This is a genomic window from Vibrio sp. B7 (genome assembly GCF_963888765.1).
Taxonomy (GTDB): domain Bacteria; phylum Pseudomonadota; class Gammaproteobacteria; order Enterobacterales; family Vibrionaceae; genus Vibrio; species Vibrio anguillarum.
Genome location: NZ_CAWPKR010000035.1, coordinates 230,147 through 287,817, shown reverse-complemented (window position 1 = coordinate 287,817; position 57,671 = coordinate 230,147). Strand labels below are relative to the sequence as shown.

The 57,671-nt window shown below is 42.1% G+C and carries 54 protein-coding genes (1 of these 54 cut by a window edge); 4 read left to right on the top strand and 50 right to left on the bottom strand.

What is annotated here, in order from left to right; all coding sequences use genetic code 11:
- Positions 1 to 535: 535 nt before the first annotated feature.
- The 15 genes from AACV32_RS12320 to AACV32_RS12250 all read right to left on the bottom strand — a co-directional run bounded on the left by AACV32_RS12320 (position 536) and on the right by AACV32_RS12250 (position 20,914).
- Positions 536 to 1,384: a DUF4365 domain-containing protein gene (locus tag AACV32_RS12320; protein ID WP_170895078.1), complete on the bottom strand. Its 849-nt coding sequence runs from the start codon at positions 1,382 to 1,384 to the stop codon at positions 536 to 538.
- Positions 1,385 to 2,563: 1,179 nt separating this feature from the next.
- Complete coding sequence (locus AACV32_RS12315) at positions 2,564 to 3,643, bottom strand: type I restriction endonuclease (protein WP_047690261.1); 1,080 nt, start codon at positions 3,641 to 3,643, stop codon at positions 2,564 to 2,566.
- Between the two features lie 2,273 nt (positions 3,644 to 5,916).
- Positions 5,917 to 6,693 (bottom strand): phosphotransferase family protein, encoded by a 777-nt coding sequence (locus AACV32_RS12310; RefSeq protein WP_047691379.1) that lies wholly within the window; start codon positions 6,691 to 6,693, stop codon positions 5,917 to 5,919.
- Positions 6,694 to 8,436: 1,743 nt separating this feature from the next.
- Positions 8,437 to 8,952 (bottom strand): ClbS/DfsB family four-helix bundle protein, encoded by a 516-nt coding sequence (locus AACV32_RS12305; protein ID WP_129533088.1) that lies wholly within the window; start codon positions 8,950 to 8,952, stop codon positions 8,437 to 8,439.
- Between the two features lie 140 nt (positions 8,953 to 9,092).
- Positions 9,093 to 9,968: a hypothetical protein gene (locus AACV32_RS12300; protein WP_170895079.1), complete on the bottom strand. Its 876-nt coding sequence runs from the start codon at positions 9,966 to 9,968 to the stop codon at positions 9,093 to 9,095.
- Positions 9,968 to 11,005, bottom strand: coding sequence for a hypothetical protein (locus AACV32_RS12295; RefSeq protein ID WP_170895080.1), 1,038 nt, complete (start codon positions 11,003 to 11,005; stop codon positions 9,968 to 9,970). Before AACV32_RS12295 ends, AACV32_RS12300 begins: the two co-directional genes overlap by 1 nt.
- 202 nt (positions 11,006 to 11,207) lie before the next feature.
- On the bottom strand, positions 11,208 to 11,708 hold the full coding sequence (locus AACV32_RS12290) for a lecithin retinol acyltransferase family protein (protein ID WP_170895081.1): 501 nt from the start codon (positions 11,706 to 11,708) through the stop codon (positions 11,208 to 11,210).
- 3,148 nt (positions 11,709 to 14,856) lie between these two features.
- Positions 14,857 to 15,285 (bottom strand): hypothetical protein, encoded by a 429-nt coding sequence (locus AACV32_RS12285; RefSeq protein WP_170895083.1) that lies wholly within the window; start codon positions 15,283 to 15,285, stop codon positions 14,857 to 14,859.
- Between the two features lie 192 nt (positions 15,286 to 15,477).
- Positions 15,478 to 16,554: a hypothetical protein gene (locus AACV32_RS12280; RefSeq protein ID WP_170895084.1), complete on the bottom strand. Its 1,077-nt coding sequence runs from the start codon at positions 16,552 to 16,554 to the stop codon at positions 15,478 to 15,480.
- Between the two features lie 156 nt (positions 16,555 to 16,710).
- Positions 16,711 to 17,127: a VOC family protein gene (locus tag AACV32_RS12275; protein ID WP_017045395.1), complete on the bottom strand. Its 417-nt coding sequence runs from the start codon at positions 17,125 to 17,127 to the stop codon at positions 16,711 to 16,713.
- 164 nt (positions 17,128 to 17,291) lie between these two features.
- A complete protein-coding gene (locus AACV32_RS12270) occupies positions 17,292 to 17,726 on the bottom strand; it encodes a GNAT family N-acetyltransferase (RefSeq protein WP_228209507.1) in 435 nt (144 codons plus the stop codon).
- A gap of 179 nt (positions 17,727 to 17,905) precedes the next feature.
- Entirely contained in the window at positions 17,906 to 18,913 is a 1,008-nt protein-coding gene (locus AACV32_RS12265; RefSeq protein WP_170895085.1) for a hypothetical protein, read from the bottom strand.
- Between the two features lie 166 nt (positions 18,914 to 19,079).
- Entirely contained in the window at positions 19,080 to 19,715 is a 636-nt protein-coding gene (locus AACV32_RS12260; protein WP_094127560.1) for a CatB-related O-acetyltransferase, read from the bottom strand.
- 269 nt (positions 19,716 to 19,984) lie between these two features.
- Positions 19,985 to 20,203 carry a DUF6500 family protein gene (locus AACV32_RS12255; protein WP_017049924.1) on the bottom strand — a complete coding sequence of 73 codons (219 nt, stop codon included), beginning with the start codon at positions 20,201 to 20,203 and terminating at the stop codon, positions 19,985 to 19,987.
- A 234-nt stretch (positions 20,204 to 20,437) separates the two neighbouring features.
- The gene (locus AACV32_RS12250) at positions 20,438 to 20,914 is read right to left on the bottom strand and encodes a GNAT family N-acetyltransferase (protein ID WP_170895086.1); all 477 of its coding nucleotides are present in this window, start codon (positions 20,912 to 20,914) and stop codon (positions 20,438 to 20,440) included.
- Positions 20,915 to 21,630: 716 nt separating this feature from the next.
- On the opposite strand from AACV32_RS12250, the gene AACV32_RS12245 reads away from it, so the two are divergent.
- Together AACV32_RS12245 and AACV32_RS12240 are read left to right on the top strand one after the other, a co-directional pair.
- The gene (locus tag AACV32_RS12245; RefSeq protein WP_170895087.1) at positions 21,631 to 21,954 is read left to right on the top strand and encodes a hypothetical protein; all 324 of its coding nucleotides are present in this window, start codon (positions 21,631 to 21,633) and stop codon (positions 21,952 to 21,954) included.
- Entirely contained in the window at positions 21,941 to 22,384 is a 444-nt protein-coding gene (locus AACV32_RS12240; RefSeq protein ID WP_170895088.1) for a hypothetical protein, read from the top strand. Before AACV32_RS12245 ends, AACV32_RS12240 begins: the two co-directional genes overlap by 14 nt.
- Before the next feature lie 907 nt (positions 22,385 to 23,291).
- Here AACV32_RS12240 and AACV32_RS12235 read toward each other — a convergent pair.
- Positions 23,292 to 23,669 carry a hypothetical protein gene (locus tag AACV32_RS12235; RefSeq protein ID WP_019283451.1) on the bottom strand — a complete coding sequence of 126 codons (378 nt, stop codon included), beginning with the start codon at positions 23,667 to 23,669 and terminating at the stop codon, positions 23,292 to 23,294.
- A 696-nt stretch (positions 23,670 to 24,365) separates the two neighbouring features.
- Positions 24,366 to 25,244, bottom strand: a complete 879-nt coding sequence (locus AACV32_RS12230) for an FRG domain-containing protein (protein WP_170895089.1) — start codon at positions 25,242 to 25,244, stop codon at positions 24,366 to 24,368.
- A 1,821-nt stretch (positions 25,245 to 27,065) separates the two neighbouring features.
- Here AACV32_RS12230 and AACV32_RS12225 point away from each other — a divergent pair.
- A complete protein-coding gene (locus AACV32_RS12225) occupies positions 27,066 to 27,746 on the top strand; it encodes a hypothetical protein (RefSeq protein ID WP_088733305.1) in 681 nt (226 codons plus the stop codon).
- 215 nt (positions 27,747 to 27,961) lie between these two features.
- Here the strand turns inward: AACV32_RS12225 and AACV32_RS12220 are convergent, their stop codons facing one another.
- The 6 genes from AACV32_RS12220 to AACV32_RS12195 all read right to left on the bottom strand — a co-directional run bounded on the left by AACV32_RS12220 (position 27,962) and on the right by AACV32_RS12195 (position 32,185).
- Positions 27,962 to 28,264, bottom strand: a complete 303-nt coding sequence (locus AACV32_RS12220) for a hypothetical protein (RefSeq protein ID WP_170895090.1) — start codon at positions 28,262 to 28,264, stop codon at positions 27,962 to 27,964.
- Between the two features lie 14 nt (positions 28,265 to 28,278).
- Positions 28,279 to 28,542: a winged helix-turn-helix domain-containing protein gene (locus AACV32_RS12215; RefSeq protein WP_170895091.1), complete on the bottom strand. Its 264-nt coding sequence runs from the start codon at positions 28,540 to 28,542 to the stop codon at positions 28,279 to 28,281.
- A 148-nt stretch (positions 28,543 to 28,690) separates the two neighbouring features.
- A complete protein-coding gene (locus AACV32_RS12210) occupies positions 28,691 to 29,503 on the bottom strand; it encodes a hypothetical protein (RefSeq protein ID WP_077680560.1) in 813 nt (270 codons plus the stop codon).
- A gap of 135 nt (positions 29,504 to 29,638) precedes the next feature.
- The gene (locus AACV32_RS12205) at positions 29,639 to 30,169 is read right to left on the bottom strand and encodes a GNAT family N-acetyltransferase (RefSeq protein ID WP_170889330.1); all 531 of its coding nucleotides are present in this window, start codon (positions 30,167 to 30,169) and stop codon (positions 29,639 to 29,641) included.
- Between the two features lie 1,106 nt (positions 30,170 to 31,275).
- Positions 31,276 to 31,425, bottom strand: a complete 150-nt coding sequence (locus AACV32_RS12200) for a hypothetical protein (protein ID WP_167489502.1) — start codon at positions 31,423 to 31,425, stop codon at positions 31,276 to 31,278.
- Between the two features lie 127 nt (positions 31,426 to 31,552).
- Positions 31,553 to 32,185 carry a DUF6338 family protein gene (locus AACV32_RS12195; RefSeq protein ID WP_170895092.1) on the bottom strand — a complete coding sequence of 211 codons (633 nt, stop codon included), beginning with the start codon at positions 32,183 to 32,185 and terminating at the stop codon, positions 31,553 to 31,555.
- Positions 32,186 to 33,412: 1,227 nt separating this feature from the next.
- On the opposite strand from AACV32_RS12195, the gene AACV32_RS12190 reads away from it, so the two are divergent.
- Positions 33,413 to 34,375 carry an integron integrase gene (locus tag AACV32_RS12190; protein WP_017043784.1) on the top strand — a complete coding sequence of 321 codons (963 nt, stop codon included), beginning with the start codon at positions 33,413 to 33,415 and terminating at the stop codon, positions 34,373 to 34,375.
- 62 nt (positions 34,376 to 34,437) lie between these two features.
- On the opposite strand, the gene rplT is transcribed toward AACV32_RS12190, so the two are convergent.
- From rplT to AACV32_RS12055, 27 genes are all read right to left on the bottom strand, one after another.
- Positions 34,438 to 34,791 (bottom strand): 50S ribosomal protein L20, encoded by a 354-nt coding sequence (gene rplT / locus AACV32_RS12185; RefSeq protein ID WP_010319590.1) that lies wholly within the window; start codon positions 34,789 to 34,791, stop codon positions 34,438 to 34,440.
- A gap of 41 nt (positions 34,792 to 34,832) precedes the next feature.
- The gene (rpmI, locus tag AACV32_RS12180; protein ID WP_010319591.1) at positions 34,833 to 35,027 is read right to left on the bottom strand and encodes a 50S ribosomal protein L35; all 195 of its coding nucleotides are present in this window, start codon (positions 35,025 to 35,027) and stop codon (positions 34,833 to 34,835) included.
- 103 nt (positions 35,028 to 35,130) lie between these two features.
- Entirely contained in the window at positions 35,131 to 35,682 is a 552-nt protein-coding gene (infC, locus tag AACV32_RS12175; RefSeq protein WP_080569453.1) for a translation initiation factor IF-3, read from the bottom strand.
- Positions 35,683 to 35,685: 3 nt separating this feature from the next.
- Entirely contained in the window at positions 35,686 to 37,614 is a 1,929-nt protein-coding gene (gene thrS / locus AACV32_RS12170) for a threonine--tRNA ligase (RefSeq protein WP_010319593.1), read from the bottom strand.
- Positions 37,615 to 38,445: 831 nt separating this feature from the next.
- Positions 38,446 to 39,603 carry a tyrosine-type recombinase/integrase gene (locus tag AACV32_RS12165; RefSeq protein ID WP_236732758.1) on the bottom strand — a complete coding sequence of 386 codons (1,158 nt, stop codon included), beginning with the start codon at positions 39,601 to 39,603 and terminating at the stop codon, positions 38,446 to 38,448.
- 80 nt (positions 39,604 to 39,683) lie between these two features.
- Positions 39,684 to 40,661, bottom strand: coding sequence for a hypothetical protein (locus tag AACV32_RS12160; protein ID WP_170895094.1), 978 nt, complete (start codon positions 40,659 to 40,661; stop codon positions 39,684 to 39,686).
- Complete coding sequence (locus AACV32_RS12155) at positions 40,661 to 40,864, bottom strand: hypothetical protein (protein WP_170895095.1); 204 nt, start codon at positions 40,862 to 40,864, stop codon at positions 40,661 to 40,663. The genes AACV32_RS12160 and AACV32_RS12155 overlap by 1 nt, the downstream gene beginning before the upstream one ends.
- Positions 40,864 to 41,229 carry a phage tail protein gene (locus tag AACV32_RS12150; protein ID WP_017049014.1) on the bottom strand — a complete coding sequence of 122 codons (366 nt, stop codon included), beginning with the start codon at positions 41,227 to 41,229 and terminating at the stop codon, positions 40,864 to 40,866. The genes AACV32_RS12155 and AACV32_RS12150 overlap by 1 nt, the downstream gene beginning before the upstream one ends.
- 2 nt (positions 41,230 to 41,231) lie before the next feature.
- Positions 41,232 to 43,958 (bottom strand): phage tail tape measure protein, encoded by a 2,727-nt coding sequence (locus tag AACV32_RS12145; RefSeq protein WP_170895096.1) that lies wholly within the window; start codon positions 43,956 to 43,958, stop codon positions 41,232 to 41,234.
- A 111-nt stretch (positions 43,959 to 44,069) separates the two neighbouring features.
- On the bottom strand, positions 44,070 to 44,774 hold the full coding sequence (locus AACV32_RS12140) for a phage tail assembly protein (protein WP_170895097.1): 705 nt from the start codon (positions 44,772 to 44,774) through the stop codon (positions 44,070 to 44,072).
- A gap of 65 nt (positions 44,775 to 44,839) precedes the next feature.
- The gene (locus AACV32_RS12135; RefSeq protein ID WP_064626817.1) at positions 44,840 to 45,316 is read right to left on the bottom strand and encodes a phage major tail tube protein; all 477 of its coding nucleotides are present in this window, start codon (positions 45,314 to 45,316) and stop codon (positions 44,840 to 44,842) included.
- Positions 45,309 to 46,478 carry a tail protein gene (locus AACV32_RS12130; protein WP_017050104.1) on the bottom strand — a complete coding sequence of 390 codons (1,170 nt, stop codon included), beginning with the start codon at positions 46,476 to 46,478 and terminating at the stop codon, positions 45,309 to 45,311. The genes AACV32_RS12135 and AACV32_RS12130 overlap by 8 nt, the downstream gene beginning before the upstream one ends.
- The gene (locus AACV32_RS12125) at positions 46,478 to 46,717 is read right to left on the bottom strand and encodes a hypothetical protein (RefSeq protein WP_017050103.1); all 240 of its coding nucleotides are present in this window, start codon (positions 46,715 to 46,717) and stop codon (positions 46,478 to 46,480) included. Before AACV32_RS12125 ends, AACV32_RS12130 begins: the two co-directional genes overlap by 1 nt.
- Positions 46,718 to 46,817: 100 nt before the next feature.
- The gene (locus AACV32_RS12120) at positions 46,818 to 47,345 is read right to left on the bottom strand and encodes a hypothetical protein (RefSeq protein WP_017050102.1); all 528 of its coding nucleotides are present in this window, start codon (positions 47,343 to 47,345) and stop codon (positions 46,818 to 46,820) included.
- Entirely contained in the window at positions 47,345 to 48,955 is a 1,611-nt protein-coding gene (locus tag AACV32_RS12115) for a phage tail-collar fiber domain-containing protein (RefSeq protein ID WP_170895098.1), read from the bottom strand. The genes AACV32_RS12120 and AACV32_RS12115 overlap by 1 nt, the downstream gene beginning before the upstream one ends.
- The gene (locus AACV32_RS12110) at positions 48,948 to 49,562 is read right to left on the bottom strand and encodes a phage tail protein (protein ID WP_017050091.1); all 615 of its coding nucleotides are present in this window, start codon (positions 49,560 to 49,562) and stop codon (positions 48,948 to 48,950) included. The genes AACV32_RS12115 and AACV32_RS12110 overlap by 8 nt, the downstream gene beginning before the upstream one ends.
- Positions 49,546 to 50,535, bottom strand: a complete 990-nt coding sequence (locus AACV32_RS12105) for a baseplate J/gp47 family protein (RefSeq protein WP_170895099.1) — start codon at positions 50,533 to 50,535, stop codon at positions 49,546 to 49,548. Before AACV32_RS12105 ends, AACV32_RS12110 begins: the two co-directional genes overlap by 17 nt.
- A complete protein-coding gene (locus AACV32_RS12100; RefSeq protein WP_017042809.1) occupies positions 50,532 to 50,867 on the bottom strand; it encodes a hypothetical protein in 336 nt (111 codons plus the stop codon). Before AACV32_RS12100 ends, AACV32_RS12105 begins: the two co-directional genes overlap by 4 nt.
- Positions 50,864 to 51,562: a phage baseplate assembly protein V gene (locus AACV32_RS12095; RefSeq protein ID WP_069582141.1), complete on the bottom strand. Its 699-nt coding sequence runs from the start codon at positions 51,560 to 51,562 to the stop codon at positions 50,864 to 50,866. Before AACV32_RS12095 ends, AACV32_RS12100 begins: the two co-directional genes overlap by 4 nt.
- Positions 51,525 to 52,031 (bottom strand): hypothetical protein, encoded by a 507-nt coding sequence (locus tag AACV32_RS12090; RefSeq protein ID WP_017050088.1) that lies wholly within the window; start codon positions 52,029 to 52,031, stop codon positions 51,525 to 51,527. Before AACV32_RS12090 ends, AACV32_RS12095 begins: the two co-directional genes overlap by 38 nt.
- The gene (locus tag AACV32_RS12085; protein ID WP_017050087.1) at positions 51,997 to 52,521 is read right to left on the bottom strand and encodes a hypothetical protein; all 525 of its coding nucleotides are present in this window, start codon (positions 52,519 to 52,521) and stop codon (positions 51,997 to 51,999) included. Before AACV32_RS12085 ends, AACV32_RS12090 begins: the two co-directional genes overlap by 35 nt.
- Positions 52,499 to 52,834 (bottom strand): hypothetical protein, encoded by a 336-nt coding sequence (locus tag AACV32_RS12080; RefSeq protein WP_017050086.1) that lies wholly within the window; start codon positions 52,832 to 52,834, stop codon positions 52,499 to 52,501. The genes AACV32_RS12085 and AACV32_RS12080 overlap by 23 nt, the downstream gene beginning before the upstream one ends.
- A 2-nt stretch (positions 52,835 to 52,836) precedes the next feature.
- Complete coding sequence (locus tag AACV32_RS12075) at positions 52,837 to 53,175, bottom strand: capsid cement protein (RefSeq protein ID WP_017050085.1); 339 nt, start codon at positions 53,173 to 53,175, stop codon at positions 52,837 to 52,839.
- Positions 53,176 to 53,247: 72 nt separating this feature from the next.
- Positions 53,248 to 55,422, bottom strand: a complete 2,175-nt coding sequence (locus AACV32_RS12070) for a head maturation protease, ClpP-related (RefSeq protein ID WP_170895100.1) — start codon at positions 55,420 to 55,422, stop codon at positions 53,248 to 53,250.
- Positions 55,415 to 56,914, bottom strand: coding sequence for a phage portal protein (locus tag AACV32_RS12065; RefSeq protein ID WP_170895101.1), 1,500 nt, complete (start codon positions 56,912 to 56,914; stop codon positions 55,415 to 55,417). Before AACV32_RS12065 ends, AACV32_RS12070 begins: the two co-directional genes overlap by 8 nt.
- Complete coding sequence (locus AACV32_RS12060; RefSeq protein ID WP_064626791.1) at positions 56,907 to 57,125, bottom strand: hypothetical protein; 219 nt, start codon at positions 57,123 to 57,125, stop codon at positions 56,907 to 56,909. Before AACV32_RS12060 ends, AACV32_RS12065 begins: the two co-directional genes overlap by 8 nt.
- Positions 57,122 to 57,671, bottom strand: partial view of a terminase gpA endonuclease subunit gene (locus AACV32_RS12055; RefSeq protein ID WP_170895102.1) — the 3' portion only. 1,538 nt of this gene lie beyond the right edge of the window; the window shows 550 of its 2,088 coding nt (coding positions 1,539-2,088); its start codon lies off the right edge, out of view — the gene reads right to left on this strand; the stop codon is at positions 57,122 to 57,124. The genes AACV32_RS12060 and AACV32_RS12055 overlap by 4 nt, the downstream gene beginning before the upstream one ends.

Genomic DNA, 57,671 nt, shown 5'->3' with positions numbered 1-57,671 from the left:
AACGCCTCCACCCAACCTAAAACATTGTGCCATAAACACTAAAATTGAAGTAGAAGCAAAAATGCCGAGCGTTGTGAATCCCTCTTAAATTGCTTGTTATGAGTACATTGACTCAAATGCAAAACTCACAGATTTTCATATATAGCTGAGACCTATTTTTCATATTTGGCTTCCATGAGGTTTTAATTGCTTTATCTATGTCATATAGAAACCCTTTGCCAGGAGGAAACCGATCTTCAGCGACACATTCCTCTATCAAAACTGTCCATCTTTCTTTGTCATCACCCTTCATGTAATAGTCTACAAAAAGCTGCATTGCATCAAGGCAGTCTCGTTTTGTCCAATATTCCAGTTCTGACTCTGAATTCATCCGTAATCCTCCCATACTCGGTACTCATAACGCCCAATTAAGGTGTGAAGCACTCTACCACAAGACTCAATTTAAGCGCCATAACCACTAAACTAGACTCAAACCAATAATGCCAAGCGTGCTGAATCACTCTTAAATTGTTTGTTAGCATTTATGTCAGACCATCTAGTAAGGTGAGTCTTGATTAGCCTCCAAAGCCAAGTCTCTATCGAGATGGTGTAAAAATAAATCTTTTACAATAACCAACTCCGCTAATTGACAATCAACATCCTTACACCGTTCGCCATCTTCTTCGGTCGTAACTATACCGTACTCGACTCCAATAGGGTGTTCCTTAAAGTCTCTAAAACTTACAGTCAAAGCATGCAAATCCCAAAAGGTAGAGTCGGATGTATAAAAATTATAGAACGACTTATATTTCTTTAGCTTATTGGTAAACTCCAGACAAGCATCAATATATTCTAAATTCCCTTGTGTATAATAGTACCAGTAGTATTGTAGCCGATCGTATTCGGCAAGAAACCTGAGCCCGTCTTGCTGCTTTGACAAACGATTCATTATTTCTTCCATTTTCCTGTCACCTTGAGGAGTACCTAAAATATTTTCCTTTGGAAAATAAATTGTATTTGTATCCTGCGACTCCCAGCCGGGATTATCTCTAGCCAATCGTATTTCAATGTATTTTTGAGCCCATACAAAGTATGTTTCTTTGTCTGAAGTTGATGTATGAAAAATAAAAAATGCTTCCGGAAATAACTCAGCGTACTTTAACGTTTTTGTCGGAAAGCCACTCAAAGATAAACTAGTTATTTCTGAAAAAGATTTAGAAGTTCCTTTTACCTGAATTAGTCCAAAACAACCTGTTGGGTTTTCACCGTTATAAAGTTCAATCGATAAGTCGATCCCATAGTCACGTTCCTCAAGCCCTCTAACAAGCCAATTCTCTGGTAGCTTTGACATTATTTCACGAATAGCTAATGTATCTGTTATATGAGTTTGTGTTCTTCTTGTCATATATTCCAACTTAACCTAATTTGATTTTTACGAATGCTAACGCCCGGCTAAGGGGTTGACAACGCACCGCCGAACTTAAAAAACACACTGTAAACACTGAACTTCAATTTTGCACTAAAGTCGCCACGCGTTGGCAATCCCTCTTGAGCCGTTTGTTAGCTGCTGCACTTTAGCCGGAGATTTACGGCCCAACGGCCTAATTTAAAAAACATTATTGCTTTCAAGCGACAAAGTAAAACGGACAACTTAGAAACTAAAACCTAATCCACAAAACGCACTTGGCAAAGAAGAAATAGCAGGAAAACTGACGAGCTTCTAAGACTTAAATTTACAAAGAATTCTTTCGAAGAAGCCAACAACCAAGTGCACGAAATCCATTTAAGCGCGAAAGAGCCTCAAAACCAAAGAAGCCACACCAAAGAAATAAACAAACACACCACTTCCCGTAAGAAGACTTCGGTTAGTTCAACCGCTTCACGAACAGTGCCACTGGCGAGATACGTGGAAAAGTGCTGACTTTCAGGTGTAAAGCTAGAGCCTCAGACTAAGAAAAATAAACGCTTAATTCTATGACTTTTCTTAACCTCAGCTAACGCCCGGCTAAGGGGTTGACAACGCACCACCGAACTCAAAAAACACACTGTAAACGCTGAACTTCAATTTTGCACTAAAGCCGCCACGCGTTGGCAATCCCTCTTGAGCCGTTTGTTAGGCCAACCGATTGACAACGATACTTTCAAAACCCAAGAACAAGGCTTGTTTGATAACTGAAAACCAACTAAGCGATTCATTTATAAACCAAAACGCTAAATCAGCAAAGAAACAAAAAACTCAAATTGAGCGGTTTGGAAGAAAAGTGACGAGTGTAGCATTCTCGGCGGACGTTTGGATGTTGAAGGTTATTTTGCCGCTAAATTCACAACGACAAGCAACCCAACGCGATCAAGAAACAACAAATATGTGATGATTATTTATTGCTTAACTTAAGCCAGAAAACATGGAATTTACCGCTCAATTCCAACTCGATTTAGCTGATAAAAACTCACTTTGCCTAACGCCGCATTAAGGGGCAGACAACGCCACCACAGAACTAAAATAGACAACCGTAAACACAAATTTTCGAGTAAACCACGAATGCCACGCGTTGACTGTCCCTCTTAAATGCTTTGTTATGTGTTTTTACTCATATAATGCGAGGGTGTTTTGTAATTGTTCACTGAAATTGAATATATCATCCACAGTTTCGATCGGATGCCGAGTTTCATTCTTCGCTTCGTCAAAGATGCCAATATATTTCTGCTTAGTATTAAACCACAAACGGCATAGAGGCTTGCGATTGTTATCATCGAGCAGAATCCCAAAATAGCTTTGAGTATCACGCGCACAAACTCTCTGTACTTCTACTTTTTGTCTAAGTATTGCTTTAACTATATTAAAACCTTCTATTTCTTCTTCTGTAGTAAGAATTTTAGATTTTTCTGAACTTTCATTTGCGTCTTCAGCAGGAATAACTTGAGTTTCAACATTAATCGATTCTTTGACGTCAGCACCAATAGCTGATTTTAGACGGGCATTTATACTGTCATTGAGAAACTGCTTTAAAGCTTTAGTGGTAATGTCTAGAAATTGAGATTTCACTTTTGCAGTTTGAACACCGTCATAGACGCGAGAAGTAAAGAACTTCACAAAATCTTCTTCTGGGTTTTGGAACTGCTCACCTAGAACTTTCTTTATTTGGTTCAAATATTTTAATTCACCTGCTGCATCAACTACAGATTCAACATCGAAGGAGGATTTAGTTAATTTTTTAATTTCAGGGACAACATGCTCATCTAAATTTTCTAGATCTAATGTCAAAAATGGCTTTTCATCCATTTTATTAGGAGCATCCAAATCAGTGAAAAATTGATATTCTGAGCCATTAGTTAAAATGGCAATACGTGCATTTGTTACTGAGAAATATCGAAATAATTGGTTGGCATGCTTTGTTGATAATGATTCACTATACTTCTTACATTCAATTAGAATTTGAACTACACCATCTTTGATCAACGCATAATCAACCTTTTCCCCCTTTTTAGTTCCAGTATCAGCCGTAAACTCAGGTATAACCTCATTTGGATCGAATACGTCATATCCAAGGACCGAATGCAGAAAGGGCATAACTAAAGCATTTTTTGTTGCTTCTTCGGTAGCCAGATTAGCCGAAACTTGAGAAACTTTCTTCGAAAGAGCCTGAAGCCGTTCAATAAAATCCATAAAATACTCCATTACATGCATTGAAAAAGATTGATTATACCCGATAAAAGCTAATGGAAACGTCGTTCAGTTAAAAGTTTAAAGTCGAGAAACACATAACGCCCGGCTAAGGGGTTGACAACGCACCGCCGAACTCAAAAAACACACCGTAAACACTGTACTTCAATTTTGCACTAAAGCCGCCACGCGTTGGCAATCCCTCTTGAGCCGTTTGTTAGCTGCTGCACTTTAGCCGGAGATTGACTACCCAACGGCCTAATTTAAAACACATTATTGTTTTCAAACGACAAAGTAAAACGGACAATTTAGAAACTAAAACCTAATCCACGAAACGCACTTGGCAAAGAAGAAATAACAGCAAAACTTGACGAGTTTCTAGAGCTTAAATTTACAAAGAACTCTTTCGAAGAAGCCAACAACCAAGTGCACGAAATCCATTTAAGCGCGAAAGAGCCTCAAAACCAAAGAAGCCGCACCAAAGAAATAAACAAACACACCACTTCCCGTAAGAAGACTTCGGTTAGTTCAAACACTTCACGAACAGTGCCACTGGCGAGATACGCGGAAAAATGATGACTTTCAGGTGTAAAGCTAGAGCCTCAGACTAAGAAAAATAAACACGTAATTTCATGATTTTTATTAACCTCAGCTAACGCCCGGTTAAGGGGCTGACAACGCAAAACACTGAACTCAAAATAACAACCGTAATCACAAAGGCCGATTTGAACAAAAACCGCCACGCGTTGGCAGTCCCTCTTTAACCGTTTGTTATGCAAATTCAATAAGATAAACTGACTTTACTCGATCAAAAGCCACGATTGCAATGGTTGAGTGATTCAAGAACCAACCCAAGCAAGAACTGTGATAAATTAGCCGCCAAAACAAAGTCCACCTTTCAACAACAAACCAAGCTTTTGAATTAGACAAACTCACCGAGCAAGACTTTCAGCAAGTACGAAATGATCGAATAACTTGCTCTTTCCACACTTTGCGCACGCTAAATTGACAACAAACCAGCACTAAAACTGATTGAGGCAAACCAAGAACCTTGCTTGTTTTACGGTTTGAGTTAGCCAAGAATTTGAAGGTAAAAATGCCCATTTGCCGACAACATAAAACGAATGGCCGGAGAAATCCCAAACGATTGAGCACCTAAACTTACCTGAGTTGCATAACGCCCGGCTAAGGGGTTGACAACGTACTGCCGAACTTAAAAAACACACTGTAAACACTAAACTTCAATTTTGAACTAAAGCCGCCAAGCGTTGGCAATCCCTCTTGAGCCGTTTGTTATGCAAATTCAATAAGATAAACTGACTTTACTCGATCAAAAGCCACGATTGCAATGGTTGAGTGATTCAAGAATCAACCCAAGTAGGAGCCGTGATAAATTAGCCGCCAAAACAAAGTTCACCTTTCAACAACAAACCAAGCTTTTGAACCAGGAAAACTCAACAAGCAAGACTTTCAGAAAATGCGAAATGCTCTATTAACTTGCCATTTCCACACTTTGCGCCCGCTAAACTGACAACACGCCAGCGCTAAAACCGATTGAGGCAAACAAAGAACTTTGCCTGTTTTACGGTTTGAGGTAACCACAAATTTGAATGCGAAAATGCTTATTTGCCGACAGCTCAAAACGGATGGCCGGAGAAATCCCAAAAGATTGAGCCCCTAAATTTACCTGAGTTGCATAACGCCCGGCTAAGGGGTTGACAACGCACCACCGAACTCAAAAAACACACTGTAAACACTGAACTTCAATTTTGTACTAAAGCCGCCACGCGTTGGCAATCCCTCTTGAGCCGTTTGTTAGGCCAACCAATTGACACCAACACTTTCATAGCCAAAGAACGAGCTTTTTTGTAAACTTGAAACAAACTAACCGATTCATTTATAAACCAAAATGCTGAATCAGCAAAGAAACAAAAAACTAAAATTGAACGGTTTGGAAGAAAAGTGACGAGCGTAGCATGCTCGGCGGACGTTTGGATGCTGAAGGTTATTTTGCCAATGAATTTACAGCGATAAACAACCCAACGCGATCAAGAAACAACAAATATGTGATGGCGATTTATTGCTTAAGTTAAGCCACAAAACATGGGATTTACCGTTCAATTTCAACTCGTTTTAGCTGATAAAAACTCACTTTGCCTAACGCCCGGCTAAGGGGTTGACAACGCACCGCCGAACTAAAAAAACACACTGTAAACGCTGAACTTCAATTTTGCGCTAAAGTCGCCACGCGTTGGCAATCCCTCTTGAGCCGTTTGTTATAACGCATTTTCTACTGCACCTAACCAAGAAGGTACGTTCTTTTTATACCAGTCTATATACGTTGATGCTTCAGATTTATTACGACTAATCAGTATGTTAACCACTTCAATAACTATCCAGCACTTTGCAAAAACCAAATGCTTCGTTAACTCATTGGCGGTAAATGCGGAATTATATTGAGTGTATTGCTCGACAATCGAGGTGTACTCATGAATTGACCCTAAACCTTGTACTAAAGGGGCTAAATCAATTGCTGGGCTACCATAACCAAAACGCTCCCAGTCAAATAATACCAACTCACCATTCTTTCTCGTGCCCCAATTTCCATCATTCGTATCACCCGAAATTAAGCCAGAATGCTCAAATAGAACATGAGACAAGGTTTGTATTGATACTATCGCATTTTGGGAAGAGCAAGGAAGGCTTAAGGCCTCAAGAGCTGACTCAGTTGAAGTAACTGACCAATAATGTTCTTTGGGACTAAAAAATGGATTGTATTTTGAACAGTGAATGCTGCTCAATTGTTCAAAAACGCTCGAATTTGCTCTCAGTTCTGTTAACGTTACCCGATTAGGAATGAGCTCAATAAAAAGATCATTTTTTTGCACCTTATAGAGCTTAGGAATATTGACACCTTCGAGCATGGGAGCTGCGTATTGGTAAAAATTAACCTCTACATCCGAAGCGTCTTGCTTACGAATACAAAGAGAGCCATCAAACGCTTCCATAGTAACTCGAGCTCCACCCATTTTCGATAGATCTTGTGTACTCATAACTCTCCTGCGTTATAACGCCCGGCTAAGGGGTTGACAACGCACCGCCGAACTAAAAAAACACACCGTAAACACTGAACTTCAATGTTGTACTAAAGCCGCCAAGCGTTGGCAATCTCTCTTGAGCCGTTTGTTAGCTGCTGCACTTTAGCCGGAGATTGACTACCCAACGGCCTAATTTAAAACACATTATTGCTTTCAAGCGACAAAGTAAAACGGACAGCTGAGAAACTAAAACCTAATCCACGAAACGCACTTGGCAAAGAAGAAATAACAGGAAAACTGACGAGCTTCTAAGACTTCAATTTACAAAGAATTCTTTCGAAGAAGCCAACAACCAAGTGCGCGAAATCCATTTAAGCGCGACAAAACTTCAAAACCAAAGAAGCCACACCAAAGAAATAAACAAACACACCACTTCCCGTAAACAGACTTCGGTTAGTTCAAACACTTCACGAACAGTGCCACTGGCGAGATACGCGGAGAAGTGCTGACTTTCAGGTGTAAAGCTAGAGCCTCAGACTAAGAAAAATAAACGCTTAATTTTATGGTTTTTCTTAACCTCAGCTAACGCCCGGCTAAGGGGTTGACAACGCATAGCCGAACTTAAAAAACACACCGTAAACACAGAGCTTCAATTTTGCACTAAAGTCGCCACGCGTTGGCAATCCCTCTTGAGCCGTTTGTTATGCAAATTCAATGAGATAAACAGAATTTACACGGCAAAGAGCCACAATTGAAATTGTTGAGTGATTCAAGAATCAACCCAAGCAAGAACTTTGATAAATGAGCCGCCAAAACAAAGTCCACCTTTCAGCAACAAACCAAGCTTTTGAATGAGACAAACACTACAAGCAATACTTTCAGCAAGTGCAAAATGCTCGATTAACTTGCCCTTTCCACACTTTGCGCACGCTGAATTGGCAACAAACCAGCACCAAAACTGATTGAGGCAAACAAAGAACCTTGCCTGTTTTACGGCTTGAGTGAACCACGAATTTGAGGGTGAAAATGCTCATTTGCCGACAACACAAAACGAATAGCCGGAGAAATCCCAAAAGATTGAAACCCTAAATTTACCTGAGTTGCATAACGCCCGGCTAAGGGGTTGACAACGCACCGCCGAACTCAAAAAACACACCGTAAACACTGAACTTCAATTTTGCACTAAAGTCGCCACGCGTTGGCAATCCCTCTTGAGCCGTTTGTTATGCAAATTCAATGAGATAAACTGACTTTACTCGATCAAAAGCCACGATTGCAATGGTTGAGTGATTCAAGAACCAACCCAAGCAAGAACTGCGATAAATAAGCCGCCAAAACAAAGTTCACCTTTCAACAACAAACCAAGCTTTTGAATCAGGAAAACTCAACAAGCAAGACTTTCAGCAAGTGCAAAATGCTCGATAAACTTGCCCTTTCTACACTTTGCGCCCACTGAATTAACAACGCGCCAACGCCAAAACTGATTGAGGCAAACAAAGAACTTTGCCTGTTTTACGGCTTGAGTTCACAATGAATTTGAAGGTAAAAATGCTCATTTGCCGACAAAACAAAACGAATGGCCGGAGAAATCCAAAAGATTGAACCCCTAAATTTACCTGAGTTGCATAACGCCCGGTTAAGGGGCTGACAACGCAAAAACACTGGGCTCAAAATAACAACCGTAATCACAAAGGCCGATTTGAATAAAATCCGCCACGCGTTGGCAGTCCCTCTTTAACCGTTTGTTATGTGAATTGTTCACTGTAACTCGTTGTTTTTATTAAATCGTCTAACTTTAGTGCGCATATTTTTCATTGGTGATGATGTATTGAACTGAATCATTCGACCCAACGTCCACTTTTCATACCATACCGTTTCATACAATTCTTCATTGTCTAAGCTTGAAACTAGATAGATAAGCTCGTTAATGGTTAAGTCCAACTCCTTGAGTAAGTCTTCGTATTTCCAGTCACTGTACTGATCGTGAAAACTGACTGCCAATAAACCAAGTTGATTCCATTTATAACCAGTATCAGGGAAATCTACTGGTAAACCTTGAGACTTCAAACTATGCCATTTCAAGACCAACTTTCCCCAACCTACAAGATAAGCTACAGTGTCACAAATGCTAATTTGTGTTCCTTTTACATTACCTTCAATTTCACACTTACGTGATAATGATTCTGGAACAATCCGATAATCGTCCACAAGTTTGGGAAATATAGAGTTGATGGCAGCGAGTAACTCATCTTTTGATTGTGGAACTGATGACATAGTTTCCTCCATTCACATAACGCCCTGTTAAGGTGTGAGCAACGCAATACCGAAGCTCCCGCATACCACCTTAGTCACTAAAATCAACGCATAGTAAAAATGCCACGCGTTGCGAATCACTCTTAAACAGTTTGTTAACCCTACATCCGGTTTAATAGAAGGTATAAATATATTGTTGAGAACAATTGAAGTGCGATTGTATTAATTGTTCTGAAAAACGAATCAGAATCTATCATAATTTCAGAACTGATCGAGTTAGACATACCACTTAAATGATGGAAGTATCGATTTCTACATTCAACAACCAAATCCCAAACATCACGGTACTTTATAGAAGTACCGTATGTAGATGGAACAAACTTGTTTGATACTTTAAGAAGATTTAAAACTTTAACATTTTCAACCGTATTTCTTTCAAACTCAATGTTAATGGTCGAATCCAATAAGGAAGAATCTAAAAGCTTTTCAATGAATTGTTTGCAAAATGCTAGCTCACTATTACCACCATCACTGAAGTATTTTTTCAAAGTGTCATATGTTTTGGAATAAGAAACTTCATTTTGAAGGTACATCAAAGGAAATGAATAAGCTATATGCTCAAACGCTCGATAGATGTAAAGAAAAGCCTGTGTATCTCTACTTTGTGATTTGCTTTGCAAGGCATTTGTTATTTCCAGGAGGACATTAACATAGAATCCACTGTTACTTCTATTTCTATGAAAACATTCATTTAACTTCTTTTTACTAAATCCTTCATCGGAGAACATATCATGCCATAGATACATTAAAGTTTTATCCGAAACATCTTTAATTGGGTTGTAAAAGTAGTTATCGATTACAGAAAACTCATAATTTGCATTTCTATTCTCTATACTAACGCCACCTGTAAGAACTCGAAGTAAACACTGTTCTACTGACGATACTTGGCTAAAAGTGAGATTGTATCTATCTTTATTAAATGACTTCAGCTGCTCACTTTCTTTATATACAAAGTGCTTAACATCTTTACTAGACATCATATTACCTTTGAAAACTTATCTGCCAAATCATATTCGTCGCAGTCAAATTCAGGTGATATTTTTGCGAAGAAATAAGCAACACACTCTCTTCTGACAGTACCTAATTTTACTTTTGATACATCAATGTATGAAAATGACCGTTCAAACAAGTCGATATACTCGTCTATTTTTTCGTATGACAAAGACTGTAAATAGTCATAATTATCACGAGCTCCCACACAAAAACCTATTATGTTATTAGACAAAACCAACCATTCTTTAGATTTTTTATTACCGCAAAAATTATTGACCAAATCTAATATATCACCAAAAGAATGGAGCTCATTAGGAATGTCAGATTCAATTATTTTCCGTGCAATTATTTCATCCATTTTTTGTTCGATAATCTTATTGTTATCAATATTAACACTTCTACTAAGGAAGGAAATATAAGACTTGACCAGATCAGACTTTTTAAATGCGCCCTTAATCGCACTTCTTGACTTAGATTCTTTCTCAGTTGAATAATCTATCGAATAACGATCGAAATCATAAATACTACTAGAGATAATTTCAATTTGGTGACGTGCAGTCATCGGTTTCTGACCATTATTAAGAGTAATCATACGATATAATAAAAGGTCAAATGAATTGCATATCAACACATTTAAATATATAGGACGTTCAAATGGGAAATTATCTCCCATTTTTTTATATACAGCATTCAAAGTAGATACACGTTGTATACCATCTAAAACAAAAAATTTGTCTATATTTTTCGATAATAATTCCTCTGAAGAATCCACTTCAGAATACAATGAAACATCGTCAACAACCAAGGCAATTGTTAATGATGGCATTACGCATCCTTGCTCTATATCCGTAGCTAACCTTTCATAAAATTTGGCATTCTGCTTGTTTCGCTGAAAATCTAAGCGATCTATTGCTGGAACAAGCTTTTCAATCGCAAATTTGTAATCGCTTTTAACATTCAATAAGTTGCTTTTTACAACCTCATCATATGAAATATCTAAAACATGTAATTTAGTGCTCATTTTATGCTCCATACAACAATCATTTATACCTATACTATCACACACAACATCAGAGGCTTATTCAAAAGTTTGATTTGTAGGGTTAACGCTGCGTTAAGTAGTGAGCAACGCCACCACGAAACCTAACCATACCACCTTAAACACAAAACCCAACGATGGAATGAAAAATGCCATGCGTTGGGAATCTGTCTTAAACGCTTTGTTATGCCTGTTCTTTTTTCTCAACCGCCTTTGCGCTTGCAACGCCAACACCGGCACAGGCAACGGCAACACCTAGAATTTTGAACCATGTAGGTTTTTCGGACAAAAGCGCTGTAGCCAAAGCTCCCGTTGCTCCCAGAGCTATCCCCGTTTTTACTTGTTTTGAGGTAATACCAAGCCCGAGAACAAAATTAATAAACTGCTCACAATTTCTATCAGTAACTGAGTATTTCCAAACATCAACTTGAGCACGAGCATTTTGAATAGCAAGTTCAACAGGAACAGGTAAGTTTATATCTGCAAGGTATGTTTTTGCACCTTGAGTAACTACACCAACTTTTTCTTCTTTTACAGTACCCGTTCTTTCTGAAGCCGAAATTAGCATATAAAAGCCATCAGAACACTTTCGGTCTGAAACCAATGCCCAATGCTGGTATGGGAATGGGCCCATGCTAAAATTAGAAACTAGAACATCACCAGGTTTGATCGTTGAAAAATCCATTTTTACTTTTCCGTTAATATACACCTAGCTTAATATGAGGGTGTACATTTCTAATTCAAGAGCGATTAAGGCATAACGCCCGGCTAAGGGGTTGACAACGCACCACCGAACTCAAAAAACCACTGTAAACACTGAACTTCAATTTTGCACTAAAGTCGCCACGCGTTGGCAATCCCTCTTGAGCCGTTTGTTATGCAAATTCAATGACATAAACTGACTTTACACGACCAAAAGCCACAATTGCAATGGTTGAGTGATTCAAGAACCAGCCCAAGCAAGAGCCGTGATAAATAAGCCGCCAAAACAAAGCCCACCTTTCAACAACAACCCAAGCTTTTGAACCAGACAAACTCAACCGGCAAGACTTTCAACAAATGCGAAATGATCGAATAACTTGCCCTTTCCACACTTTGCGCACGCTAAATTGACAACAAGCCAAAGCTAAAACTGATTGAGGCAAACCAGGAATCTTGTCTGTTTTACGGTTTAAGTTAACCACGAATTTGAGGATAAAAAAGCTCATTTGCCGACAACACAAAACGAATGGCCGGAGAAATCCCAAAAGATTGAGCCCTAAATTTACCTGAGTTGCATAACGCCCGGCTAAGGGGTTGACAACCCACCACCGAACTCAAAAAACACACCGTAAACCCTGAATTTCAATTTTGCACTAAAGCCGCCACGCGTTGGCAATCCCTCTTGAGCCGTTTGTTAGGCCAACCGATTGACAACGACACTTTCAAAACCAAAAGAACGAGCTTTTTTGTAAACTTGAAACAAACTAACCGATTCATTTATAAACCAAAATGCTGAATCAGCAAAGAAACAAAAAACTAAAATTGAACGGTTTGGAAGAAAAGTGACGAGCGTAGCATGCTCGGCGGACGTTTGGATGCTGAAGGTTATTTTGCCAATGAATTTACAGCGATAAACAACCCAACGCGATCAAGAAACAACAAATATGTGATGGCGATTTATTGCTTAGGTTAAGCCACAAAACATGGGATTTACCGTTCAATTTCAACTCGTTTTAGCTGATAAAAACTCACTTTGCCTAACGCCCGGCTAAGGGGTTGACGACGCACCGCCGAACTCAAAAAACACACTGTAATCACTGAACTTCAATTTTGCACTAAAGCCGCCACGCGTTGGCAATCCCTCTTGAGCCGTTTGTTATGCAAATTCAATAAGATAAACTGAATTTACACGACCAAAAACCACAATTGCAATGGTTGAGTGATTCAAGAATCAACCCAAGTAGGAGCCGAGATAAATAAGCCGCCAAAACAAAGTCCACCTTTCAGCAACAAACCAAGCTTTTGAATCAGGAAAACTTAACGAGCGAAACCTTCAGCAAGTGCAAAATGCTCGATAAACTTGCCCTTTCTACACTTTGCGCCCACTGAATTTACAACGCGCCAGCGCTAAAACTGATTGAGGCAAACAAAGAACCTTGCCTGTTTTACGGTTTAAGTTAACCACGAATTTGAGGGTAAAAATGTCATTTGCCGACAACACAAAACGAATGGCCGGAGAAATCCCAAAAGATTGAACTCCTAAATTTACCTGAGTTGCATAACGCCCGGCTAAGGGGTTGACAACGCACCGCCGAACTCAAAAAACACACTGTAATCACTGAACTTCAATTTTGCACTAAAGCCGCCACGCGTTGGCAATCCCTCTTGAGCCGTTTGTTATGCAAATTCAATAAGATAAACTGAATTTACACGACCAAAAACCACAATTGCAATGGTTGAGTGATTCAAGAATCAACCCAAGTAGGAGCCGAGATAAATAAGCCGCCAAAACAAAGTCCACCTTTCAGCAACAAACCAAGCTTTTGAATCAGGAAAACTTAACGAGCGAAACCTTCAGCAAGTGCAAAATGCTCGATAAACTTGCCCTTTCTACACTTTGCGCCCACTGAATTTACAACGCGCCAGCGCTAAAACTGATTGAGGCAAACAAAGAACCTTGCCTGTTTTACGGTTTAAGTTAACCACGAATTTGAGGGTAAAAATGTCATTTGCCGACAACACAAAACGAATGGCCGGAGAAATCCCAAAAGATTGAACTCCTAAATTTACCTGAGTTGCATAACGCCCGGCTAAGGGGTTGACAACGCACCGCCGAACTCAAAAAATACACTGTAAACACTGAATTTCAATTTTGCACTAAAGTCGCCACGCGTTGGCAATCCCTCTTGAGCCGTTTGTTATGCAAATTCAATAAGATAAACTGACTTTACTCGATCAAAAGCCACGATTGCAATGGTTGAGTGATTCAAGAACCAACCCAAGTAAGAGCCGTGATAAATGAGCCACCAAAACAACGCCCACCTATCAGCAATAAACCAAGCTTTTGAGTCAGATAAGTTCAACGAGCGAAAAATTCAGCAAGTGTGAAATGATCGATTAACTTGCCCTTTTCACACTTTGCGCCCGCAAATTTCACAGCAAACCAGCGCTAAAACTGATTGAGGAAAACAAAGAACCTTGCCTGTTTTACGGCTTGAGTAAACCACGAATTTTAGGGTAAAAAAGCTCATTTGCCGACAACACAAAACGAATGGCCAGAGAAATCCCAAAAGATTGACCCCTTAAATTTGCCTGAGTTGCATAACGCTGCATTAAGGTGCGAACAACGCTAAATCTCCAAACCCAAACCACTCCACCTTAAACACTAAAGCCAAATTTAAACTGAAGTCGCCAAGCGTTGTGAGTCACTCTTGAATGCCTTGTTATGTCACGACCAAAGTCAGTCAAATTTAAGTGAAATATACTTTTAATACAATAAGGTAGCTGTAAATAGACAAAAAATCGAAGCCGAAGTATTTGTTATCGCACTACCTTGAGTAGCGCTAGCGCGATCTCTTGAATTGTCGCGCAATTAAGGATCGCGAAAGCGCCTCAAGGTTAGCATGGAAATAACTAATGTTCGTCCTTTTTGCCGTCTTTCTTCCACCCCGTTAGATTACACTCAAACTTGAGTATCATTACCGTACATCCAACCTGTGATGACCGTCGTGTCATAACGCCCGCTTAAGGGGCAGCCAACGCTACTACTAAGTTTCCGCATAACACCGTAACCACAAAAATCAACGCATAGTAAAAATGCCACGCGTTGGCTGTCCCTCTTGAAGCGTTTGTTAGCATTTTTTAACTACACGCTCAAAACCATAAACGGTAACTAGTGACATCAAGACCCATACTAACCACTTAAAAGCATTCTGTACTAAAGCAACTTCTATCGGATTACCAACAACAAAGTCCATTAACGGTTGACGAATTAATGCTCCATGTAAAGCCGTAAGCAACAAACTTAAGATCATAAATGCTTTAAATTGACCATATTTGATGATTTTGTCTCTAATAAGCCAATACAACACTATTGCTGATATTCCATATTCTAATGATGTCAGCATAGCTATATATCTAACATCCCAAGAAGGAATAACACTTTGTCCTTCCATATATTGTGCAACCCAAACTTGCAGCCATTCAGCACTGAATACATGAACGATAAAACCAAAGCTTGATGCGATAGCCGCTATAACAAAATACTGTACATACTTCATAAAAAAACCTCGAAAAACTGGACAGAACTAGGACTAATTAACAGCCTTTAAGTTCCGAGGTTTATCATGAAAATGCTAACGCCCAATTAAGTTGTGAGCAACGCTGCCACCTACCTAAAACATTGTGCCGTAAACACTAAAGCTGATTCAAACCCAAAGTGCCAAGCGTTGCGAATCAGCTTAAATTGCTTGTTAAGTGCCAAACTCTTGCGCATAAATTACCACCGTATCAGAAGAATCAATCACGGATGCTTCTTGATATAAATGTTCAAGCTCATCTCGGGATAATTCTCTTGAACCAATCTTTCCACGATTAAATAGTTCTTCGAATAACTCACCAGACAGAGAAGCCGATTTAATATCTTCATATTTCAATAAAGTACCTCCCCGCTTTCCTTCTGTAGCACAGGCGTCAATTTGACAGATTGGGAGATGTTCACCAGTTGAAATAAACTTCTGATCAACAGTTTGTAATTTATCTGTAGGTCTCAAGAAACCTGTGCAGCAAGGGAAACGATACGAATTCTCATGATTATTGTTTTGACAGATTCCTTTATCACAAAGAAATTTACGCATTTTATCTAACTGACCTAACATTCTTTGATCGGAAAGGTATAACTGACGATCCTCCCAGATCTTATATTGAACGGCAACAATACTTATTCCTTCTGTATGTTCATTATGACGTTCATAGATTATGTCAGCACCAGTAATATGCTCAGGTCTATCTGGATGTAATACCCTGATACGTAGTGTTTTTCCATCAGGGAGTTGAAAATCTTTATGTGCATGTCCCCTAGACAGTTCAGGCAAATCTCGATCTACGTTATATGCATCCCGAAATATTAGTTGGTTTTCACTATGAGGTTTAGGTTCTAGCTCTTTTTTTGCTTTTTCCAACTGACCTAATTTACGTTTTAATTGGTCAGTTCTCTTTCTATCGCCTTTATTCTCTCTCGCTATATCCAAGTATGAATTATATTCATCAATATCTTCTAAAACTAAACTTAGGGCAGTAACCTCACTCTCAGTTTTAATAGATTTAAGAGCTGCTTTTTGGCGATACTCTTTTGTTGTATCGCTTTCACGCTCTCTTTTTAATAAACTGTTCTCCGGTCCCAATAGCTCAGGATAAAGTTCTCCGGCAAGATCTAACGTATTATCATAGGTAGACTTCGTCATGCTTCCTTTAGAAGCAATTTTAACCATTCCTCTAACGGCATTTAATGTAACCCACTCTTGATTAATTCTATTATTTTGCTCTTCCATTGATACCTCATAGTTGAAATTTTTGACAGGCACTTAACGCCCGCTTAAGGGGCAGACAACGCTACTACCAACTTACCGCATAACACCGTAATCACCGAAACCAACGCATAGTAAAAATGCCACGCGTTGGCTGTCCCTCTTGAAGCGTTTGTTATGCTACCTTTTTGCCATTGGATGGCTTGGATTCAATTGAAGAAGATCCCACAAGTTTCCATACAAGTCTTCAAACACTGCTACCGTTCCATAGTCTTCTTCTGTTGGCTCGCGGACGAAGTTAATACCAATCGATTTCATACGCTTAAAGTCACGCCAGAAATCATCAGTATTTAGGAACAGGAATACTCGACCGCCTGCTTGATTCCCAATGAAATCATGCTGCTCTGGCTTCGAGGCTCTGGCAAGTAACAACGTAACACCATGAGAATTTGGTGGAGCCACAACCACCCAACGTTTGTCTTGTTCAGGTTGATGAGTATCTTCAATAAGTTCAAATTTGAGTTTGTTTACATAAAAATCAATGGCTTCATCATAATCTTTTACAACTAAAGCAATATGGACAATGTTCTGTTTCATAGTATTCCTTATTGAAGATTTCGACTGGTAGCATAACGCCCGGCTAAGGGGTTGACAACGCATTGCCGAACTCAAAAAACGCACTGTAAACACTGAACTTCAATTTTGTACTAAAGTCGCCACGCGTTGGCAATCCCTCTTGAGCCGTTTGTTATAAGCTGCCACTAAACGTTTGGATTACTTGAGTTATTAAATGAATACATGCGTATTTCATCCCTTGGAAGCCAGCCTAATTTTTCGTAAAAATTTTGCGCATTAACATTATTGCTATAAACAAATAAATGCGTCTTTGAAACACCAATCGAAGTCAAAGCATCAACTGATTTTTCAACCAAAGCTTTACCTATTTTTTGGCCTCGAAATTCTGATGAAACAGCCAAATGTTGCAGATACCCTCTGCGACCATCGGTCCCAACGAGTACCGCACCAATAATTTTATTGCCGCTTAACGCAACAAAACTTAGCCCAGAGTTTCGGTTAAGGTAACTTTCAATGCTTTGTTTAAAATCAGCATCTCTTAATGACAAGCTTTCCGTCTGGCACCACAGATCAATCACTGAATCGTAATCGGAAATATCCATTTCTCGAATTGTAATCACTAAAGCCTCCAAAGCTTATAACGCCCAATTAAGTAGTGAGCAACGCTGCCACTTAACCTGAACATTGTGCCGTAATCACTAAAACTGATTCAAACCTAAAATGCCAAGCGTTGCGAATCTGCTTAAATTGTTTGTTAGTTGTATGAACGAACAACAGTACCAATGTGAACGCACATCTCTCACGCTTTATCAAAATCTATTAAAAAGTCCAAATACTTCCTACTTTCTAGCGCTAAAATAAATTGTTCAGCATTGAAGCGATATCCATGAATGACAACTAGGACATCATTTATGTCTTCATCTAATAACAACTCTTCGTAATTCTTTCGCAACTCATCAACACGTGCATCTAAATTGGGGTCAGAGAGGTAATGATTGACCATTTGAGCAAATACAAAATCACTCTTAGTAACCTCCTGCCCTTTTTTGAACTGATCTTTGTGTATCCAAGTGACTAAATTGCATTCTTGAGTGGGCTTATCATTCGGATTTGGAATGGACGTGGTGACTAGAAGAAGCGCACCTTCACTTGTTGGTATGTGCCTTTTTATTCCCTCTTCACCATAAAAATTTGGATCCCTACCAGCTAACTCGCTCCCAGAGCCCTCTAACCATTTTAAAGACGATAGAATTTCTTCAATCGCCTCACCTATATTTTTCAAGTTATTGCGTTGGACTAATCTTTCGAGACAATGCCGGCTAACACCAGTAACACTGTGCATTGACAATAATTCGCTTCGAGTACTCCCTCTAGTAGAAAAGATAAAAATAGCTAACTCATTGTTATTCGAGTGTGTAACATCATCATTCTTGACCACAAAAGCATGAAGATATGAATCGTTTACTCTCTTACTATATTTTCCCATTCTTTTCTTCGCTAAAAGTTGAATTTGTTTTTGAGAACGAGTCAACTTCGTTTGTGGATCTTCACGATTTTTTTTAGAAACACCTAACATCGCTAGGTTATAATCCAGCCCTACCTTAACTGCTTTATGATAAATTTCGATTCTGTTTTTTTTTAAATATTTTTTAATAATATCTTCTCTTTTCTGAACAGAATTTATTCCCTTTCTGTTAGAGAACATTTCCCGACGTAGCGTCTTTAATTGACTTGAAGTACCACGCCAATTTAAAAGTCCACGTCTGACGATACCTTTTGCCAAAGATTCATCCACATAGTTTGTCATAAATATAACCTTTAAAATTTAAACTAGCTTTACTGCTACAACTAACGCCCGCTTAAGGGGCAGACAACGCCATTACCAACTTCCTGCATAACACCGTAATCACAAAAAACAACGCATAGTAAAAATGCCGCGCGTTGGCTGTCCCTCTTGAAGCGTTTGTTATGTGCTATTTTTCAACATCGTAAGCTGCTGCTGCGCTCTTTAGTTGTTGAATGTCTGATGCACATAGATATCGCTTTAAGGCTTCAAACTTCTCTGTGGGCCAATTATAGATTTGCATTTTCAACAGTTCGGCAATTACCGATTCGTCAAAACGATATTTGACTAATTTGGCAGGCGTGCCACCAACAACACTATAAGGGGCAACATCTTTAGTTACCACGCTATTTGCAGCAACTATGGCTCCTTCTCCGATTGTCACACCAGGCATAACCATTGATCTCATCCCAAGCCATGCACCATCATGAATAAAGGTATCACCTTTGCCTATATACGCTTCATCAATGTAGTCCATAAATGGATATAAACAGAACCAATCCGCCCTATGGGTATGATTACCACCCATTAAGATAACTGCCTCTGCGCCGATGCAAACGTAATCACCAATATGGAGTTTATCGATTTCCCACCTAGGTTCCCATTCACGACTCACTTCATCACCATGAAGATACCGAACAACAGATTCTTCAAATCCATTGTCCCAGCAGTCACTGTAATAACTATGAGTGCCTTTGATAGAAATATTAGGGTTAGTTACTACCTCATGGAGTAACTGAAATTTTGACCAATGCTTTTTGTGCATACTAAACCTCAAGCTAATGTTAAATAATAAGAATTATTGAAATAACACTATGCCGTCAGTGAATGCGTGGCTGCTTTAAAAGAGGAATAAGTTTCATAAAAAACACCGTTAATCGAAAGGCGTGAATGATAGCACATAACGCCCGGTTAAGGGGCTGACAACGCAAAACGCCGAACCTAAAATAGCAACCGTAATCACAAATGTTGATTTAAGCAAAAACCGCCACGCGTTGGCAGTCCCTCTTAAACCGTTTGTTATGGCTCAGTTCACTAAATATCAGATTTTACCATTGCCATGATTTTATGAGCTTTTTCAAAATGGTCTAATTTGTGTTCTTGAATCCACCATGTGGCGGCTTCCATTAACAAATCTGGATCGTCATTTTTATTAGCAAAAAATGCATAAAATGAAACGCCTACATTATCACCCTTCTGTTCAATCTTCTTGGAACAAACTTGAATTACCTTTTTTCTCAATGAACTACGCACTTGTTAATTGCCTGCTTTGTTAGAAAATGATGGGTAACTTATACAGATTAAAGCATGAAAACAAGAAAAACTGTTTTTATATACAGCCCCAGCCAATTGAATGAGCCATAACGCCCGCTTAAGGGGCAGCCAACGCTACTACTAAGCTTCCGCATAACACCGAAATCACAAAAAGCAACGCATAGTAAAAATGCCACGCGTTGGCTGTCCCTCTTAAAGCGTTTGTTAGGCATTTTACAACGCATTGATATTATTGATTAATTCCCAACATTCTAATGACTCGCCATCACTATCCACAGAAATATTTTTATAAATAAATCCATTTTTGCGAACAACATTGAGTGACGCCGAATTTTCAGAAGAGATTAATGCAAAGACAACTTTGACTAAACCAGATTCAAACGCAATTTGGCAAAGTTTGTTAACTGCAAATGTTGCAATACCTTTGCCTTGAACCCCAAAAGCTACGTTGTAACCGATTTCGACTCGACAGTTGAACGGTGGGTTCTTGAATCCACAACTACCAATTAGCTGGTCATTTGACTTTATAAAGTATGGTAAAGACCAAACTTCACAAATTGAATCACGATAATGATTAAGAGAGCGTTCTAAAACATGATTTGGTGGAATTCCGTCAATCATATACTTAAGCTCAGATTGACCATCACGCAACATTTTTAGCTCATGCTCATTTAGCTGAATGAGTTCCATAATTTCCTTATGCCTAACGCCCGGCTAAGGGGTTGACAACGCACCGCCGAACTCAAAAAACACACCGTAAACACTGAACTTCAATTTTGAACCAAAGCCGCCACGCGTTGGCAATCCCTCTTGAGCCGTTTGTTAGGCCAACCGATTGACAATAATACTTTCAAAAACAAAGAACAGGCTTTTTTGCAAACTTAAAACTAACTAACCGATTCATTTATAAACCAAAATACTGAATCAGCAAAGAAACCAAAAAAATTCAAATTGAGCGATTTGGAAGAAAAGTGACGAGCGTAGCATGCTCGGCGGACGTTTGGATGCTGAAGGTTATTTTGCCGATGAATTCACAGCGATAAACAACCCAACGCGATCAAGAAACAGCAAATATGTGATGATTATTTATTGCTTAAGTTAAGCCACAAAACATGGAATTTACCGCTCAATTCCAACTCGATTTAGCTGATAAAAACTCACCTTGCCTAACGCCCAATTAAGGGGTGAGCAACGCTACCACCCAACCTAACGCATTGTACTGTAAACACTAAATTTGAAGTAGAAGCAAAAATTCCAAGCGTTGGGAATCCCTCTTAAATTGCTTGTTAGGTATCTTAGCCAGCTCAAATTTTTGTGACATTTAGCCAGCAGAAAGACAATAAGACAACATTCAAGTTGCATATTGTCGTATTATGCGAGGCACCTAAAACAGATGAGACTGATGCATGACATGTAACATAGATGTTAAGTTTGGATCGGCTAGTAAACGAGCTCTAAACGAAATTAAAGAAAAGAAAGACATGGCGAATGTTCTATCAATATTTATCGGTGCATCAGCAATGTTTGATATTTTTGCTGGCAACGGAGTAATTGGCTCGTCATACAAAATAGCAACAACTGATTTTGAATTGTTAGCTAAATCAATGCAATCTTCTAATCCTATTTTAGTTAGACAAGTTGAAGATATTGCAATGAGAATGTATATGAATCCATCTATCTCCCGTGATGAGAAAATATTTTGGAGATGTCTCTATAATGAATTTAGATAAGAAAGCTTTACTATCAATAGTATTATTGAGCTCAATATCAAGTGCAAATGAGTTGTATGATTCGTATAAAAACTCTGTTGAGCAATGTGTCGCTTCAGAAAATCAACGCCCTAAAGTTACAGCCCATGATGTAAAACAATTAAAACCAGAAGATATTAATAATTATCTGATAACAATAAGAAATCAACGCATTCAACAATGCTCAAACTCTTCGGAAATGAAAGCTCTAATCAACGAAATTGCCAGTTCAAAATCAGTAGATATAGATACACTTTCTGACCGATATCTTTCAATTTATCTTGAAAGGCAATTAAATTCCTTTTCAGCAGCTCAGAAAGAAAAACTAAGGAACATCGATCTCGCTCTAGCCGATAAAAGTTTAGAAACTGATCTAGTTGCACTTTGGGAAAAATTAAAAGAACAACAATAGACAAATAAAAGAAATTAAAAAACCAACTAAACTCATTACTTTAACCACGTCGTCAGGGTAATGAGTTTGGATGTTTGGAAATAAAAACAAAAAATATGATATCGAGGGTATACCAACATAGAAGCTACCAAGATAAGAATTTAATGGTAATGCTGATAGAAAAGTCAAATTAATAGAATAAGCAACAAATGAAACAGTAAAAAACCAATCAAATCTAGAAAACTCTCTCCATTTGAAAAAGACCATTACTAAAGGTAAAAAAATCCATCCCATACTTAAATCCCCACATAAGTTAAAGCCATACACTTGTATCCTAACGCCCGCTTAAGGGGCAGACAACGCTACAACCAGCTTTCGGCATAACTTCGTAATCACAAAAACCAACGCATGGTAAAAATGCCTCGCGTTGGCTGTCCCTCTTGAAGCGTTTGTTATGCTTAAGCTTCAATGAGTTACGTTTTACCTAAACCAAGATTAACTCAGCTTTGATTCACAAACAAAAGCCGAAAACCAAAAAACTGAGATGACTCATAATTTTGAAAATCAGACTTTGAACTTTGGCAGATAAAACCGAAAAACCTAAGATCAAACTTCTGGTTGAGCCAACCGCCCTAACCTCGCGCTTGCCCGAATATTGACTGAGGCAACGCTCTGAATTTCCAGCGCCAAAGAACAAGTGTCCGGAAAACAGCGCCCAATGGAGCCAACTTGCCGACAAACCCAACACTGAAAAGCCAAAGGAACAAAGAAGAACCATAACCCACTGATTTTTGGTGATTATGCATAACGCCCGCTTAAGGGGCAGACAACGCTACTACCAAGCTTCCGCATAACACCGTAATCACAAAAACCAACGCATAGTAAAAATGCTACGCGTTGGCTGTCCCTCTTGAAGCGTTTGTTAGCTTTAGACTGTTTTATATGACTTGCCTTCTAGCAAACCATTTGGCGATAAAGTTAGGCTAAAACGTTTGAACAAACCAAAAAATTCCTTGTATGACATACCGATTTCAAGTTCATTTAAAGTAAACTCTGCGCCTTCAGCTACCATTTTTTGTTGAATATTTTCATAGCCAGCGACATTTGAATGTAGAAACCTAACAGAAAGAGTATTGTCTCGAACATGATGTACGGATGAATAAACTTGAATACCAAATACAAAGTGATCTTGTGGAATATTGTGATGTTGTCTTAAATAATCAGTTGCGTCTTGAGTGTCATCTCGATCAGCATGAACGCCTCCATTTAAATCTTTATATTGAACGCCTGGTTCGAAAATTGTCATAAATAATCCTTCTATGTTAATTAAGAATGTGAAAAAAGCTAACGCCCGGCTAAGGGGTTGACAACGCACCGCCGAACTCAAAAAACACACTGTAAACACTTAACTTCAATTTTGTACTAAAGTCGCCACGCGTTGGCAATCCCTCTTGAGCCGTTTGTTATGCAAATTCAATGAGATAAACTGAATTTACACGACCAAAAGCCACAATTGCAATGGTTGAGTGATTCAAGAATCAACCCAAGCAAGAACTGTGATAAATGAGCAGCCAAAACAAAGTCCACCTTTCAGCACCAAACCAAGCTTTTGTGTCAGGAAAACTCAACGAGCGAAAACTTCAGCAAGTACAAAATGCTCGATAAACTTGCCCTTTCCACACTTTGTGCCCACTGAATTTACAACGCGCCAACGCTAAAACTCATTGAGGCAAACAAAGAACCTTGTCTGTTTTACGGCTTGAGTAAACCACGAATTTTAGGGTAAAAATGCTCATTTGCCGACAACACAAAACGAATGGCCGGAGAAATCCCACAAGATTGAACCCCTAGTTTTACCTGAGTTGCATAACGCCCTGTTAAGGTGTGAGCAACGCAATACCGAAGCCGCCGCACACCACCTTAAACACTAAACTCAACGCATAGTAAAAATGCCACGCGTTGCGAATCACTCTTAAACAGTTTGTTATAGCGCAATTTCCACCTACTTACCCCACAACATTTTTTTGTATTTAAATGCTTCCGCAGCAGCATCAAGAGATGGCATTAGTGTAAGTTTGGAAATGTCCACTTTATATAATAACTGCAGTAAATGCCGAGCTTCTGAATTCGGCAAGGACAATCGAATTAATCCGGGTCTTGTATAACATTTGTTAGGTCTTTCATCCTCAACTATTGTTTCGATACTTGGCCACTTATTATGTTTTTCGTAAAAAGCATTCGCTGAATTAACTAGGGTAAATAATCCTTTCTGTGCTCTTAAGAATGTGTTGCTTGCCTTTGGTACGGAGACGATGTCTAAACTTGGAATGTCATTAATCAAAACAGTGCTCACACACATTATAGAGAAATGTGTTTCTGGGCCTGCGCTTAACGCACTAGTAGCTGCGAAGTAAGCTGCAACGAAAGGAGATTCAGTCCAATCAAGTAAGCGAGTTGAAACACCATGATGCTGAGCTAGAGCTATACTCGGCAAAAGCTCCGGAGTAAAACATTCATCCTTATAAGTTAACGGCTGTTTGAAGTAAGCGTAATTTAAAGGCGTAGAAACTCCAATGCGATCTGCCGCTTCCAGAAATAAATATATGGACCTTATTTCTGCATGATTATGATATCGAAGATAGTCCTTAACATCATCAGTTCGATCTATCGGAGGTTGTGGAGTAAAGTGATCTAGCATGTTCAAGCTCCGATGAGCTGTAGGGATTAGCTCCCATTCTTTATTTCCCTGACCTCTGAAAATATAGCCGTTAACAAACCTTTCACTGACGTCGAAAACACTATTTGGTTCAAATATGTTCTCACTATGAAGATAATCAAAAAGCTCTCTTGCAGAATCAAAAGAGTGATCGTAATCGTACATCAAAGCCCTCATTTATTATTTGCGCTATAACGCCCGGCTAAGGGGTTGACAACGCACCACCGAACTAAAAAAACATACTGTAAACACTGAATTTCAATTTTGCACTAAAGTCGCCAAGCGTTGGCAATCCCTCTTGAGCCGTTTGTTAGCTGCTGCACTTTAGCCGGAGATTGACTACCCAACGGCCTAATTTAAAACACATTATTGCTTTCAAGCGGCAAAGTAAAACGGACAACTTAGAAACTAATACCTAATCCACGAAACGCACTTGGCAAAGAAGAAATAACAGGGAAACTGGCGAGCTTCTAGGACTTAAATTTACAAAGAATTATGTCGAAGAAGCCAACAACCAAGTGCGCAAAATCCATTTAAACGCGAAAGAGCTTCAAAACCAAAGAAGCCACACCAAAGAAATAAACAAACACAACACTTCCCGTAAGAAGGCTTCGGTTAGTTCAAACACTTCACGAACAGTGCCACTGGCGAGATACATGGAAAAGTGCTGACTTTCAGGTGTAAAGCTAGAGCCTCAGACCAAGAAAAAATGAACACGGAATTTTATGATTTTTCTTAACCTCAGCTAACGCCCGGCTAAGGGGTTGACAACGCACCGCCGAACTCAAAAAATACACTGTAAACATTTGAACTTCAATTTTGCGCTAAAGCCGCCACGCGTTGGCAATCCCTCTTGAGCCGTTTGTTAGCTGCTGCACTTTAGCCGGAGATTTACTGCCCAATGGCCTAATTTAAAACACATTATTGTTTTCAAGCGGCAAAGTAAAACGGACAACTGAGAAACTAACACCTAACCCACGAAACGCACTTGGCAAAGAAGAAATAGCAGGAAAACTGACGAGCTTCTAAGACTTAAATTTACAAAGAATTCTTTCGAAGAAGCCAACAGCCAAGTGCGCGAAATCCATTTAAGCGCGAAAGAGCTTCAAAACCAAAGAAGCCACACCAAAGAAATAAGCAAACACACCACTTCCCGTAAACAGACTTCGGTTAGTTCAACCACTTCACGGACAGTGCCACTGGCGAGATACATGGAAAAGTGCTGACTTTCAGGTGTAAAGCTAGAGCCTCAGACTAAGAAAAATAAACGCTTAATTTTATGATTTTTCTTAACCTCAGCTAACGCCCGGCTAAGGGGTTGACAACGCACCGCCGAACTCAAAAAACACACCGTAAACACTGAACTGCAATTTTGCACTAAAGTCGCCACGCGTTGGCAATCCCTCTTGAGCCGTTTGTTAGGCCAACCGATTGACAACGATACTTTCAAAACCAAAGAACAAGGCTTTTTGTAAATTTTAAGAAAAATAAACCATTCATTTATAAACTAAAATGCCAACTCAACAAAGAAACAAAAAACTCAAATTGAGCGGTTTGGAAGAAAAGTGACGAGCGTAGCATGCTCGGCGGACGTTTGGATGCTGAAGGTTATTTTGCCGCTGAATTCACAACGCTAAACAACCCAACGCGATCAAGAAACAACAAATATGTGATAACGATTTATTGCTTAACTTAAGCCTGAGAGTATGGAATTTACCGCTCAATTCAAACTCGATTTAGCTGATAAAAACTCACTTTGCCTAACGCCCGCTTAAGTGGTGAGCAACGCAACACGATGTTTCCGCATACCACCTAAATCACTAAATTTACCGCAAATTACAAATGCCACGCGTTGCGAATCCGTCTTAAAGCGTTTGTTATATTTTGATTCACCGCATAGCCACAGGGCAAAGAAATGGTATTCTAAGCCCCTCCCACCTAACAAGCTCGATAATCACGTAAATAAGCATAAGGAAAAACAAACCAATGACCATGCTAGCTCTCGCATTTAGCCCGGATTTTTGTGTCGTAGCAGCAGACCGTGCAGTAGGTAACTTAAATGCGACTGGACTACGTACCACAACAGCAAAAAACACAAAAATAAAACACTTTAACGAAGGACCAATGCCTTTCATTGCTACTGCTGCTGGTTTTGCAGAAGCTGTGGAACTTGTACCTGAATTTGTAAAGCATAATACTATAGAGTCTCCGAGTGATCTTATTGGGTTAGCCGAGTTTCTAGCTCAATCTATGAAAGAAGCTCTCGAAGAAGACATCTGGTCTCAAACTCATACTACATCTTGTATTCTGGCACTGACTGCTGACAATCAGTTTTTTGTCCATTCCTTGTACCTAAATGACGAAGAAGTTTTGTTTTCAGGTTTTGAGCCTACAATATCAGTAATCCCTGCTGGGTTTTGCGCTCCTGAACATCAAGCACACAAAGAGCATTGGCAAAAGATGTTAACAGAAGCAATTATGCCCAATGAGCAAAAACTCACACCGCAGGAAAGACTTAACCGTGTATTAGAAGTAATGTCTAATGCATTTGAAGAATGCGCATCTTTAAATCAATTTGTAAGTAAAGATTTTGATTACTGCATAATAACCAAAAATGACAGAAAGATATCGCTAAATCAAACACCTACCAACTCAATTTTTATATAACTCACAGCCAAAAATCTAGGTATCTAGCTACTTTGATAACTTTTGAAGTAGCTAGCAAGAGGTACCTAACCTAAAAATATAACGCCCGGCTAAGGGGTTGACAACGCATAGCCGAATTCAAAAAACACACTGTAAACACTGAACTGCAATTTTGCACTAAAGCCGCCCAGCGTTGGCAATCCCTCTTGAGCCGTTTGTTATAAGCCAGTTACACCTTACTTGGAGGTTTGATTAACACACTCAAAAGTTACAGTAGCTTTAGGATAATTACCTAAAATATATGGTCCAGAATTTTCATGAGTGTTAACAAGCTTAAAAGCTTTGTTTAAACTACCACAAAAACGATTTGCTTCTCCTAAGGCTTCAGCGAGCAGAGGTTTATCACCAGATGGAAAAGCACCTTCTTGGCGTGAAATTACGAAGGTATTTTCGCCCGCAGGTGTAGGGCCGATAGTTTTAGTGGCACAACCAGAAATTGATAATATAGAAATAACAGGAAATATTAATTTTTTAAGCATATGTGAACCGTGTATTAATTGAATGCAATAGCCTTTAATTCTTGCATTGAATAGTTAGAATATTGCTCATGTACTTTTAACGATAACTTAGCAAAGTTTGTCGTATTCCCAACACCTTTAATAGCATTGAAGTTTCCTACTCTGTAACTAACACTGCCCAATGAGACACCGATTTTGTCAGCAATCTCTTGCTTAGATAGCGGTGAATTTTCAACTCCAAACTTGCACAAAAAGAAAATCATAAGATCATCTTTTTTAACCCATTTATGGTTTGCCACAAAACCTCCTTAGGCTTATAACGCCGCATTAAGTGGTGAACAACGCCACCACCAAAGCCTAAACCTTGCCACATTTAGCACTGAAGCTGACCTAGACTGAAATCGCCAAGCGTTGAGAATCCGTCTTAAATGCTTTGTTAGGCAAATATTACCCCCATTTCTTCCGCTTCAAAACGAGATTTTTAGGCGCCAAAAAGAATGGAAAAAACTCATACATATAAGGGACAGTTTGCTTTACTCCTTGCAATTCAGCTAAGTTGTGAAGCTCATGTGACAACTTACTTAATAGCGAGTAAAACGGACTCAACAACGAAACCAATGACCAGACAATATGAAAGTTAGCTTTCTCTGTTGCGTGATATAAATAGTGAAACTCTGACATCAGCATTAGTTCTCCGTCTATGTTTCTTCCGGGATACCACGATGAAGCCATGTTCATTTTATCTATGTAACGAAAAGCATTCGCCTCGAGTTTTTGTCTCGTACTGTATTTTAATCCCCAAATATGGCTATTAATAACTTCAGACCACATTTTTAGGGGATCTTCATGCCTTGGTGATTCCGTGATTTGGTCGAGGTTATAATATCTAGATCCCGTACCAAACAAAGACAAAACTTCAAGAATTTGCTGTTGTTCATCGCTGCTTTTCATCTCGATATTATGCTTCTTCGCTATCGAACAAGACGCTCTGTAAAGATCTAATATGTTGTGCCCATAAGCCCTAAGCTGGTTGTTTGTTGGATTCAAATTCTCATTTTCTAGCTTGTGTTGCAGGACCACTACAATTTTCATCAAGCGTTCAAAACCAATAGATAATTCAAATAATCCAGAGTAGAAGAACCCCCTGCCTTGGTCATCAATATTTGCCCTACGTATAGAGTCTAAACCAGCAAGTAAACTTGATTTTGTTAAATGTCCCTCTTGGGACAAAAGTCTGTATTCTTCTTCAAACACAAGCATGAATGTTTCCTATTTGCCTAACGCCCGCTTAAGGGGCAGACAACGCTACTACCAATTTACCGCATAACACCGTAATCACAAAAATCAACGCATAGTAAAAATACCGCGCGTTGGCTGTCCCTCTTGAAGCGTTTGTTAGTTGCGTTCTAACCATTCCGATCGCAATACACCATATTTTAATGAGTCATAGTACTCGCCTTGGTAATATCGTACTTTTCGAAGCTTAGCTTCCTGCTGAAAGCCCAATTTCAAAGCTAGTGACATCATTCTAGGATTACCTGACCACGTGGTTAGGCCAACCCTTTCAATTTCTTTATTTTCGAAAAGATACGAAATCCAGAGGCGAACAGCAGAGGCTGCAACACCTTGCCCCCAATATTCTGCATTGTAGATCACCACTCCAGCTTCAAGCCAACGAGTTTCTTCACATTCCCAATAACAGCTAACCGAACCAACAGGAATATCATCAACCGTAACCAATTGTGAATTAGAACCTATTATTAACTGCTGAAACGAAGATTTTTCGAACTGATCTAATGATGGATAAGAATAAGGAAAATAAGGGCCATTAAACTTGGTCCATTCGTCATTAGAGGTGACTAAGGAATGAATCAGCTTTAATTCATGCAGTCTAGCTGGTCTGATTTTGACTTGGTTTTCTTCCACAATACTTCCTATTACTGTGAGCAACTAACGCCCGGCTAAGGGGTTGACAACGCACCACCGGACTCAAAAAACACACCGTAAACACTGAACTTCAATTTTGCACTAAAGTCGCCAAGCGTTGGCAATCCCTCTTGAGCCGTTTGTTATGCAAATTCAATAAGATAAACTGACTTTACTCGATCAAAAGCCACAATTGCAATGGTTGAGTAATTCAAGGACCAACCGAAGCCAGAGCCGTGATAAATAAGCCGCCAAAACAAAGTCCACCTTTCAGCAACAAACCAAGCTTTTGAATCAGGAAAACTTAACGGGCGAAACCTTCAGCAAGTGCAAAATGCTCGATAAACTTGCCCTTTCCACACTTTGCGCCCACTGAATTTACAACTCGCCAGCACTAAAACTGATTGAGGCAAACAAAGAACCTTGCCTGCTTTACGGCTTGAGTAAACCACGAATTTTAGGGTGAAAATGCTCATTTGCCGACAACACAAAACGAATGGCCGGAGAAATCCAAAAGATTGAACCCCTAAATTTACCTGAGTTGCATAACGCCCGGCTAAGGGGTTGACAACGCACCACCGAACTCAAAAAACACACTGTAAACACTGAACTTCAATTTTGTACTAAAGCCGCCACGCGTTGGCAATCCCTCTTGAGCCGTTTGTTAGGCCAACCAATTGACACCAACACTTTCATAGCCAAAGAACGAGCTTTTTTGTAAACTTGAAACAAACTAACCGATTCATTTATAAACCAAAATGCTGAATCAGCAAAGAAACAAAAAACTAAAATTGAACGGTTTGGAAGAAAAGTGACGAGCGTAGCATGCTCGGCGGACGTTTGGATGCTGAAGGTTATTTTGCCAATGAATTTACAGCGATAAACAACCCAACGCGATCAAGAAACAACAAATATGTGATGGCGATTTATTGCTTAAGTTAAGCCACAAAACATGGGATTTACCGTTCAATTTCAACTCGTTTTAGCTGATAAAAACTCACTTTGCCTAACGCCGCATTAAGGTGTGAGCGGCGCTTGGCTATACTTGAGCGAAGCGAAACTGCCAAGCGTTGCGAATCACTCTTAAATGCTTTGTTATACCCGTATTAAGGTTTCTTCGGCGGAGTACCTCCTGGCTTAGTCTGATTCTTAGGAGGTTGGTACCCCGCTTGATCATTTCGAGGTGGACGATACCCTTCATTCACGGGGCGATAACCATCCATGCCAGTACCTTTGTTCCCATTACCTTGAGTCATATTTATCCCTTACGGTTTTTGTGGTGGTGTTCCAGTTGGCTTATTTTGCCCATCGGTTTTAGGTGGCTGGTATCCTTTTTTCTCAACTTTGGGAGGTTGATATCCCTCAATACTTGGTCGGTATCCATCATTCCGCGGAACCTGTTGATTCTGAGTCATCTGTTTGTTCTCCTGTGTCGTACTCGAAAAATTCTATAGTTTTTATTTTTGAGGAGCCTATTAGTATTCCTAACGTTCCTCCACGTGGACGAATAAAGGTATCTTCATTATCAATATGCCAGCATTCTTCCAAGTATATTTGTTCCGCAGCAGGGTAACTGGATGCAAATGAATCACCAGCAAACTTCCCCCCAATCCGCTTACCATCAGTAAGCTCCACAATAACCCAGTACCACTTCCGTTGTTGAAAGACAAAATCCCACGGTTTTTGAATAGGGTGCGGCGCATTCTTTTGAAACACTTCTAGCTGACGCACTTTGCTAAACGCGAGTGCTAGCATACAAGGCAAAACCAAAAGTACACCGAAAACTAGCAACCAAAGAAGCCAGAAATCTAGCTTTTCGATATGTTCACGAAGTTCGATTATAGGTATTCCAACTAACGCATAGCAAACACAGCTGTAAGCCAAAGAATCAATTACTTGTTTGGATGAGTCCAATTTATCATTCGGGTGCAAAAGACCATAGAATTTGATCGCAACAAAGCCCGGTATAATGAATGCGATAAATAGCAATAACTTATCGATTTCCCAAATGTCCAATATTATCTCCTAAGGGTATAACGCCCGGCTAAGGGGTTGACAACGCACCACCGAACTCAAAAAACACACTGTAAACGCTGAACTTCAATTTTGCACTAAAGCCGCCACGCGTTGGCAATCCCTCTTGAGCCGTTTGTTAGGCCAACCGATTGACAACGATACTTTCAAAACCCAAGAACAAGGCTTGTTTGATAACTGAAAACCAACTAAGCGATTCATTTATAAACCAAAACGCTAAATCAGCAAAGAAACAAAAAACTCAAATTGAGCGGTTTGGAAGAAAAGTGACGAGTGTAGCATTCTCGGCGGACGTTTGGATGTTGAAGGTTATTTTGCCGCTAAATTCACAACGACAAGCAACCCAACGCGATCAAGAAACAACAAATATGTGATGATTATTTATTGCTTAACTTAAGCCAGAAAACATGGAATTTACCGCTCAATTCCAACTCGATTTAGCTGATAAAAACTCACTTTGCCTAACGCCCGGCTAAGGGGTTGACAACGCACCACCGAACTCAAAAAACACACTGTAAACACTGAACTTCAATTTTGCACTAAAGCCGCCACGCGTTGGCAATCCCTCTTGAGCCGTTTGTTATGCAAATTCAATGAGATAAACCGACTTTACACGACTAAAAGCCACGATTGCAATGGTTGAGTGATTCAAGAATCAACCCAAGCCAGAGCCGTGATAAATAAGCCGCCAAAACAAAGCTCACCTTTCAGCAACAAACCAAGCTTTTGTGTCAGACAAACTCACCGTTCAAGACTTTCAGCAAATGCGAAATGATCCAATAACTTGCCCTTTCCACACTTTGAGCCCTCTAATTCAACAACGCACCGGCACTCAAACTAATTGAGGCAAACAAAGAATCTTGCCTGTTTTACGGCTTGAGTTAACCACGAATTTGAGGATAAAAATGCTCATTTGCCGACAACACAAAACGAATGGCCGGAGAAATCCCACAAGATTGAACCCCTAATTTTACCTGAGTTGCATAACGCTATCTATACAACAAAATGCGACCTAATTTACCACGCTACCGCCACTTATCATGAACTTTGATAATTAGGAATCTATCATATAAATCTTTTTTATCAGATTGTTAGTTGAATAAAAACTGCGTCAGACGTCACATTAGACGACTTTATGCAACTTAGTTTGTTGACTAAACCAAAAACAACAATACTGTATATAAAAACAGGCAGTTTTATTGGAAAAATATGAAATCACAATTTATTTTAAGCATTAAAGAGTATATGCAAGCGCGACACTATGCAAAAAAAACTATAGAGGCATATTTGCACTGGATAACACGATTCATCTACTTCAATAACAAAACACATCCAATGAGAATGGGTAGTAAAGAAGTTGAGATGTTTTTGACTGACTTAGCTGTTAATGGGAAAGTAGCCGCTAAAACACAAGCGTTGGCGCTTAACTCTCTCCATTTTCTGTACCGTGAAATCATTAAAGAACCGCTATCAATTAGCATGAATTTCAAGAAATCTCAACTTGCTCAAAAATTACCAGTAGTGATGACAAGAACTGAAATTAAGCGTTTTTTAGAACATATTGAGCCACGATATCAATTGCAAATTATGCTCTTATACGGATCAGGGCTGCGGCTGATGGAATGTGTCAGACTCCGAATACAGGATATTGATTTAGATTATGGTGCGGTTCGGGTATGGCAAGGAAAAGGAGGAAAAAACCGCACCGTCACACTTGCTAAGGAGCTTTATCCACAACTAGCTGAGCAACAAGCATTAGCTAAGCGTTACTATGATAAAGATATGCAAACCAAAGGTTATGGAGGAGTCTGGTTACCCAATGCGTTGCGAGAAAAATATCCTTCAGCTCCTTATGAGTTTAATTGGCACTACTTGTTTCCATCTAATTTACTTACCTTAGATGAGAATAGTGGGTTGAAACGAAGGCACCATATTAATGAGTCGGCATTGCAGCGAGCAGTTCGGAAAACCGCTCATGATGCTGAGATACAAAAGTCAGTTTCATGCCATACGCTAAGGCATAGCTTTGCGACACACTTGCTAGAAGCGGGAGCGGACATTAGAACAGTACAAGAACAATTAGGACATAGTGATGTAAAAACCACTCAGATTTACACTCACGTACTGGATAGAGGCGCCAGCGGTGTATTAAGCCCACTGTCGCGCTTATAAATAAGCGCAATAAAAAAGGAGAGCATACTTGCCCTCCTTTTCTTTAAACCTTCACTGCTAAATTAAAGAGCAGTTTTTGCTTTTTCAACAAGCACTGCAAATGCAGCTTTGTCGAATACCGCGATATCAGCAAGGATCTTACGATCGATCTCAATAGATGCTTTCTTAAGACCGTTAATGAAACGGCTGTAAGATAGACCATTTTGACGAGATGCTGCGTTAATACGCGCAATCCATAGCTGACGGAACTGACGCTTTTTAGTGCGACGGTCACGGTAAGCGTATTGACCAGCTTTGGTTACAGCTTGGAAAGCTACGCGGTAAACACGTGAACGTGCTCCGTAGTAACCTTTAGCTTGTTTTAGAACTTTCTTATGACGTGCACGAGCTTGTACACCACGTTTTACGCGAGGCATTATGCTTCTCCTAAACTAAACGATAAATAAACTAAAAAGAATTAAGCGTATGGCAACATGCGCATAACACCAGCCACTTCACATTTTGGAAGGATTGAGTTAGGGCGTAGTTGACGCTTGTTCTTAGTAGTACGCTTAGTCAGGATATGACGTTTTGTAGCGTGCTTAAATTTAATACCGCCAGCAGTTTTCTTAAAACGCTTAGCTGCACCTTTGTTGGTTTTCATCTTAGGCATGATGAATAACTCCGCATTGTAGTAGTTTAAATAACATGTAATTAGGGCGAATAACACCCCACCGTCTTTCAACGGCGAGGTCTCATTACTTGTAAGCCGTTAATTACTTCTTTTTAGGGGCAAGCATCATGATCATCTGGCGTGCTTCAATTCGACTCGGGAAAGACTCAACTACTGCAATTTCAGCAGTATCCTCTTTCAAACGATGAAGAACATCGACACCGATGTCTTGGTGCGCCATCTCACGGCCACGGAAGCGAATAGTAACTTTCACTTTGTTGCCTTCTTCTAGGAAACGGGTCAGGTTGCGTAGTTTTACCTGATAGTCTCCAATATCAGTCCCAGGACGGAATTTAATTTCCTTAATCTGGATCTGTTTTTGCTTCTTCTTCTGCTCTTTAGCAGTCTTGCTCTTTTCAAAGAGGAACTTGCCATAGTCCATCACACGACAAACTGGTGGCTCGGCGTTAGGGCTGATCTCTACAAGATCCATACCAGCTTCTACAGCAGCTTCTAATGCTTCGTTGATTGATACAACACCAACGGATTCACCATCTGCGCCAGTTAAACGAACTTCACGAACGCCACGAATTTCACCGTTTAAACGGTGCTGGTTTGGTTTGGCCGGCTGTTGGCCACGTCTTCCGCCTTTAATAGTTTATTCCTCCAGATTGAGCTTACGGCTAGAAACTTCGGCTTGGATATACGCAATAAAGTCATCCAATTTAAATTTACCTAAGTCCTTGCCCCTGCGGGTACGTACTGCGATCTCTCCGGCTTCCATCTCTTGGTCACCACAAACAAGCATATACGGTACACGCTTTAAAGTGTGTTCGCGGATTTTAAAGCCAATCTTCTCATTTCTCAAGTCTGCTTTGGCTCTAATTCCACATTTTTGTAGTTTTTGTGCTACTTCCTGAGCGTAAACTGACTGTTTATCAGTAATGTTCATAATTACCGCTTGTTCCGGCGCTAACCACGTAGGGAAGAAACCTGCATACTCTTCGATAAGGATACCGATAAAGCGCTCAAGTGAACCCAAAATTGCACGGTGAATCATAACCGGAACAAGACGCTCGTTACTTTCGCCAACATATGTCGCGCCTAGACGAGCAGGTAAATTGAAATCCAGCTGCACTGTACCACATTGCCACGCACGATCTAAGCAATCATGCAAAGTAAATTCAATTTTAGGGCCGTAGAATGCGCCTTCACCTTCTTGAATTTCAAATGGGATATCCATTGCCTGCAGTGAAAGCTTTAATGCTTCTTCCGATTTATCCCAAATTTCATCACTACCAACACGTTTTTCTGGGCGTGTAGACAGCTTAACAACGATGTTATCAAAACCGAACGTCGTGTAGGTGTCGTAGACCATCTTGATACAAGATGTCACTTCTTGTTGAATTTGATCTTCGGTACAGAAAATATGGGCGTCATCTTGAGTAAAGCCACGAACACGCATAATACCATGTAATGAACCTGATGGTTCATTGCGGTGGCAAGATCCAAACTCAGCCATACGCAATGGCAGATCACGGTATGATTTCAAACCTTGATTAAATATTTGAACGTGGCCTGGGCAGTTCATCGGTTTAATTGCATATTCACGGTTTTCAGATGACGTCGTGAACATGGCATCCGCATATTTATCCCAGTGACCAGAACGCTCCCATAGAACTCTGTCCATCATTAATGGACCTTTTACTTCTTGGTAATCGTACTCACTGAGTTTTTGGCGAATGAACACTTCAAGATCACGGAATATAGACCAACCGTTATGGTGCCAGAATACCATCCCTGGAGCTTCTTGCTGCATATGGAATAGATCGAGCTGCTTACCAATTTTACGATGGTCACGTTTAGCCGCTTCTTCTAAACGCGTTAAATGGGCTTGAAGTGCTTTCTTGTCATGGAATGCCGTACCATAGATGCGCTGTAGCATCTTGTTATCGCTGTTACCACGCCAGTACGCGCCAGCGATGCTAAGCAGGGTAAAGTGTTGGCAGAAGCTCATGTTAGGTACGTGAGGGCCACGACACATATCAATGTATTCTTCATGATGGTATAGACCCGGTCTGTCATCACGAGCCACATTCTGATCCAAGATTTCCATCTTGTATGTTTCACCGCGAGCTTCAAAAGCATCACGGGCTTCCTGCCAACTGACTTTCTTTTTGACAACTTGATATTTTGTCTTGGCAAGCTCTTTCATGCGCTTTTCGATTTGCTCTAAATCATCTTGCGTGAGTGATTGCTCAAGATCGATATCATAGTAGAAGCCGCTGTCGATCGTCGGACCAATCGCCATTTTGGCTTGTGGATAAAGTTGCTTTAATGCATGGCCAAGTAAGTGCGCACAAGAGTGGCGTACGATCTCTAAACCATCAACTTCATCTTTGGTCGTTATAATTTCAAGGCTAGCATCATTTTCAATAAGATCGCACGCATCGACGCGCACACCATCGACACGGCCTGCGATCGTTGCTTTTGCAAGACCAGGGCCGATAGAAGCTGCAACTTCCATTGTCGATACAGGGTGTTCAAAATGACGTTGACTGCCGTCAGGAAGAGTAATAATAGGCATGTATAATCCTTACAGTGGTGTTGCATACCAAGCAACACTTGCTAAGTTTGTTTTTCATTAAAATCAAATAGTTAGAGCTTAATGATGGAAATATTAAGTAAATTGGTACAATGTCAGGTACAAATACGGATGCACCGCACAATGTAACAAGCAACATTCTAATGGATAGATTTAAAATCACAATGTATTCATTAAAAAAACTTCATAATCAAGCATGCATTTTTAACTGACTAAAATGAAGAATTCTAAACGGCAAGCCACCAAAACTCTGCAGCAGACTTATCTATCCATAAAGATATACATAATGCGTTACTCATCACGCAGTAAGTAAATCGCTGTTTCTTAATCGAACAAGAAGCGTTGTTGGTGGTGCCTTAGAGGGGTGAAAAATTTTTATTTCCCGGGGGTTCCCCTCGTTTGCAACCACAAAGGGCTAAAAAGTACCTTTTACCCATTCCGAACGTTATGAGTGAAGTGCGTAAAAAAACTCAATCCCGCCATTTTTTCTTACAACACAGCGTCTCTTAAGAAATAGTTTTGAGTTCAAATTTTTTAACAATGTGCTCGCCCAACTTTCCGAAAGATCCAACCTCTCAGAAATTTGTAATGAGGTGACCTCTTCACCACGACGAATTGAACGTAAAACTTTAAGTTGAGTCTTGCTTGGTTTGATTCGCGCCACTTGATGCGGGGTACTACGTGCTGCGGTTATAAGAGCCTCGTTTATCGGCTCATTTTGGCATAAAAATGTCATCTCAGGCTTACCCCCTGATATTCAGAATTAAATATAGATTAGCAATTGATCTCTTTGATCATTTTGGTGGATGAAATTTATTGAAATGTAGGGCTAAGACAGGTTCGCCAGCACTTTTTTAGCCATAAGTGGTAGGTATTTAGAGCCGCTGACTTCTGCAATTCAATGTGAGTGTGTATGTAGGCCTGATCTAGCTTTCCTTTGGCGTGATTCAGTAGGGTTTCAGCCACGAGGTAATCAACACCAATATCCGCCCAAACAGTTCTAGCGAGTTTTCGTAAATCATGCGCAGACCATTCACCTTTGCTCACGTTCCGTATCAGCTCACTTGCTCGACTTGCATGGATAGGCTGTTGGTCACGCTTGTTCAATGGGAAAACGTTATTACCTTTGTAATTGTTCACTAATTGCCACTCTTTAAATTCTCTCAGCATCACTATAATTTCAGTAGTCAGTGGATATACCATTTCACGTTTAGTTTTGGTGTAATGCTTGGGGATAGTCCACTGCTTCGTCTTGAAACAAATGTGTCTCCACTTGGCTTGACGCGTCTCACCAATACGAGAGCCGTGAGCGAGCATCATCAGACCGAGCACTCTCGTAAATGGTTCAGCTAAACATAAAGCTCCAAGCAATCCAGTGGCATCTCCTGGTCGAAGTGCACAGCCTTTCACATCGATTTTAGCTTTAACAAAATCAGTAAACTTCATCCCATCTAATGGATTTACACCCAAGAATCGCAACTTTTTAGCCTTATTAAAGGCTGCTTTTAACGTCTGAAATAATGTTCTCAAATAACTTGGTGAGTACAGCTCTCCCCTCAACACTTTCATTAACCGTTTTTCGATTACGCGATGGTCGAGTTCTGAAATCAAGACGCCGTGCATATTCGGAATTAAATGTTTCTCACACATAGATTTAAGAGAAACTAATCGATTATGTGCCAAAAATTTATCTGTGGTTTCCGCCTGCAGGTACCAACATAGCAGTTCATCGACCGTTTTGAATTCATTGAATACAGAACGTTTTCCAGTCGCTAAATCTGCAACATAAACATGCAAAACATCAAATACATGTGCTGCCGAAAGACTCGGATAACGCCCTAAAGTATGAGATTTCTGAACTCCACCTCGATATTCCATATAAACCCATGAACCTTTGTTGCGGTCTTTAGTAAATCTGAGATATAGAGAATAACGCTCATCTTTTAACTGTTTCACTCTTGGGTCACGCATGTGCTTTCTAATTTGAGCATCAGAAATCTTGCACCTAACCGTCGAAGTGACTTTTACATTTGCATTAAATCGAATCCCCATCACGCCCCCAATAACGTTGCTTGAAGAGTCATAGAGCTAGGCTGACGGCCACGCCCAGAAAAATTAACCGAATCAATAGAGCATTCCCCGCGAAATGCTTTAGGAAAAGAATCATCCAGAACCACAACCCCCTCAGCAAAAGCGCGCAGGTTAGGTGGCCCGCTGATCGTCAGTTTCCGCCCCTCTCGTTGAATTCGTCTCAGCTCGGTTAAACAAACTTGCTCTGCGTCAGTTCGGCTACTACAGTCCTTGCTGATCACTTTGAACGGCTCATTTCCCGCCAAAACTTCCAATCGCTCACCAGAATCCGTCGTTAAATAAAAAGACTTAACGCCGTTGAAGTCATCACGCCCATCAAGTTCTACCTCAACATTCAAAAAGTCAGCCGAACCCTTCTCCTCCGTAATATCAGGAAGTGACAACGTAATAGTCTCAATCTTTTTACCACTTGCGCTTGAAGCTTCACCTTTCGGCGCTATCACATACACACCATCAACAATCTTCGCGGCGGCATCGTATTGTTTGGCTAAGCGATACACAAAAGCAGATGCACTCTCATCAGTCCGATCGACATGCTCGATTCTAATATTTTGTAATCGAGGATGAACAAAAACCGAAAACCCATGAGGAGTAACACAGTCAGAAACGACTTGCGTCAAGGTCGAATCATTCCAGCTTGACGACTTCTTGGCACGATAACCCGTTGAATCTTTAATATTAAAGGGGGCCACGCTCAGCACAATGCTGATCTCACGTGGGTGCAAACTTGCTGAACGCTTAGAAATCTGGAATTCATCACGAAATACATCACCTAAATACACTTGATATTTCTCACCCTTTGGGGGAATGCCATCAATATCATCTGAAAAAATAGCCATGGAAAGGTAGTCTCCTTCCACCCCATTACCATCTGTGAGCTGCCAACTCTTCAATAAGCTCATCATGAGCTCAGCGTTTTTACCTTCGATTCTCAACATCAGTCCCAACTCCGCGTAACACCAATAGAACGTTGATTCACATTCACTTCAGGGATAATCACAGAACAATCTTGTGGAAAAACATCAGCGCGAACATGGGGATTGAGGCGGTAAAACTCCGCCTCGATCCGATCTCCATCTTGCCCCGCATGCTTGAACAACAAATCAGCCACCAAATACCCCGCCTTAGCTTGTACCCGCATTAACGAAACTCCATCAGTTGTAAAGAAACCTCGGTCACCATCGCACGGCCATCATGGACAAGTTCAGAACGGCCCTCTTTGATCTGCTTAATCGTCCACTTGCCTAGGTTAAAACCTTGTCCATCACTCACTTGCTGCGGAGCAAGAATCAAAGCCCTCAGCGCGTCCACACTTTTAGCCGCGCCATATCGAGTCCACTTAGCTGTAATATCAATAGAATCGAGGGGTTGCCCCGTAAATTCCGATTTACTTCCATCCATCACCGACACTTCCGAGTAGGCTCCATTGCTTACCCGATCCATTTTGCTAATGGGGGTTTTATCCCCCACAGCAAAGACAAACTCACCGATCACGATGTGGTGCATAACTAACTCCGGTCAATCGCAGAAATAGACAAAGAATCATCAATAGAAAGCCCAGACATACTGCCGAACTGCTGCTGAAGCGCATTCGCTACTTCTTGTCGAGCTAGAAAAGCGAGCTTTTGTTCATCCATGCCAGGTGCGGCATGAATGGGCGTTGATATTTGGATAGGAGGAAGCGAACGTGCCAACGACTCTTTTCGTTCCTTTTCCTCAATCTTCGATTGAACGTCACTAGAAGCCATCAGCTTATCTGGTGGATTCGTCAGCTTATCGCCAAACCAACCACCTAACAGCTCGCCGCCATAGTCACCCAAAAACGAACCGGCTAAACCGCCGATAACTGTGCCAACACCGGGCAAAATGGCGGTACCAATCGCCGCGCCCAAACTCGCACCACCCAAACCACCAAGTAAACCACCGCCCTCGGTGATCGCTCCTTTAGTGTCACCATCCACCAAAGCGGTAGCGATATTCGCCGTAGAGATCGCCATTGAAAGCGGCCTAATCAATTTATTCAGTCCGCCTTTCCCTAAGCCCTCAGCAACATCACCACCAATATCAAGCGCATCTTGCGCCATGGCCATTGCCGGAGTCATCGCCAAAGCGCCCCCACCTAAAGCAAGCGGAAGCGCACCGCGTTTTGCAGTGAACGCCGTTGAAGCAAAGTTATAAGCACGAGCCAAAGGATTACGAGAGCGAACACGAGAACTAGGGCGCGAACGGCGACCCGCCGATCCACCGCGACCGCCACGGCCAGAACGACCACCCGACTCCATCAAAGTGCGATTTAGCCGGCTAAACTGCTTAGCCGCAAACTGCGCAGCGCGACCGCTCTCATTCGTTTCACGGTTTAGACCTTTACGAAACAAGCGGCTCTTATCGAGCGTGTTGCCAAAAATAAGTGAGGCGGCTTTGCCCGCAAGCATCACACCTTTAAGGGTGATCAACGCAGCAACGCCAATACCCACCGCAGCCGTTAAACCTTGGTTGGCTTCTGCGAAATTGCTCACCATGTCAACTGCATTACCGAGCGGTTGTAAAACCCAGTTCAACGCAGGAAGCAGCGCAGTACCGACGATCACACTCAACCGATTCAGCTTATTAATGAAAAGCTGAATGCCTATTTCACTCGTCGCAATACGTGAATTAAACTCACCTTGCAGTGATTTAAGGTGGACTTCTTCTGAATCATTGGCCAACTTACGCAAGCGAACAAACTCTTTCGTATTTCCAGCCAGAACCGCCACCGCGCCTTTTACCTCTTCACCGAAAATCTGTGAAATCAACGCGCTTTGCTCTTCCAGAGGTGCAGACTTAATCGCTTCTAACACGTCAAGCAAACTGCCCGCCGCATCATCTTGCATCGAAGCCGCCAAAGAAGCAGAATCAAAACCAATCGACGCTAATGCTTTTTTCTGAGTGCCCGTTGCTGCATCACCCATCGTCAAGCGACCAGAGATACTTCTTACTGCAGTTGACACACGTTCGTCCGCCATACCCGTTGCAATCATGGTGGTAGCCAACGCTGCAGTGTCATTATTGGTGAAACCTGCCAGTTTCGCGGTCGCCCCCTCGCGCGCCATCACGTTAGCAAGCTGCTTAGGGTCCATGTTTGAATCATTAGATATGTAATTCACCATACCCGCTAAATTCATCGCACCTTTTTGATCTAAGTTTAAAGCGGCCTTAAAATCAGACAGCGTCTTACCCGCTTGCGCCGCTTCCATATCAAAAGCCACACCCATTACCGCTGAATCCAAAACAAACTGCTTTAAATCATTAGGGTCTTTGATGCCAGAACGGCCACCAGCAGCAAGCATCGCATTCAGGTCATTCGCGTTTAACCCGCCGCCTTCTTTAGAAGCTTGAGTTTTCAACGACCACTGCCGCATTTGCGCCGCCTCTTCAGGCGACATATTCACGACCTTCTTCACATCAGCAAAAGAAGATTCGTTTTTAACTGCACTCCAAACCGTCGCGGCAACTGGCGCAGCGGCGATCGCTAGTGATGTCGCCTGACTGCCTATCTCCCCTAACTTCGCACTGCGTCCATCAATGCGCGACTGAATAGCCTGCATCTCTTTCATGCGTGCATTTTGCTTCGCAATAGCAGCGGTTGCTTTTTCTGCTTTCTGCTCTAAGCGCTGCTGCTCATCACCCAAGCGCCGAGTATTAATACCCGACTCCTTCAGTGCTGCCCCAAGGCCGCGCAATTTATCGCGCTGCTTCGTTTGCTTATCCGTCAGCTCAGCAACGCGCTGCGTCGCTTTTTTATAGGCCGAATTCAGATCAGAAGTGCGAACCTTACCTTGGTGCATCTCAAGGTTTAACGACTCCAAGCGGTTTTGCGCCTGGTGTAATTGAACCTTTAAGCGCTCAGCTCCATCACCTGACGCTTTTTTAAGTTGGCTATTAAGCCCTTTGATCTCTGCTTGCGTTTGGCTGTAAGCGACACGCAGGCCAGTCGCCTGAGCCTTATTTTCTTCAAGCTGCTTACCAAGCTCCGAAACACTAAGCTCAGCTTGTTTAGATTGCTCCCTCAGCTTTTCCATACGCTTAATAGCGGACTGATAACCCTCAACCTTTTTCAATTGAGAATTAAGAGAGATCACCTCGCTGCGCTGCTTAGAAATTGCTGCCGTTAAACGTTCAGCCGCCGAAGTAGTAGAAACAATGTCCTCTAACCCTTTCACCGTAGTATCAAGGACTAAGCTGATCTTATCCGCCATTGCGCGCTCCGAGTTTTGACAGAATCAACTCATAACGACGCACCGCAACGTCTTGAGCCCATTGAAGCAACTCAGATTCAGACGTATTACGGTGCATAGGAATAAGGTCGATTAAAGATTCAACGTCGCGGGGTGAAAGAATGCCGCCGATTGTTGAAAAAAAGCGCCCACCTGCGGTTTTAGCGCCAAGTAATCACGTAAAGAGAGGTATTGAAAGTCCGCTTTTTGTAGCCCAGTCACCACGCGAAACATAAAATCTTCACGTTCTTCATCATCTTCAATTTCAGCCAGTGCGGCGGAATGAGACACTTTAGGCACTTGGAATTTAATCCGATCAAACTTCTCGCCCGCTTCATTTTCAAACGGATCAAGCAAATCAAACTCAAAGCGATCACCACTTAGCTTTTTGCCTTGAACCTCATCACTGGGAGTTAAAATAAACTCAATAATGTCTGAATAAAGTTGAAGGAAATCGGGCGTATGCAGTGTGTTGAATTTCTCAAGTGTTATCTCAGCACAATGAAGGATCACGGCTTTACGCTGTTCAAACTCCTGCTTTGGTGTCATTTCAGTCAGCTTAATGTGCGGCAACCCTTTAAAACTGGCGGTCGAAATGATTTTTAGCTTAACGGTTCTGAGCGCTTGCGCTTCTTTTTGTACGCTGTCCGTTTCACGCTGCAGTGCGGCTATCTCATCTTCACTCGCATCAGTCGTGATCTGCTTAAGCTTATTCTTCAGCTCTAACAGGCGAGCTTCTAGTGCTTTGCTTTTTGCCGCATCCCAACTAAAAAACTTAAGAATACTGATTTTGTCCATGTTGAAACCCCAAAAAAAAGACCTCCCACTATCGCTAGTAAAGGAGGTCTATTTGCCAGATAAAATTAAAATCCCATTAAATCCACACCACCAACCGTCGCTTTGCCAGTGTCGATATTAATATCGTGGATCGTGATGCCCGTATCCGTCAGCTTGTATGCTTTGCAAGTGCCTTCAATGGTTACCGTAGGCTTTTCACCCATTTTTAACGCATCTTTCTTGATGTTGGTGATCGGCCCGTACAGTGAGTAAGCTTCAACATAAGCAATACCCATTGTATCTTTGCCATTTTCTGTCACGTTGATTTGCGCGTTATCCATAAAATATTTGCCAAGTGCAAGCTGCAGCAGCTTGTGATCACCATGGACTTTTAAAGACCACTTCAACGCTTCAAAACCCACCACATCTTCAGATTGAAAAAAACCGCCATCATTCGAGGCGGTCTTGGCTTTTAAATCTGGCGGGGTGAATTCCACGATTTCATTCATGAGCGGCACGGATTCAACCAATGCCGCAATGCGTTTACGAATACGATCAGCCATTAACGACCTCCTCTAGCCACGCTTCAATTAAGCCATTATCAACGCTCAGCTCATAAACCATGTGTTCGTTTGGAGAGTAGCGACCGTAGTTAACACACAAGAACCAGCGCCCTGAGTTGTAGTTCTCAAGGTTGTTCTTGTCAGGGTGCAGAAACGCTTTAAACACCGGAATGACTTCTTTAGCGACTAGGTTTTGTCCCCAGTTCGTAAGGCGATCAATCACTTGAGTCATAAAGGCTTCAGTAAGCTGTTTGCCCATGAGTGGCTGACTTGTCTCTTCAAGCTTACGAGCCATGAGATCTTCCAAGCCAACGTGGCTGATAAAGCGTCCCGTATTGGTTCGGTTACCGATGATCGAATAGCCCCCCATGCGCGTACGCGCAATGGTTACTACGCCATGCTTGTTTAAGAAGTTAGCTTGCGTGGTTTTATCTTTGATCTTGTAAGACACATAACGCGATGTTTCATCACACATAACGCCGCGATTTTGTGGGCTTTCATACCCCTCCACCGAAGCCATTGCCGCAATCAAAGCGATGGAAGCGGGCATTAATACTTGTGCACCATCATAGGTTTTCAAAAACCAAGGGTCGATAATACAAAGCTTATCTTCACCCGTTCCTTCCGCACCGAATTCGCCCGCGAATTCCGCTGCGGCCATATCGTTTGTGTTGGGGCCATCAAGTACAGGTCGACAACTTACATCACGTCCAATTAGCGCCAATGCTTGGCCAATCGGTTTAGAGCTAAAGCCCGGCGCGCCGATAATCGTCGGTGTTTCAGGGCAAGCTTTCACGGTTTGCAAACCAGTTATCGCCCCTGTTGCGCTATCAACACCGCCAATCACATTCGCTTCCGTCGTTGCAGGCACTTCGGTATCTTCAACAACGGTGACGTAAAGAATGCACTGCACGAACTCGAGTAAATAACGCACCACGTTAGGTAGCGTCCCAACGCGATCGCCAACACTATCAAGCATCAACATCGCATGTGGGTAATTCCATAAACGAGTCGGCTCGTTATAAGCTAACCCTGCGTTTTTATTCGGTGCGGTTCCGGTAATGTGAACCACTTGCAACGCAAGTGGCCCCATGCTCGGCATCGGCTCAATGGTTTTGACTTCAACGCCATTGAGTTCAAAATCTTGGATCGGTGAAAGCATTATTTGCCCTCTTGTTTTGCGGTTGTCTCTGCCGCTTTTTCAGCAACAGGCGCTTTCGCTTGGGTTCCGGGTTTGCCCACCTTGCCATTCAATAGCAGCATGGAAGCTTGAGCAGGTAAGAGCGGGACGGTTTTGTTATTCTCGTAATCAGGGTTAACCCATTCGCCGTTCAATCGAAACGGCTGTAATATCGGGTAGTTCTGAGTTTTTGACTTTTGCAGCTTTGTGGGTGTCGCCATTGGCTAGCTCCAATAAAAAACCCGCCAATGCAAAGCACTAAGCGGGTTGGGTTTGAATAGGGTTGTAAACGAGCATTAAAAACCCGCTAATTTAGCGGGCTTAAAGTGTTTCGGGGTTTATCGGCCATGGGTTTTCGTCTCGAATTTTCAAGTACAGCGCATTAGCTTGTAGTCGATATTCTTCTGCTTTAGCTTCGTCACCTTCAATGTCTAGAATGCGCTTGCCTTCGTTAGCAAGACGATCAACATCAAGATAAAGATAAGCGCGCTTGTCAGTCACTTGCTGCACTTGTGCTTGATACTGATTTTGCAAGTGCGTTACCCACTCATCATTAATCCATTCATCAAATCGAGTTTTTGGAGCGTCTAGCGTGTAGTCGTCAGTCACTAGCGTTTTATCATCAAACTCTTTTTTCTTTGTGCAGTCTACTTTTAGATATGCTGTGACTTTTCCGGTGTAAATAATTAGCTCGCCATCTTTTACAAATGCCTTTCGTCCGTCCATTTTTGCGGCTAGAGCGCCGTTGTACTGCTGCTCTGTTATTTCGATTGCGCCGTCACAACATTCAAACATTAACGCATCGTCAAAAGCGAAAAACGTCTGCGATGGAGATTCTTGATTATCCATTAGTAAATCCTCTTATATAAAGGTTCAATAACACCAAAAACTTGGACTCTATCAGCCGTAGGAACGACTGAAGATAAATCGAAGTCAATACGGTTTTTCTTTGCTTCTTGTGCGAAAGTTTCACCAGCTTGTACTGATACTTGCGACGAAGAAGAAAAAACCCCCGTAGCGCCAGATGGGTTAGATTTGTCAGAACCCAAAAATTCCCCCGTGAAGTTACGCATAGCATCAGGGATAATCACGCCATAAGTCAGCCCCGGAGTCGGCATTGCTCCCATTGTATTGAGCATGAAAATTTGCTGTCCGCTAATGGGTGACAGCGATGAACTTACAGTCATCTTTACAACTAAGTTCGGAGCTGTGCCAGAGATGACTTTGTTATTAAGCAAGTCGCTATTGTAAGCATCGTCAGCAGTTAGCTTAACAAATCGAAAGCGCGGGTCATCGGTAGGCGGTGGTGTGTCGAACGCCACTTCCATTCCAATTGGAATAGAGGCGAATTGGTAACCCGTGTCGTAAGGTACAAACGTAGCGCCTGCTGGCTCAGTAGATGAAGTTTCAAGTATCCCTACTTCTGTACTACTTATCAAAGGTCTAGAGTTTTGAACAACAGTAAGAACGCTAGGAAATGATGTCTCACGCTTAAACCAAAGCTCGTAAGTAAAAGCTGCAATTCGTTTTGTATAAAAGGTTGGATTATTTACAGCCAATGTTTTTGGCACAATAACAACTGATACTGAATCGCCACGCTCACCAAGCAAAATGTCAGCACTAAATCGTTGTGGTAATGCGTAATTAGAGCCACCAAAAACAGATATAAAAACCGCATCACCGTCGGTTGCCGTACCGCCTCTAATAACCGCTATTTTGACCCATGATGATGGTTTTCTAATTGTGTAAGACTGCGGTAGTGCCGGATCCCATGTTTGTTCAGTACCACCAGGAGTGGCTGCTCCACCATTATCTGGCCCTGACGCTGCGCGAGCGATATAGCGCAAACCATTGCTAACGACCTCTTCACCGATGCTGTAGTTGACTAATTCAGACCACAGTTGTTTTAGTGCTGGAATATCATTGTTAAATTGTTCTTTAGTTAAGTACTGGGAGTGCGGATCATTATCATCGGTATGCGCTTTAATACGTGCTTCCAAATCTTCCCAATCTACATACACTTTTGACAGATCAACTTTGCACTCAACATTGCTCGCGTTGGTTGTGTACATTTCCACGGCATAGCGAACCGAATCGGTAGCACCTTGCTCTATGGTTGGCTTGTAATCCCCTTTTCCGCGAGCGTAACCGTAAAGTGTGCCGTCTTCTAAGCGGATCGCCACTTCATGAATATGAAAACCACCTACATCTGCAGGTAAATCACTCTTAAATACTAATAGTGTTGGGCTTTCAGGGTCAAACAGCATACCGCATGGAACGGCGTACTCTTCTTGAATCATAGTGGTTTGCAAGCGAGGGTCACTTCCATCAGCAAGTAGCCCGCTACCAAACACCATTTCTTTCACGGGTAGCTTTCGACCTAATTGGATCGAGTTGTTTTCTGCTGCAATCCCTGCATTCGTTAAATAGCAGCGCAAGTCTGTATCTTGATTAGCCATGTTTAATTCTCACCGACTTAACTGAATGAATAGCAATCGCTCTGGTTTTTGGTAGAGCGTAAATAGGAGGAATGGGTTCGGCGGCTTTCACTCGCACAATACGTGCACTATGAAGCACCAAAGCACGATACTTATTGGCGCTGTGTAACCGTGAAAGCGTGGTTGTAACGCTGTCTCGTTCCGATTTATAAGCCGTAATTCGCGCATTAATACGTTGCGACATCTCCGCTGTAAGCGGTTGATCAAGCAATCTGGCATCAACGTCAATGGAATACGCTGCATCACCACGGGTGACGGCAGAAGCAAAGCCCAGCGCATCAAGCGCCGTTTTAAGCCCTGTTCTGGTTCCGGCCTTGCTGTGTATAGGAAATGCTTTATCTGTCGTTTTACGTTGCTGCACTATCGTGTCGGTAGGCTGCCAATCTGCAACACCGCGCTCACCCGCGAGTAGCACAACGAACTCATCAGCGGTTAACTGTGGGTTCTTTAAATTTGGGTAAGGGTTAGTTGCTCGCGCTAAAATACGCGCCCATGCGTATTCTAATGACTCTTCGATGAGCGTTCGGTTGTCAGGTTGAACGCTAACAAACTTATTCTGCTCTGACATCAATGATCACCTCTGTACAATGTGGCGCCTCATCCCATTGACACACCACATCAGCAGCAGGTTCTAACACCTTCACTCGCTTCACACCCAGTTCGTAGAACTCGTGGCCGATCTCTTCAACATCAATCACTTCTTCTAAGCGATGCTTGCGCTCAGCAAAGGCCATTCCGGTTTGCTGCGCCTGAGCTTTGGTGACATGGTTATTTGGATTTGCGCCGGTATAGAGCACGACGCTGATCGTATAAGGAATAGGTGTCGCGGCTTTTGTGGTGATCTCATCACTTTCTTGAGCAATGTCATCACGGTTTAAATACTTGCTCGTGCGTTCAAGTAGCGCGGCACTCGGAATGCCGTTGGCGGTTTCACGGCTAAGAATCGCCACCGAAACCTTACCAGAATTCGGCTCGGTCATTCTGGCCTGTGCATCTTTCACAAGAGCTGCTTGAGCCGCTTTCGGAAATTCATAGCGTACAACCACCGCGTCTGCTTCCGACTCAATCTTAATCACTGGCCGCTCATCCAAAGTTAACGCATGGAAGCGGTAACCTAACCGAGTTCCGGTGGTATGGAACTGGTACGGCGCTAAATCAAAGCGACGTAAGAGATCATCATTAGATTCAAGAACAGCGGGTTTAGGTGGAAACACTGAGGTATCTTCTGGCTGTAAGACTTGCCGTTTCAAGTTGTACTGCAGCGCCATTAAATCCACCATGTCGCTTTCTGTCACGAACTTACGAAACATCTGCAGCGCCCAGTAGTTTTTCTCACGGGTATCAGCAATGTATTTCAGCACTAAAGCTTGCAGCACTTGCGCGAGTAATTCACTGTCATTAGTCAACGCCTCTTGCAAATAAGCAGCTTTCTCTACATCGCTTGCTGCGCAGTGCTCTACAGCAAACGCAACATACTCAGCAAGCAGCGTTTCAAAATCGGGCTCTTGAAACGCTTTCGGGCGGTTATCTTGAGTTGTCATACATCCACACTCGTTCTTATTGCTTCACCATTCCACTTGCCGACCACGCTCACCACAAAACCGCGTGCAGTTGGCGTGGCTTGACACTGTTCGATCGTCAAACCAATCAATTGATTATTAGGATTAGTTAACGCTTCAATGGAAAGGTTTTGCACAATTAACGCTTCAGACGGGCTTTGATTTTTCCCTAAACGCTCAATGGCTCGGTTACCCAGCGCACGGCGCTTCACCCGAGAACCAACTTGAGTGGTTAGCACTCGCTTAATTCGGCAACTCAATGCAGCAAGCCCGGTGACAGTTAAACCCGATTCTTGATCAATGCCCACTATCATTTTTTAGCCTCAGTTGTCGGCCTATTTTCATCGTCATAGTGGAAGTGCAGTTTCACGCTATAGCCATCAACCACTACATCACCACCGGTGATCTCCATCGAACCGGCAAAGGTAGCCGCGCCACCACTTGCACCACCAGAAACTGCAAACGCGCCTTGGTGGTTAAACAGGCCCGTATTAATCAACTTGCCTGTGAATATGCTATCGCCTGTGCGGTTCGTATTACCTGTGTGTTCTTGGTTACCAATGTGCGTTAAGTCTGCATTCAAAAACATGCCGCCGGGGTAGTTGCAAGTGATCGAACCTTCATCGAGGTTATACAGCTCAGTCATGCCGCTACCGTAATCCGTCATCACTTCGTTTTCTTGCAAAGTCGGAAAGGGAAACTGGTTAGAACGCAATCCCATCAGCGCGGCGGCATTGTTTAAGTTGTCACCATGGCCAAGGTTAATCAGAATGCACTGCTCACCAACGGTTGGGCGGCGATAATGTTTGACTCGTCCCGCCGCAGGCACAAAAAAAGGCACACCCTCAGCTAAGTTTGTGCCTGTTTGAATATCCACCGTTCGTTCATGGGCCGCTTTAACTGTGCCCAGCCGGATAATATTGGCTAATCGCCTATTGGTATCCTCAAGGTCTTCTCTCAATGTCCGAACTTCATTCTGAAGCGACGCTACTCTCTTGATTAAATCCATCCAATTCAGCCCCGCCAATTTCACCATACACTTCGTTAACTGGGCCCATGCGTATCCGTTGTTTCATGGTCACCGTTCTGGCAAACACACCAAGCTCCGGTTGGAAACGGCTTGGGTTATTTGAAACTGGGATCGCTTCTTCGCAATCATCACTTTCACCAAAGAACTCATTAAGCAGCTCACGATCAATGCGTGTCGATGCATCAAGCGCTTCAAGGTCAAAGTCAGCCACTGACGTGGGAACCTCAATCAAGAACCTCAGCTCAATATCGTGAATGTGGCGACCATCGTTTGAATAACTGCGTACTGGCTCTGCCTCACCTACTAAATAGCTAATCTTCGTACTCGTTAATTCATCAGGGCTGCGCGTGTAAGTTGATTTGATTTCAATGTTTAATGCTTGCTCTAAATGAGCAATAACTTTTTCAACCCACTCACGCGGCGAGCGAAAGAACGTTTCTGAACTCACGATGGAAGAACTCCTCAAACTTACGATTAATATCAGGCAAATAGTTATTGATGATCTCTTCCGTATCCGCAGATATATCGACGGTGACCAGCTCAATGCTGCTTCGTTGTTTTCCAGTACGTCGAAACACCAGCAGCTCATCGCTCTGCATATGTGAAATAAACGCACCGTCATAAAAATCACTGCCAACACGAACGCCAAGCTTGTTTTGAATCGGCTTACCGGTTCGGTGTACACCAATCTCATTCACACCGATCCACAGCTTTGAAATGCGCCCATTTTTGTAATTACGAAAACGAGAACGCAGCGCCTTGTTGTCGATTTTCAGCTCATAGCCTAACTCGGCCATTGTCACAGCTCTTAGCCAACGGTTGGTGAGTGTGGCCGCGCGTTGAACCGCTTTCGGGATCTCTTTTTCAAACGCTTCGTATTTGCGGATAAACTCCGTATCCAACAACAGTCGATTGCTATTGGTATTCAGACCAGCCATCACCACGCGCCCCGCTGCCTTTTTGCACCATCACATACTCGCGTGTGATCTGGCTATCAGTGCCGGTTGATTTAACAGGCATCTCATAAACCAACATATACGGCTTATCTTTATAAACCGTACTGCATTGCTCTGGTAACGCTTCATCAGTAAGTAAGCGATGCACAGTGTGCTCACCGCGCTTTGCACTTTGTATGTACCCAATAATCTCTCGCTGATCGCCTTCTGCTGTCGTCACTAAAATAGAATGCCCAAAGCAATCCGCGATAGATGCCCGGAGTAGCCCCCGAGCAGATTCAAATAAGCTACTCATACTTAAGCAGCAGGGACGATTTCAGTGATCACACCGCCAGTCAGCAGCACACCACCGTCAACGAACACACCAACAGGTTGCGAAACCGTACCTTCTGCCGTGGGTTTCGTTTTAGTAAACTCGCCCGCTTCAAAGTAAGCTGCATCACAATCAAAGCTTGGTGTGTCACCCACTTTAATCGGGCCATCAAAGTGCCCATCAATGTGGCACGTCACCACTTCACCCGCTTTAATGGTTTGCATTGGCACAACCAACAAACTGCCCACCAAACAAGGGATGTCTTTTTTAAAGCCACCCGTTGGAGCGATCACTGCAATTTTTTTACCGTCGCTATAGCGCATCGTTTTCACCATTTTTTATCTAGATAAACAAAAGGGCGAGACACGCTCACCCTTGGTTTGATTGCTTTTTATTTACTCAAAGGTTGCTTTCGCGATACCACGGCGATCAACGACTTTCGATGAAATATCGTAAGTAATGCGGAATTTCGCACCGTCGCTTGTCCAGCCGTCACCCGTTTCCAACCAAGGGTCTTGCTGGCCATCAAGGAAGCCCATGACTACCGAATCAAAGTCTTTCGATGTCAGAGCAATCGCACCATTCACGTCAGTTAAGCGCGCAGTTTCAATCACTTTATTGAACTTCTTATAAGCAGGGTTAAAGCTGTCTGGCTTGCTGGCAGTATTCAATACCGCTTCAAGCATGGATGCGTGATCAGGGTGAGCAATCAAGAACTCACCGCGCAAATCTAGCGCATCGCCGCCGCCGTCTTTCTCACCGCCAAATGGTACGCTGGTCGCAGTAGCAAATACCTTATGCAGTGCCATAATAAGCGCCGCGTAATCATTGGCAGGAATGTTAGCGACAAGGTTTCCCCACTTATCAGCGCTTGGCGCAGCTTGGAATACAGATTTACCGTCGCCCATTTTCCCGCTCAAAATGGAGTTAAACATCAACTTATCTGATAAACGGTAACCCGCTTGCATGAACTTGCGTGGCACCTTAGCAATCAAGCCAATTTCATCATTGATGATCGCTTGGCGGGTAAATTGAATCGCTCGGCCAAAGGTCGCCAATTGAATACGCTCACCGCTGCCTTTTAGCAGTGCGGATTTATACTCACCATCTTCACCAATGGCCATCAAGTCCGGCGCATCATTCACCATTACCAACTCGGTTTCACGAAAATCACTGAGGTTTTCCACGTTTGCCAGTTCACGCCACAATGGCGCACGCACTTTGGTTTCATCGCGCATTACGGTACGAATACTCTCGGTAATGATGTCGCCAAAATCGCCACTGTTAAACGCGCGGTTAACCAGTTCGTTTTTGGTTAAACCCGTACCCGCATTGACGCCCAAGCTAGCACGCGCCATGTTCAGTAATGATTCATGACCAAACGAGTTTTGCTTGTCTAACTCAGCCACACCCGCGCGGGCATTCAGTGCGTTTTGAAGTTCCTCTTTTACGTGATTGCCATTGCCAATGTGTAGATGAGTTGCGGTTAAGTTTGCTTTGGTACCCGAACTGCTATGATCACCCAACGCATTCAGTAACTGTTCACTGGCGGTTTCAATCGTAATGTTCGGGTTGTTGAGAACCTGATTAGTCAATTCATCACTCAGATTTAAGGTTTTGCAAAGGTTACGAAGATTCTCTTTTTCGTTACCCATATTGAGTAAAATTTGGCTGGACGCCTGCTCTACAGAACATTCTGTATCTTCTAACAATTTGTTGGCCAGCTCATCACCTACGTTATGCTTTACACATAAAGCACGAATATCTTGCTGGCGTTTGTTTTCTGCTTTGACTGCGTTTTGCAGTTCTTCAGGTGTTAGTGGTTTCGGCATATCGCTTACCTGTTCGTCTAAATGGTTTTGTAAATGATTAGGGTCGGCGTCTGCCGCCTGTTTGGTCGGTTCTCGTTTGCTACCTTTAACTGATTGCAAATTGAAACCATTGATTAATGAATCAGGTACGTTTTTATAATTCGAAATGTCCTGAATATCGTCTTCGGTAAAGCAGTTGGTTAAATCAACCGGGTCGGTCACTTCATCAACCAAGCCCCACTCAAGGGCTTTTTCAGCGGTGAACCATGTTTCTTTCTTCATTGCTTCTAGGAAGTCTTCCAACGTTTTCTTGCCGTCAGAACGATCAACGTATTGCTGGGAAATTAACTCACGCGAATTTTTCCACTGTTGCAGTGCGGCTTCTAAATCATCCTCTTCGCCCCACGCACCAATTTTCGGGTTGTGGATCATCATCGATGTGTTTGACGGCATTTGGCGAACATCACACGCGCTCAGCACATAAGTACCAATGGAAGCCACAAGCCCATCAACCACACCTGTCGTCTTACCTTTATGAGCTTTCAGTGCGTTATGCACTGCAATACCTTCGTACACACCACCACCACGAGTATGAATATGAACCTTAATATCTTTGGTTCCAATCGTCTGCAAAGCAGCAACAAGATCAATGGCAGCAATGTGATTGCTGCCAATAATGCCGTGAATGTAAAGTTGCGCTGGCTTGTCGTCGGCTTCGTTCGTTAACGTGTACCAGCGTTTATCAGTTGGTTTAGGCATCGAGAACTCCCTCGCCTTTTTCGTTGGTTTTGATTTGATCAACAGGCGCAATGTTATGAGCAGGATCAGCGGTGCTAATTATGCCCATCTCATTAAGCTGCTTGCGTTCCGCTTGAATTTCTTTGCGGGTTGCCAGTGGGTTAATATTGCGTTCACGCTGCGCTTGACTAAGAGAGAACAAACCAAGGCGCGAACCTTTTTCGATTCCGTCCATCTCTTTTTTCGGGTCAATCCACGGCATGACTGGGGCTTGATAAATCGCGTTGTAAACGCTGGAAGCATCAACGCTTGTTGGGATTTTCAATTCACCCTTGAGGATTGCCATTGAAAGCGCATAACGGTACTGCGGGCGTGTCCAATTCAGCACAAACTTACGTTGCAGCACTCGGTAGCGGGCGTAGGAATCAACCAACTCTTGGCGGTTCGATGAATACGCACCATCGTAGTTTCGTGTTACCGAAGAATTGTTTACCCCAACCGCACTACTGACTAACTTTTGCTGACCACTTCGAAACGGTGCGCTCATCGATTCTTTGCGGTTAGATTCCACAATCCCTGCATCTTCACCGGGTGCTAACTCAAACGAGTTACCCATACCAAGGAAGATGTCGCCACCTCGCGAAAAAGCATCGCCATTATCAGCACCAAGCGTAGGATCACGCTTAATGTAGTAAGCAAAGCGTGAGGCGATCTCAGCGCTCACCATTTCAGAGTTATCGTAGCTTTCTAAACGAGAGATGAGATCAAGCACCGAGTGCAGTATCGATATGCCACGGTTTTGATGTAAGCGCCGCGTAAACTTCAAATGACAAATAAACATGGCATCGACTTCGGCAAACTCAAAACCGTTTGAATCCTTTTGGATCAAGTAGCTGATTGCTTGTCCAAGCTTGTTACGCTTAATCCCTTCAATCAAACCACCTTCCAGCTCAGTAATATGGCGCGGCACGAATTGCGGCTCAAATGGCTGAATAGCAAAGGGCGTAGTAGACGGATAACTAATTTCTGGGTGATGGCCCATGTACATCCGGCCAAACACTTCCCCGTCGCGCAGCCAAGTTCGACACGCTAGCCACTCGGTTTCACTGCGGGACGTTTCGTTATCAATATTTTGCGCAAGCGAATGCAGCTCCCACCACTTTGAAATGGCTTGAGCAAATTCAATATGAACCTCACCTTTGTGATCAAGCGGTTGCGGCTCAACCATAATACCGTTGGGCCCAACAACGTTCGCGCACAGCTCATCAAGAATAGCGGTCACAAATGGGTTATTTTCATCACCATCTCGCGCCCTTTCATAAATCGCTTTCGCGCCTTTATTGAGTTCGTTCGCTGAGGACTTTGAAAATTTACGCTTTTGCTTTGTTTTGGGGTCAGTAGGTAACGCAGCGGTGTATTTGTTCAGCAGCGAACGGTCATATAACCGCTTTAAGCCTTTTTCTGGGCTAAATACCGCCACCATCTTATCGAATAGGTTTAACGGATTACTCAAGGTAATTCCTCCTAATCATACTGCGCCTGCCGCCTAGTGCTTCTTGAGCGATCAACCGAGTCAAACGCTCTATCTCAGCGCGTACCGTTGCCAAACTGGCAAGCGTCAGTTTTTCGCCTTCTGCGGTTGTCACTTCTTGCTGCATCAGAATTTTTTGCTCTGCCGCAACGTACCATGCAAGGCGTTCACGGTTAGTGGGTAATGCTGTCATCCGTAAATACCTCTTGAATGGTTGTATCGGCGCTGCTTGCGTTCAAATTCTGGTTTCACGTTGGCATCCACCACGTTCGGGTTAATTTGCCAAGGTGCGGCCCATGCGGGCGGGCTGTTCCAGTCAATGTCGTCGCCACCTAAATAGTGCATACCCGCTTCCGCGTAAGCGCATAAATCTAAGCTTTCGTTTCGGGTGTTTGGCGGGCAAACCCAATTGCCTTTTTCATCAATGTATTCCGCTGTCAGTTCCTCAAACCAATTCCGTTCAGCCCAACCGGGCAAATGAAAATAGCGTGAACCAAATTCAAGGCGCGAATAACTGGCCGTAACACGGTTTTTAAGGCGATTGGTATGCAGTAAAAGCAGCTTGATTTCACCATGTGCGATTTTACTGCGCTTGTCTGGGTGGCTTTCTTTAACTAGGTGATCAATATCTCGGCTTGCACCCTTAACTAAGCGGAACAAATGTGCCAAACCTTGTGATTTAAGCTGGTTATAAAACTGGTAAGCAAAGTCAGTCACTGACGTTTGTTTGCCGTCCTTT

Coding starts and splice junctions, on each gene's coding strand:
- thrS (WP_010319593.1), bottom strand. CDS start 37,614: ATGCCTATTATTACTCTTCCTGACGGCAGTCAACGTCATTTTGAACAC.
- AACV32_RS12240 (WP_170895088.1), top strand. CDS start 21,941: ATGAATTTAGATAAGAAAGCTTTACTATCAATAGTATTATTGAGCTCA.
- AACV32_RS12295 (WP_170895080.1), bottom strand. CDS start 11,005: ATGAGCACTAAATTACATGTTTTAGATATTTCATATGATGAGGTTGTA.
- AACV32_RS12060 (WP_064626791.1), bottom strand. CDS start 57,125: ATGACAGCATTACCCACTAACCGTGAACGCCTTGCATGGTACGTTGCG.
- AACV32_RS12135 (WP_064626817.1), bottom strand. CDS start 45,316: ATGGCTGATCGTATTCGTAAACGCATTGCGGCATTGGTTGAATCCGTG.
- AACV32_RS12150 (WP_017049014.1), bottom strand. CDS start 41,229: ATGCACCACATCGTGATCGGTGAGTTTGTCTTTGCTGTGGGGGATAAA.
- AACV32_RS12315 (WP_047690261.1), bottom strand. CDS start 3,643: ATGGATTTTATTGAACGGCTTCAGGCTCTTTCGAAGAAAGTTTCTCAA.
- AACV32_RS12120 (WP_017050102.1), bottom strand. CDS start 47,345: ATGGATAATCAAGAATCTCCATCGCAGACGTTTTTCGCTTTTGACGAT.
- AACV32_RS12100 (WP_017042809.1), bottom strand. CDS start 50,867: ATGATAGTGGGCATTGATCAAGAATCGGGTTTAACTGTCACCGGGCTT.
- AACV32_RS12305 (WP_129533088.1), bottom strand. CDS start 8,952: ATGTCATCAGTTCCACAATCAAAAGATGAGTTACTCGCTGCCATCAAC.
- AACV32_RS12210 (WP_077680560.1), bottom strand. CDS start 29,503: ATGCTTGTGTTTGAAGAAGAATACAGACTTTTGTCCCAAGAGGGACAT.
- AACV32_RS12165 (WP_236732758.1), bottom strand. CDS start 39,603: ATGCGTGACCCAAGAGTGAAACAGTTAAAAGATGAGCGTTATTCTCTA.
- AACV32_RS12095 (WP_069582141.1), bottom strand. CDS start 51,562: ATGGATTTAATCAAGAGAGTAGCGTCGCTTCAGAATGAAGTTCGGACA.
- AACV32_RS12070 (WP_170895100.1), bottom strand. CDS start 55,422: ATGCCTAAACCAACTGATAAACGCTGGTACACGTTAACGAACGAAGCC.
- AACV32_RS12300 (WP_170895079.1), bottom strand. CDS start 9,968: ATGTCTAGTAAAGATGTTAAGCACTTTGTATATAAAGAAAGTGAGCAG.
- AACV32_RS12105 (WP_170895099.1), bottom strand. CDS start 50,535: ATGACAACTCAAGATAACCGCCCGAAAGCGTTTCAAGAGCCCGATTTT.
- AACV32_RS12200 (WP_167489502.1), bottom strand. CDS start 31,425: ATGACTCAAGGTAATGGGAACAAAGGTACTGGCATGGATGGTTATCGC.
- AACV32_RS12310 (WP_047691379.1), bottom strand. CDS start 6,693: ATGAGTACACAAGATCTATCGAAAATGGGTGGAGCTCGAGTTACTATG.
- rpmI (WP_010319591.1), bottom strand. CDS start 35,027: ATGCCTAAGATGAAAACCAACAAAGGTGCAGCTAAGCGTTTTAAGAAA.
- AACV32_RS12250 (WP_170895086.1), bottom strand. CDS start 20,914: ATGGAACTCATTCAGCTAAATGAGCATGAGCTAAAAATGTTGCGTGAT.
- AACV32_RS12145 (WP_170895096.1), bottom strand. CDS start 43,958: ATGGCGGATAAGATCAGCTTAGTCCTTGATACTACGGTGAAAGGGTTA.
- AACV32_RS12140 (WP_170895097.1), bottom strand. CDS start 44,774: ATGGACAAAATCAGTATTCTTAAGTTTTTTAGTTGGGATGCGGCAAAA.
- AACV32_RS12230 (WP_170895089.1), bottom strand. CDS start 25,244: ATGTACGATTACGATCACTCTTTTGATTCTGCAAGAGAGCTTTTTGAT.
- AACV32_RS12075 (WP_017050085.1), bottom strand. CDS start 53,175: ATGCGCTATAGCGACGGTAAAAAAATTGCAGTGATCGCTCCAACGGGT.
- rplT (WP_010319590.1), bottom strand. CDS start 34,791: ATGCCTCGCGTAAAACGTGGTGTACAAGCTCGTGCACGTCATAAGAAA.
- AACV32_RS12155 (WP_170895095.1), bottom strand. CDS start 40,864: ATGCGGGTACAAGCTAAGGCGGGGTATTTGGTGGCTGATTTGTTGTTC.
- AACV32_RS12280 (WP_170895084.1), bottom strand. CDS start 16,554: ATGGAAGAGCAAAATAATAGAATTAATCAAGAGTGGGTTACATTAAAT.
- AACV32_RS12225 (WP_088733305.1), top strand. CDS start 27,066: ATGACCATGCTAGCTCTCGCATTTAGCCCGGATTTTTGTGTCGTAGCA.
- AACV32_RS12235 (WP_019283451.1), bottom strand. CDS start 23,669: ATGACAATTTTCGAACCAGGCGTTCAATATAAAGATTTAAATGGAGGC.
- AACV32_RS12080 (WP_017050086.1), bottom strand. CDS start 52,834: ATGAGTAGCTTATTTGAATCTGCTCGGGGGCTACTCCGGGCATCTATC.
- AACV32_RS12220 (WP_170895090.1), bottom strand. CDS start 28,264: ATGCTTAAAAAATTAATATTTCCTGTTATTTCTATATTATCAATTTCT.
- AACV32_RS12130 (WP_017050104.1), bottom strand. CDS start 46,478: ATGCTTTCACCGATCCAAGATTTTGAACTCAATGGCGTTGAAGTCAAA.
- AACV32_RS12160 (WP_170895094.1), bottom strand. CDS start 40,661: ATGTTGAGAATCGAAGGTAAAAACGCTGAGCTCATGATGAGCTTATTG.
- AACV32_RS12125 (WP_017050103.1), bottom strand. CDS start 46,717: ATGGCGACACCCACAAAGCTGCAAAAGTCAAAAACTCAGAACTACCCG.
- AACV32_RS12190 (WP_017043784.1), top strand. CDS start 33,413: ATGAAATCACAATTTATTTTAAGCATTAAAGAGTATATGCAAGCGCGA.
- AACV32_RS12275 (WP_017045395.1), bottom strand. CDS start 17,127: ATGAAACAGAACATTGTCCATATTGCTTTAGTTGTAAAAGATTATGAT.
- AACV32_RS12245 (WP_170895087.1), top strand. CDS start 21,631: ATGACATGTAACATAGATGTTAAGTTTGGATCGGCTAGTAAACGAGCT.
- AACV32_RS12285 (WP_170895083.1), bottom strand. CDS start 15,285: ATGAAGTATGTACAGTATTTTGTTATAGCGGCTATCGCATCAAGCTTT.
- AACV32_RS12260 (WP_094127560.1), bottom strand. CDS start 19,715: ATGCACAAAAAGCATTGGTCAAAATTTCAGTTACTCCATGAGGTAGTA.
- AACV32_RS12110 (WP_017050091.1), bottom strand. CDS start 49,562: ATGTCAGAGCAGAATAAGTTTGTTAGCGTTCAACCTGACAACCGAACG.
- AACV32_RS12115 (WP_170895098.1), bottom strand. CDS start 48,955: ATGGCTAATCAAGATACAGACTTGCGCTGCTATTTAACGAATGCAGGG.
- AACV32_RS12290 (WP_170895081.1), bottom strand. CDS start 11,708: ATGGATTTTTCAACGATCAAACCTGGTGATGTTCTAGTTTCTAATTTT.
- AACV32_RS12265 (WP_170895085.1), bottom strand. CDS start 18,913: ATGACAAACTATGTGGATGAATCTTTGGCAAAAGGTATCGTCAGACGT.
- AACV32_RS12320 (WP_170895078.1), bottom strand. CDS start 1,384: ATGACAAGAAGAACACAAACTCATATAACAGATACATTAGCTATTCGT.
- AACV32_RS12085 (WP_017050087.1), bottom strand. CDS start 52,521: ATGGCTGGTCTGAATACCAATAGCAATCGACTGTTGTTGGATACGGAG.